This window comes from Desulforamulus aquiferis (assembly GCF_030577015.1).
Classification (GTDB): Bacteria; Bacillota; Desulfotomaculia; order Desulfotomaculales; family Desulfotomaculaceae; genus Desulfotomaculum; species Desulfotomaculum aquiferis.
Window position 1 is genome coordinate 57,672 of the sequence record NZ_JARPTC010000009.1, and the last position, 55,015, is coordinate 112,686.

The 55,015-nt window shown below is 40.0% G+C and carries 66 protein-coding genes, 9 tRNA genes, 1 pseudogene and 1 riboswitch (2 of these 77 only partly in view); of the genes and pseudogenes, 51 read left to right on the forward strand and 25 right to left on the reverse strand.

All coding sequences use genetic code 11. The features are described from left to right. The 7 genes from P6N53_RS06880 to P6N53_RS06910 form a co-directional block, all read left to right on the forward strand. Positions 1 to 156, forward strand: the 3' portion of a protein-coding gene (locus P6N53_RS06880) for a hydroxymethylglutaryl-CoA lyase-like TIM-barrel protein (protein ID WP_304542068.1). Its footprint begins 669 nt before the window's first position; the window shows 156 of its 825 coding nt (coding positions 670-825); its start codon lies off the left edge, out of view; it ends in the stop codon at positions 154 to 156. A gap of 52 nt (positions 157 to 208) precedes the next feature. After that, the gene (locus P6N53_RS06885; protein ID WP_304542069.1) at positions 209 to 397 is read left to right on the forward strand and encodes a hypothetical protein; all 189 of its coding nucleotides are present in this window, start codon (positions 209 to 211) and stop codon (positions 395 to 397) included. 287 nt (positions 398 to 684) lie between these two features. Then, on the forward strand, positions 685 to 858 hold the full coding sequence (locus P6N53_RS06890; RefSeq protein ID WP_304542070.1) for a hypothetical protein: 174 nt from the start codon (positions 685 to 687) through the stop codon (positions 856 to 858). A 33-nt stretch (positions 859 to 891) separates the two neighbouring features. Then, positions 892 to 1,131: a hypothetical protein gene (locus P6N53_RS06895; RefSeq protein WP_304542071.1), complete on the forward strand. Its 240-nt coding sequence runs from the start codon at positions 892 to 894 to the stop codon at positions 1,129 to 1,131. A 10-nt stretch (positions 1,132 to 1,141) separates the two neighbouring features. Next, the gene (locus tag P6N53_RS06900) at positions 1,142 to 1,510 is read left to right on the forward strand and encodes a hypothetical protein (protein ID WP_304542154.1); all 369 of its coding nucleotides are present in this window, start codon (positions 1,142 to 1,144) and stop codon (positions 1,508 to 1,510) included. A 99-nt stretch (positions 1,511 to 1,609) separates the two neighbouring features. Continuing rightward, the gene (spoIIR, locus tag P6N53_RS06905) at positions 1,610 to 2,200 is read left to right on the forward strand and encodes a stage II sporulation protein R (RefSeq protein ID WP_304542072.1); all 591 of its coding nucleotides are present in this window, start codon (positions 1,610 to 1,612) and stop codon (positions 2,198 to 2,200) included. Between the two features lie 132 nt (positions 2,201 to 2,332). Beyond that, positions 2,333 to 2,614 (forward strand): hypothetical protein, encoded by a 282-nt coding sequence (locus P6N53_RS06910; protein WP_304542073.1) that lies wholly within the window; start codon positions 2,333 to 2,335, stop codon positions 2,612 to 2,614. Between the two features lie 272 nt (positions 2,615 to 2,886). Here the strand turns inward: P6N53_RS06910 and nrfD are convergent, their stop codons facing one another. From nrfD to P6N53_RS06925, 3 genes are read right to left on the reverse strand one after another with little or no spacing between them, the layout of a single operon-like run. Further along, the gene (gene nrfD, locus P6N53_RS06915) at positions 2,887 to 4,029 is read right to left on the reverse strand and encodes an NrfD/PsrC family molybdoenzyme membrane anchor subunit (RefSeq protein WP_304542074.1); all 1,143 of its coding nucleotides are present in this window, start codon (positions 4,027 to 4,029) and stop codon (positions 2,887 to 2,889) included. Between the two features lie 37 nt (positions 4,030 to 4,066). Then, the gene (locus tag P6N53_RS06920) at positions 4,067 to 4,852 is read right to left on the reverse strand and encodes a 4Fe-4S dicluster domain-containing protein (RefSeq protein WP_304542075.1); all 786 of its coding nucleotides are present in this window, start codon (positions 4,850 to 4,852) and stop codon (positions 4,067 to 4,069) included. A 27-nt stretch (positions 4,853 to 4,879) separates the two neighbouring features. After that, positions 4,880 to 6,436 (reverse strand): [FeFe] hydrogenase, group A, encoded by a 1,557-nt coding sequence (locus P6N53_RS06925; RefSeq protein ID WP_304542076.1) that lies wholly within the window; start codon positions 6,434 to 6,436, stop codon positions 4,880 to 4,882. Between the two features lie 772 nt (positions 6,437 to 7,208). On the opposite strand from P6N53_RS06925, the gene P6N53_RS06930 reads away from it, so the two are divergent. Then, on the forward strand, positions 7,209 to 7,685 hold the full coding sequence (locus P6N53_RS06930; protein ID WP_304542077.1) for a hypothetical protein: 477 nt from the start codon (positions 7,209 to 7,211) through the stop codon (positions 7,683 to 7,685). 30 nt (positions 7,686 to 7,715) lie between these two features. Further along, on the forward strand, positions 7,716 to 7,937 hold the full coding sequence (locus tag P6N53_RS06935) for a hypothetical protein (protein ID WP_304542078.1): 222 nt from the start codon (positions 7,716 to 7,718) through the stop codon (positions 7,935 to 7,937). Positions 7,938 to 7,972: 35 nt separating this feature from the next. Here the strand turns inward: P6N53_RS06935 and P6N53_RS06940 are convergent, their stop codons facing one another. The 4 genes from P6N53_RS06940 to P6N53_RS06955 form a co-directional block, all read right to left on the reverse strand. Further along, positions 7,973 to 8,230: a YkvA family protein gene (locus tag P6N53_RS06940; protein ID WP_304542079.1), complete on the reverse strand. Its 258-nt coding sequence runs from the start codon at positions 8,228 to 8,230 to the stop codon at positions 7,973 to 7,975. A gap of 120 nt (positions 8,231 to 8,350) precedes the next feature. Next, a complete protein-coding gene (locus P6N53_RS06945; RefSeq protein ID WP_304542080.1) occupies positions 8,351 to 8,539 on the reverse strand; it encodes a ferredoxin family protein in 189 nt (62 codons plus the stop codon). A gap of 352 nt (positions 8,540 to 8,891) precedes the next feature. Next, entirely contained in the window at positions 8,892 to 9,155 is a 264-nt protein-coding gene (locus P6N53_RS06950) for an alpha/beta-type small acid-soluble spore protein (protein WP_304542081.1), read from the reverse strand. Positions 9,156 to 9,327: 172 nt separating this feature from the next. After that, complete coding sequence (locus tag P6N53_RS06955; RefSeq protein ID WP_304542082.1) at positions 9,328 to 9,669, reverse strand: phage holin family protein; 342 nt, start codon at positions 9,667 to 9,669, stop codon at positions 9,328 to 9,330. Positions 9,670 to 9,798: 129 nt separating this feature from the next. Between P6N53_RS06955 and P6N53_RS06960 the strand changes: the two genes are divergently transcribed. The 8 genes from P6N53_RS06960 (at position 9,799) to P6N53_RS06995 (ending at position 15,391) form a co-directional block, all read left to right on the forward strand. Next, positions 9,799 to 9,993: a cap-binding protein gene (locus P6N53_RS06960; protein WP_304542083.1), complete on the forward strand. Its 195-nt coding sequence runs from the start codon at positions 9,799 to 9,801 to the stop codon at positions 9,991 to 9,993. After that, the gene (locus P6N53_RS06965; protein WP_304542084.1) at positions 9,990 to 10,199 is read left to right on the forward strand and encodes a hypothetical protein; all 210 of its coding nucleotides are present in this window, start codon (positions 9,990 to 9,992) and stop codon (positions 10,197 to 10,199) included. The genes P6N53_RS06960 and P6N53_RS06965 overlap by 4 nt, the downstream gene beginning before the upstream one ends. Before the next feature lie 27 nt (positions 10,200 to 10,226). Continuing rightward, positions 10,227 to 10,574, forward strand: coding sequence for a hypothetical protein (locus tag P6N53_RS06970; RefSeq protein WP_304542085.1), 348 nt, complete (start codon positions 10,227 to 10,229; stop codon positions 10,572 to 10,574). Between the two features lie 94 nt (positions 10,575 to 10,668). Beyond that, positions 10,669 to 10,845, forward strand: a complete 177-nt coding sequence (locus P6N53_RS06975) for a hypothetical protein (protein ID WP_304542086.1) — start codon at positions 10,669 to 10,671, stop codon at positions 10,843 to 10,845. A gap of 160 nt (positions 10,846 to 11,005) precedes the next feature. After that, complete coding sequence (gene typA / locus P6N53_RS06980) at positions 11,006 to 12,826, forward strand: translational GTPase TypA (RefSeq protein WP_304542087.1); 1,821 nt, start codon at positions 11,006 to 11,008, stop codon at positions 12,824 to 12,826. 118 nt (positions 12,827 to 12,944) lie between these two features. Further along, positions 12,945 to 13,997: a type 2 isopentenyl-diphosphate Delta-isomerase gene (gene fni, locus P6N53_RS06985; protein ID WP_304542088.1), complete on the forward strand. Its 1,053-nt coding sequence runs from the start codon at positions 12,945 to 12,947 to the stop codon at positions 13,995 to 13,997. 61 nt (positions 13,998 to 14,058) lie between these two features. Further along, a complete protein-coding gene (locus P6N53_RS06990) occupies positions 14,059 to 15,006 on the forward strand; it encodes a hypothetical protein (RefSeq protein ID WP_304542089.1) in 948 nt (315 codons plus the stop codon). A gap of 94 nt (positions 15,007 to 15,100) precedes the next feature. Next, on the forward strand, positions 15,101 to 15,391 hold the full coding sequence (locus tag P6N53_RS06995) for a hypothetical protein (protein ID WP_304542090.1): 291 nt from the start codon (positions 15,101 to 15,103) through the stop codon (positions 15,389 to 15,391). A gap of 127 nt (positions 15,392 to 15,518) precedes the next feature. On the opposite strand, the gene P6N53_RS07000 is transcribed toward P6N53_RS06995, so the two are convergent. After that, on the reverse strand, positions 15,519 to 15,812 hold the full coding sequence (locus P6N53_RS07000) for a hypothetical protein (RefSeq protein WP_304542091.1): 294 nt from the start codon (positions 15,810 to 15,812) through the stop codon (positions 15,519 to 15,521). 237 nt (positions 15,813 to 16,049) lie between these two features. On the opposite strand from P6N53_RS07000, the gene P6N53_RS07005 reads away from it, so the two are divergent. Then, positions 16,050 to 17,141 carry a coiled-coil domain-containing protein gene (locus P6N53_RS07005; RefSeq protein WP_304542092.1) on the forward strand — a complete coding sequence of 364 codons (1,092 nt, stop codon included), beginning with the start codon at positions 16,050 to 16,052 and terminating at the stop codon, positions 17,139 to 17,141. 42 nt (positions 17,142 to 17,183) lie between these two features. Here P6N53_RS07005 and P6N53_RS07010 read toward each other — a convergent pair whose 3' ends face one another. The 3 genes from P6N53_RS07010 to P6N53_RS07020 form a co-directional block, all read right to left on the reverse strand. Continuing rightward, positions 17,184 to 17,423, reverse strand: a complete 240-nt coding sequence (locus tag P6N53_RS07010; protein WP_304542093.1) for a hypothetical protein — start codon at positions 17,421 to 17,423, stop codon at positions 17,184 to 17,186. 165 nt (positions 17,424 to 17,588) lie between these two features. Next, the gene (locus tag P6N53_RS07015) at positions 17,589 to 18,230 is read right to left on the reverse strand and encodes a hypothetical protein (protein WP_304542094.1); all 642 of its coding nucleotides are present in this window, start codon (positions 18,228 to 18,230) and stop codon (positions 17,589 to 17,591) included. A 134-nt stretch (positions 18,231 to 18,364) separates the two neighbouring features. Continuing rightward, positions 18,365 to 19,945: an ABC transporter substrate-binding protein gene (locus P6N53_RS07020; protein ID WP_304542095.1), complete on the reverse strand. Its 1,581-nt coding sequence runs from the start codon at positions 19,943 to 19,945 to the stop codon at positions 18,365 to 18,367. 97 nt (positions 19,946 to 20,042) lie between these two features. Here P6N53_RS07020 and P6N53_RS07025 point away from each other — a divergent pair. Next, positions 20,043 to 20,920 (forward strand): annotated as a pseudogene (locus P6N53_RS07025) (TIM barrel protein). A 13-nt stretch (positions 20,921 to 20,933) separates the two neighbouring features. Here the strand turns inward: P6N53_RS07025 and P6N53_RS07030 are convergent. Next, positions 20,934 to 21,404 (reverse strand): hypothetical protein, encoded by a 471-nt coding sequence (locus P6N53_RS07030; protein WP_304542096.1) that lies wholly within the window; start codon positions 21,402 to 21,404, stop codon positions 20,934 to 20,936. A gap of 287 nt (positions 21,405 to 21,691) precedes the next feature. Here P6N53_RS07030 and P6N53_RS07035 point away from each other — a divergent pair, with 287 nt between their 5' ends. The 7 genes from P6N53_RS07035 to P6N53_RS07065 all read left to right on the forward strand — a co-directional run bounded on the left by P6N53_RS07035 (position 21,692) and on the right by P6N53_RS07065 (position 24,388). Then, the gene (locus P6N53_RS07035) at positions 21,692 to 22,150 is read left to right on the forward strand and encodes a pyruvoyl-dependent arginine decarboxylase (protein WP_304542097.1); all 459 of its coding nucleotides are present in this window, start codon (positions 21,692 to 21,694) and stop codon (positions 22,148 to 22,150) included. 20 nt (positions 22,151 to 22,170) lie between these two features. Next, the gene (gene speE, locus P6N53_RS07040; protein WP_304542098.1) at positions 22,171 to 23,004 is read left to right on the forward strand and encodes a polyamine aminopropyltransferase; all 834 of its coding nucleotides are present in this window, start codon (positions 22,171 to 22,173) and stop codon (positions 23,002 to 23,004) included. Between the two features lie 14 nt (positions 23,005 to 23,018). Then, positions 23,019 to 23,897, forward strand: a complete 879-nt coding sequence (gene speB, locus P6N53_RS07045) for an agmatinase (protein WP_304542099.1) — start codon at positions 23,019 to 23,021, stop codon at positions 23,895 to 23,897. A gap of 88 nt (positions 23,898 to 23,985) precedes the next feature. Further along, a tRNA-Asp gene (locus tag P6N53_RS07050) sits at positions 23,986 to 24,062 on the forward strand. Between the two features lie 7 nt (positions 24,063 to 24,069). After that, positions 24,070 to 24,145: transfer RNA gene (locus P6N53_RS07055), tRNA-Phe, on the forward strand. A 15-nt stretch (positions 24,146 to 24,160) separates the two neighbouring features. Then, positions 24,161 to 24,235: transfer RNA gene (locus P6N53_RS07060), tRNA-Gly, on the forward strand. Positions 24,236 to 24,313: 78 nt separating this feature from the next. Further along, positions 24,314 to 24,388 (forward strand) — tRNA-Cys (locus tag P6N53_RS07065). Between the two features lie 63 nt (positions 24,389 to 24,451). Here P6N53_RS07065 and P6N53_RS07070 read toward each other — a convergent pair. Next, positions 24,452 to 25,231: a hypothetical protein gene (locus tag P6N53_RS07070; RefSeq protein WP_304542100.1), complete on the reverse strand. Its 780-nt coding sequence runs from the start codon at positions 25,229 to 25,231 to the stop codon at positions 24,452 to 24,454. Between P6N53_RS07070 and P6N53_RS07075 the strand changes: the two genes are divergently transcribed. The 5 genes from P6N53_RS07075 to P6N53_RS07095 all read left to right on the forward strand — a co-directional run bounded on the left by P6N53_RS07075 (position 25,223) and on the right by P6N53_RS07095 (position 26,867). Next, a complete protein-coding gene (locus P6N53_RS07075) occupies positions 25,223 to 25,765 on the forward strand; it encodes a hypothetical protein (RefSeq protein ID WP_304542102.1) in 543 nt (180 codons plus the stop codon). The genes P6N53_RS07070 and P6N53_RS07075 overlap by 9 nt on opposite strands. Positions 25,766 to 25,908: 143 nt before the next feature. After that, positions 25,909 to 26,478 carry a dUTP diphosphatase gene (gene dut, locus P6N53_RS07080; RefSeq protein WP_304542103.1) on the forward strand — a complete coding sequence of 190 codons (570 nt, stop codon included), beginning with the start codon at positions 25,909 to 25,911 and terminating at the stop codon, positions 26,476 to 26,478. Between the two features lie 72 nt (positions 26,479 to 26,550). Then, positions 26,551 to 26,626 (forward strand) — tRNA-Phe (locus tag P6N53_RS07085). 14 nt (positions 26,627 to 26,640) lie between these two features. Next, positions 26,641 to 26,715, forward strand: a tRNA-Gly gene (locus tag P6N53_RS07090). A gap of 77 nt (positions 26,716 to 26,792) precedes the next feature. Further along, positions 26,793 to 26,867 (forward strand) — tRNA-Cys (locus P6N53_RS07095). A gap of 65 nt (positions 26,868 to 26,932) precedes the next feature. Here P6N53_RS07095 and P6N53_RS07100 read toward each other — a convergent pair. Next, positions 26,933 to 27,571, reverse strand: a complete 639-nt coding sequence (locus P6N53_RS07100) for a hypothetical protein (RefSeq protein WP_304542104.1) — start codon at positions 27,569 to 27,571, stop codon at positions 26,933 to 26,935. A gap of 185 nt (positions 27,572 to 27,756) precedes the next feature. On the opposite strand from P6N53_RS07100, the gene P6N53_RS07105 reads away from it, so the two are divergent. The 6 genes from P6N53_RS07105 to P6N53_RS07130 all read left to right on the forward strand — a co-directional run bounded on the left by P6N53_RS07105 (position 27,757) and on the right by P6N53_RS07130 (position 29,583). Next, positions 27,757 to 27,879 carry a hypothetical protein gene (locus P6N53_RS07105; protein ID WP_304542105.1) on the forward strand — a complete coding sequence of 41 codons (123 nt, stop codon included), beginning with the start codon at positions 27,757 to 27,759 and terminating at the stop codon, positions 27,877 to 27,879. Between the two features lie 73 nt (positions 27,880 to 27,952). Beyond that, positions 27,953 to 28,027, forward strand: a tRNA-Gly gene (locus tag P6N53_RS07110). 84 nt (positions 28,028 to 28,111) lie between these two features. Next, positions 28,112 to 28,198: transfer RNA gene (locus tag P6N53_RS07115), tRNA-Leu, on the forward strand. Between the two features lie 147 nt (positions 28,199 to 28,345). Beyond that, positions 28,346 to 28,702 (forward strand): hypothetical protein, encoded by a 357-nt coding sequence (locus P6N53_RS07120; RefSeq protein ID WP_304542106.1) that lies wholly within the window; start codon positions 28,346 to 28,348, stop codon positions 28,700 to 28,702. Next, the gene (locus P6N53_RS07125; RefSeq protein ID WP_304542107.1) at positions 28,695 to 28,883 is read left to right on the forward strand and encodes a hypothetical protein; all 189 of its coding nucleotides are present in this window, start codon (positions 28,695 to 28,697) and stop codon (positions 28,881 to 28,883) included. Before P6N53_RS07120 ends, P6N53_RS07125 begins: the two co-directional genes overlap by 8 nt. A gap of 85 nt (positions 28,884 to 28,968) precedes the next feature. Beyond that, positions 28,969 to 29,583, forward strand: coding sequence for a hypothetical protein (locus tag P6N53_RS07130; protein WP_304542108.1), 615 nt, complete (start codon positions 28,969 to 28,971; stop codon positions 29,581 to 29,583). Between the two features lie 4 nt (positions 29,584 to 29,587). On the opposite strand, the gene P6N53_RS07135 is transcribed toward P6N53_RS07130, so the two are convergent. After that, positions 29,588 to 30,202, reverse strand: a complete 615-nt coding sequence (locus P6N53_RS07135) for a class I SAM-dependent methyltransferase (protein WP_304542109.1) — start codon at positions 30,200 to 30,202, stop codon at positions 29,588 to 29,590. A gap of 840 nt (positions 30,203 to 31,042) precedes the next feature. On the opposite strand from P6N53_RS07135, the gene P6N53_RS07140 reads away from it, so the two are divergent. Then, positions 31,043 to 31,933: a tyrosine-type recombinase/integrase gene (locus P6N53_RS07140; protein WP_304542110.1), complete on the forward strand. Its 891-nt coding sequence runs from the start codon at positions 31,043 to 31,045 to the stop codon at positions 31,931 to 31,933. Between the two features lie 112 nt (positions 31,934 to 32,045). On the opposite strand, the gene P6N53_RS07145 is transcribed toward P6N53_RS07140, so the two are convergent. Both P6N53_RS07145 and P6N53_RS07150 read right to left on the reverse strand, forming a co-directional pair. Further along, entirely contained in the window at positions 32,046 to 34,358 is a 2,313-nt protein-coding gene (locus P6N53_RS07145) for a DEAD/DEAH box helicase (protein WP_304542111.1), read from the reverse strand. After that, a complete protein-coding gene (locus tag P6N53_RS07150; RefSeq protein ID WP_304542112.1) occupies positions 34,348 to 35,064 on the reverse strand; it encodes a hypothetical protein in 717 nt (238 codons plus the stop codon). The genes P6N53_RS07145 and P6N53_RS07150 overlap by 11 nt, the downstream gene beginning before the upstream one ends. A gap of 527 nt (positions 35,065 to 35,591) precedes the next feature. Here P6N53_RS07150 and P6N53_RS07155 point away from each other — a divergent pair. After that, a complete protein-coding gene (locus P6N53_RS07155) occupies positions 35,592 to 35,789 on the forward strand; it encodes a hypothetical protein (protein ID WP_304542113.1) in 198 nt (65 codons plus the stop codon). Between the two features lie 947 nt (positions 35,790 to 36,736). Beyond that, positions 36,737 to 37,543: an AlbA family DNA-binding domain-containing protein gene (locus P6N53_RS07160; RefSeq protein ID WP_304542114.1), complete on the forward strand. Its 807-nt coding sequence runs from the start codon at positions 36,737 to 36,739 to the stop codon at positions 37,541 to 37,543. Positions 37,544 to 37,924: 381 nt separating this feature from the next. Here the strand turns inward: P6N53_RS07160 and P6N53_RS07165 are convergent, their stop codons facing one another. Next, on the reverse strand, positions 37,925 to 38,164 hold the full coding sequence (locus P6N53_RS07165; RefSeq protein WP_304542115.1) for a hypothetical protein: 240 nt from the start codon (positions 38,162 to 38,164) through the stop codon (positions 37,925 to 37,927). A 168-nt stretch (positions 38,165 to 38,332) separates the two neighbouring features. Between P6N53_RS07165 and P6N53_RS07170 the strand changes: the two genes are divergently transcribed. The 3 genes from P6N53_RS07170 to P6N53_RS07180 all read left to right on the forward strand — a co-directional run bounded on the left by P6N53_RS07170 (position 38,333) and on the right by P6N53_RS07180 (position 39,597). Continuing rightward, positions 38,333 to 38,458 (forward strand): hypothetical protein, encoded by a 126-nt coding sequence (locus tag P6N53_RS07170; protein WP_304542116.1) that lies wholly within the window; start codon positions 38,333 to 38,335, stop codon positions 38,456 to 38,458. 534 nt (positions 38,459 to 38,992) lie between these two features. Continuing rightward, a complete protein-coding gene (locus P6N53_RS07175; protein WP_304542118.1) occupies positions 38,993 to 39,277 on the forward strand; it encodes a YgiT-type zinc finger protein in 285 nt (94 codons plus the stop codon). A gap of 41 nt (positions 39,278 to 39,318) precedes the next feature. Further along, positions 39,319 to 39,597: a helix-turn-helix transcriptional regulator gene (locus P6N53_RS07180; protein WP_304542119.1), complete on the forward strand. Its 279-nt coding sequence runs from the start codon at positions 39,319 to 39,321 to the stop codon at positions 39,595 to 39,597. Positions 39,598 to 39,753: 156 nt separating this feature from the next. Here P6N53_RS07180 and P6N53_RS07185 read toward each other — a convergent pair whose 3' ends face one another. Next, positions 39,754 to 39,942, reverse strand: a complete 189-nt coding sequence (locus P6N53_RS07185; RefSeq protein WP_304542120.1) for a hypothetical protein — start codon at positions 39,940 to 39,942, stop codon at positions 39,754 to 39,756. Positions 39,943 to 40,407: 465 nt separating this feature from the next. Here P6N53_RS07185 and arsB point away from each other — a divergent pair, with 465 nt between their 5' ends. The 5 genes from arsB to P6N53_RS07210 all read left to right on the forward strand — a co-directional run bounded on the left by arsB (position 40,408) and on the right by P6N53_RS07210 (position 45,205). Then, positions 40,408 to 41,511, forward strand: coding sequence for an ACR3 family arsenite efflux transporter (gene arsB / locus P6N53_RS07190; protein ID WP_304542121.1), 1,104 nt, complete (start codon positions 40,408 to 40,410; stop codon positions 41,509 to 41,511). A gap of 155 nt (positions 41,512 to 41,666) precedes the next feature. Continuing rightward, complete coding sequence (locus tag P6N53_RS07195; protein ID WP_304542122.1) at positions 41,667 to 41,969, forward strand: ArsR/SmtB family transcription factor; 303 nt, start codon at positions 41,667 to 41,669, stop codon at positions 41,967 to 41,969. A gap of 218 nt (positions 41,970 to 42,187) precedes the next feature. After that, positions 42,188 to 43,294 carry an MBL fold metallo-hydrolase gene (locus tag P6N53_RS07200; protein WP_304542155.1) on the forward strand — a complete coding sequence of 369 codons (1,107 nt, stop codon included), beginning with the start codon at positions 42,188 to 42,190 and terminating at the stop codon, positions 43,292 to 43,294. Between the two features lie 206 nt (positions 43,295 to 43,500). Beyond that, positions 43,501 to 44,286 carry a GNAT family N-acetyltransferase gene (locus tag P6N53_RS07205; RefSeq protein WP_304542123.1) on the forward strand — a complete coding sequence of 262 codons (786 nt, stop codon included), beginning with the start codon at positions 43,501 to 43,503 and terminating at the stop codon, positions 44,284 to 44,286. A 4-nt stretch (positions 44,287 to 44,290) separates the two neighbouring features. After that, complete coding sequence (locus P6N53_RS07210) at positions 44,291 to 45,205, forward strand: lysophospholipid acyltransferase family protein (RefSeq protein WP_304542124.1); 915 nt, start codon at positions 44,291 to 44,293, stop codon at positions 45,203 to 45,205. Positions 45,206 to 45,254: 49 nt separating this feature from the next. On the opposite strand, the gene P6N53_RS07215 is transcribed toward P6N53_RS07210, so the two are convergent. Next, a complete protein-coding gene (locus tag P6N53_RS07215; protein WP_308447265.1) occupies positions 45,255 to 46,586 on the reverse strand; it encodes a PhoH family protein in 1,332 nt (443 codons plus the stop codon). A gap of 284 nt (positions 46,587 to 46,870) precedes the next feature. Between P6N53_RS07215 and P6N53_RS07220 the strand changes: the two genes are divergently transcribed. After that, positions 46,871 to 48,787, forward strand: coding sequence for a methyl-accepting chemotaxis protein (locus tag P6N53_RS07220; RefSeq protein ID WP_304542125.1), 1,917 nt, complete (start codon positions 46,871 to 46,873; stop codon positions 48,785 to 48,787). Between the two features lie 44 nt (positions 48,788 to 48,831). On the opposite strand, the gene P6N53_RS07225 is transcribed toward P6N53_RS07220, so the two are convergent. Both P6N53_RS07225 and P6N53_RS07230 read right to left on the reverse strand, forming a co-directional pair. Beyond that, complete coding sequence (locus P6N53_RS07225) at positions 48,832 to 49,971, reverse strand: 5-methyltetrahydropteroyltriglutamate--homocysteine S-methyltransferase (RefSeq protein WP_304542126.1); 1,140 nt, start codon at positions 49,969 to 49,971, stop codon at positions 48,832 to 48,834. A gap of 101 nt (positions 49,972 to 50,072) precedes the next feature. Further along, the gene (locus tag P6N53_RS07230) at positions 50,073 to 50,996 is read right to left on the reverse strand and encodes a LysR family transcriptional regulator (protein WP_304542127.1); all 924 of its coding nucleotides are present in this window, start codon (positions 50,994 to 50,996) and stop codon (positions 50,073 to 50,075) included. Positions 50,997 to 51,224: 228 nt separating this feature from the next. Here P6N53_RS07230 and P6N53_RS07235 point away from each other — a divergent pair, with 228 nt between their 5' ends. After that, entirely contained in the window at positions 51,225 to 51,677 is a 453-nt protein-coding gene (locus tag P6N53_RS07235) for a hypothetical protein (protein ID WP_304542128.1), read from the forward strand. 22 nt (positions 51,678 to 51,699) lie between these two features. Here P6N53_RS07235 and P6N53_RS07240 read toward each other — a convergent pair whose 3' ends face one another. Beyond that, a complete protein-coding gene (locus P6N53_RS07240; protein ID WP_304542129.1) occupies positions 51,700 to 51,882 on the reverse strand; it encodes a hypothetical protein in 183 nt (60 codons plus the stop codon). A gap of 306 nt (positions 51,883 to 52,188) precedes the next feature. Next, on the reverse strand, positions 52,189 to 52,452 hold the full coding sequence (locus P6N53_RS07245; RefSeq protein ID WP_308447262.1) for a helix-turn-helix domain-containing protein: 264 nt from the start codon (positions 52,450 to 52,452) through the stop codon (positions 52,189 to 52,191). Between the two features lie 187 nt (positions 52,453 to 52,639). Then, positions 52,640 to 52,763, forward strand: a riboswitch (cyclic di-AMP (ydaO/yuaA leader). A gap of 85 nt (positions 52,764 to 52,848) precedes the next feature. Between P6N53_RS07245 and P6N53_RS07250 the strand changes: the two genes are divergently transcribed. Next, positions 52,849 to 54,315: a potassium/proton antiporter gene (locus tag P6N53_RS07250; protein WP_304542130.1), complete on the forward strand. Its 1,467-nt coding sequence runs from the start codon at positions 52,849 to 52,851 to the stop codon at positions 54,313 to 54,315. 283 nt (positions 54,316 to 54,598) lie between these two features. On the opposite strand, the gene P6N53_RS07255 is transcribed toward P6N53_RS07250, so the two are convergent. Next, on the reverse strand, positions 54,599 to 55,015 hold the 3' portion of the coding sequence (locus tag P6N53_RS07255) for a CBO0543 family protein (RefSeq protein WP_308447263.1). It continues 108 nt past the right edge of the window; the window shows 417 of its 525 coding nt (coding positions 109-525); the start codon falls outside the window, past its right edge; it ends in the stop codon at positions 54,599 to 54,601.

Consider the following 55,015-nt stretch of genomic DNA (forward strand, 5'->3'; position numbering starts at 1 on the left):
TTGGGTGAAAGGGCAGGTAATAGCTCCTTCGAGGAAATGATCAGGGTTCTGAAGGAATTTTTAGGAATTGACCCGGCAGTGGATGAGCAGAAACTTGCAGAATTGAACCATTACGTTGCCCGGGCTGCCAATAGGCCCTTGCTATTGGCAAAATAACAGCATATCTTTGAGAATCCCCGAATATTCTACTCCAGAAAGGAGTGAAGGTATGTTCGGGGATTTAAAATTACTTTTGGAGTTACAAAACAATAGGGATGACGCCCATAAGCTTATGGAGATTTTCTATGAAAACCGCGAAAAGCTGTTAAATCTAAAAGAAAAGTATCCGGAGTGGCAAACTTTTCTAAAACCCGAGGTGCTGGAAACACTGCGCAGCAGGGGAATACCGGTAGATTAGTGGTACAGGGCATATTACCACACCAAAGACCTTGTGCTAAGTGCAGCTCATTGTTAATTTTCTTATTTATATATTCCTAAAAAAGAAGAAAAGATACAGGGAAAAGCAAGGCTATGATGAATATAGAATCTAATAATATTCTTTTGCAGCTTGGAGGAATTTTCAATGAAGTGTATCTATGAGGATATGCCTTGCAAATGCAATACCCTATGCCGGGATGAATGTGAAGACTGTTATTGTCTTAAGTGCCCCCTCAGGGAAAAGCCGCCTCACTATTAGGAGCAAAGATGGAACAAATAATATTAGCTGCGGCTGGCTGCGGTCAATTGGCGGAGTTAGTTGACATAAGCGAAAGGCATCATCGGGTGACCTTTGGTTCTATGGACCTGGAGAAGCTCAGGCCCTTGGCGAGCATTTGGGAAGGGCTTGAGGTGCCAGTATATTTTTATGAGACCGGCTGAGATAACCTGAGAAAAATAACTGCCGTTGGTAGTTTGCAGAATCTTTGGCTGGTGGATGAAGAGAAGATGGTCCAGGAAGAGGTGTTTAGGGAGGAGTTTTACCATAGAACGGGACGAAGGTGGCAGGAGATAATGCTAGGCTCCAACCAGCCCTTTGCCTGGCATAGATATTTTAACGTCATGATTACGGTGGCTAACCTTAAGCCGGAACAGGGGCAGATACAGTCCATCTTAAGCAGGCGGGGAGTCATATATAACATTATTGCCGGTTAAGAACGGAGGAATGGATGTGGAAAGGGAAGAGCCAAAGGTAAAGGTGGATACTTTAATTAAGCTGTGCACCGAAGGAATTGAAATGTTATCCCAGGGCAAGGTCCATGAAACCATAATGGGCTTGACCCACACTCTGGATATGGCCAGGCAGATGCTTGCGGTACACCAAGGCAGGGGTGATGTATTGATTAAATCCAAGGTACAGCTTGGTCAAATTCCCCCAGGAACCAAGGGCAAGTTGATAAAAAATGATGAGTTTGGAATGCTGGTGGAATGGGAGATAGCCGATACGCCCAGACCTCTGGTGGATTTGTTCTTCCGCCATAACTTCGAGGAATATATTGATTTGGAAGGGAAATGCGATTCTCACCGTAATTAATGGTGAGGGCTGAAGATTGCAAATATTACAAAATATGTATAAAAACTACAAACACCTCACATACTATACCTAGTTAATTAATATGTGAGGTGTTTGTAATTGTTTAAGTTCAATGCCAAAAATATAGTGACAATGTTAATAGCATTTTCCATATTATCAGTTTCCCTTTACGGATCCTACAAGTCCTATGTACAGCATGAGTTTGCTAAGCAATTAATAAGATTACACGTAATAGCCAATAGTAATTCCTTTGAAGACCAAACCTTAAAGCTTCATGTTAGGGATTTAGTGGTTAATGAAATGAAGGAGCGTTTTAATCAGGCCAATAGCAGGCAGGAGGCAGAAGAGGTCGTCCTAGCCAGCCTGGAGGAGATCAAGGAACTGGCATCCCGGCAAATAAGCAGGGAAGGGAAGGACTATCCCGTGGAAATTATGGTTGGTGACTATGATTTTCCCACTAAAAGCTATGGCAACTTTACTCTTCCGGCCGGGAACTATCATGCAGTCAGGGTGGTAATTGGTGAAGGTCAAGGCAACAACTGGTGGTGTGTCTTATTTCCTCCCCTTTGTTTCGTTGATAGTGTCAAATCCCTGGATGATCATGAGGCTGCCAAGGGGCTGAAGGTCTTCGAAAAGGATAAGGTTGAATTTCGACTAAAATCCGCAGATATGTTAAGGATATTTAGCTAACCCCGGCAGATTTTGTTTCTTAACGAAATAATTTAGGTACAATAACAGGAATAATTGTAGTAAAATAACAATATAATGCGAAAAGTTGGCTTTCAAACTAAACTAACAAAAATGCTTGGAGGTATCGTGATCATGCAGCATCCAACCAACACTAGAATTGTGTTTGCCGATTCTCCTGAAGAGGCAAAGGAGAAGTATCTAGCCCTGGGTATCAAGACCAAGGACCCCAACCCCGGGGTAGAATGCATCAAGCCCTTGGAAGATGAGGAATTTGACATCGAATCAGACATCAACCTTATTGGAGAAGTATCCGTAGGACCTTCCGTAATGGAGGAGATTAGGCAAGATCCTCCCAGGGCCTATGTACTGTACTTCCTGGAGGATCCTAGTAATTTTTCTGAGCAAGTATCCTAATAATCAGCCCCGCTCCTTACCATGGGAGCGGGGTTGTTTCATTTTGGGATAATTTTTTTATATAGATATAAATATGTTCTATTTTGTCACAAAAACTTTATTAGATACCAAGGTAACCTCAAAAAAGCTATGGCATTATAATTGCAATTATATTAAGAATAAAAAAGAAAAACCCGACTAGGCTCGGGTTTTAAATAAGCAGGCGCAATGTTTTAACATAGTATTGCTGAAAGATGGTATTCCCACCTTAATGCCTAGTATTTTGTTGTTAGTTAGGCTGCATGACTATGATCATCATGATCGAGAATCTTAAAGTTCTCTGCGATGAAGCAGTAGGCCAGTACTCCGATGGCCACCAGACCGATACTTACTAACCACTCAGCTGCGGAGGGGAAGTAGGAGCCAGCTGTGGAACCAGCCATACCAGTGAATACTACGTTCATACGGTTAAGGATAACACCACCGCTTACCAGTAGTCCAAAGGTGAACAGACCAGCACGGGAAGCGCTAAAGCCGGTAAAGCAGATTATTATTGGAATAATTATACCCAGAATAATTTCTGCCAGGAATAAATTACCCTCCATGTTGCCCATAAACATCAGGTTGAATACACCACGGTTGGCCAGGTCAAATAATTTGAGGGCCAAATAAATGATCATTACGAAACCAGAGATACGAATCAGGCTACGGAGCAGCGGAATAGGAATCCAGTGGTTATAGGCCCTTCCAGCTAGGGTTGTTTCAATACAAATCATAGCAGGTCCCACGAAGAAGGAAGACATTAAGAAGAATAGTGGGATAAGGGGAGACCACCACAATGGATAAAGCTTGTCAACAGCAATCAAATACAGACCGCCAAGGGATGATTGGTGTAAGGTTGGGAAGATAATACCAACAATCATCAGGAAAGGCAGGGCCTTTTTAGCAAGCTCATGGTATTTGGTGCCGATACGCTCGGTGGCAATTTCACCGAACTCAAGAAGCTGTACAGTGGTATAGCAAGAAACACACCAGAATACTTCAAACAGTACGGAGTTATAGCCCCAGGAAACAAAGGGACGCCAGAAGTTGAACCACTGACCGATATCCAGGAAGAGACCGGCCATTACCAGTAAATAACCTAGTAAGGATGTAAGCATCGCACTACGGGCGATGGGGTGGTAATATTCTTTGTGCAAAACGTGTACTAAAATAGCTGTTCCATATCCGCCGCCGGCCAGTGCAACCCCGGTGAGTACATCGAAGCCGATCCACATTCCCCAGGGCCAATCATCATTTAGGTTAGTAACAATACCAAGACCTGTTACTAGACGGAAAATACATATTCCAATAGCAGTAGCTGCCAGCATCATTAAAATAATGCGGATAGGAGTTATTTTAAAGCTCCATTTCTGGGGCTGGGCGTGTGCCGCCATCTTTATCCCTCCTGGTTTAACAATTTTTCAAAAACAATTAGGCCTTAATGTTTTTCTTGTCTTCCTTCGAAATTTGATTGCGGCGCTTGGTGTAGTGGTACAATCCCGTTAGAACCACGCCCCAGGTTATGGCCACATAAGGTGTTGAATGAAGGAAGCCGCTGGTAAAACTGGGCAGAGGCTGCTGGGTGAGGCCCATCTTAAAGCCTAACTGCTCAAAGGGAACGTCAGAGATATAAAGCCAGCCAGTGCCGCCAACCTCTTTTTCACCATAGATGTAGTTAACGTATTTACTATCCTTGGCAATAATGTCTTTAGCCGCTTGCAGCATATCTTCACGCTCGCCAAATTTAAAGACATCAGCCGGGCAAACAGACACACAAGCAGGAGCTTCGCCCTTGTCTACCTTGGTGGAGCACATCTGGCACTTAGTTACCAGGGGGAAGGCTTTTTCCCATTCAAATTTGGGAATGTTGAAGGGGCAGGCGACCATACAGTAGCGGCAGCCAACACAAAGGTATGGATAATAGATTACCGAGCCGTTCTTATCCCTTTGAAAAGCCTTGGCAAAACATGCTGATACACAGGCAGGATCTTGACAGTGGAAGCATTGTTCTTTAACAAAACGCCAGGCTGGCTGGCCTTCACTATCTTTAACTTGGTGGAAGTTTACTACTGTCCAGTTTTTATCGGTAAGCTTGATGTCCATACCCATGGCCGGGTACTTGTCATCCCATTGAGTTTCATTCCAGAGCTTGCAAGCTACTGTACAGCTACCGCAGCCTACGCACTTTGACAGATCAACCAGAACTCCTTTTGACATATAATTTCACCTCCTATAGGTCCTTGATTAAACGTTTTTCTTAACGGTTAAGTGCTTACTACGATCCTCATAATGGGTGTGCAGTAATTCATGTGCAATGTGGCTATTGGGTGTTTCAAGGAATTTTTCATATAGGGCCAAAACTTCTTTGTTTTCATGACTCTTACGCTTGGTGTAAATTTTGGCATCAGCATTATAAATACTGTCAATGCGGGCCTGGCGAACATCATCTGAGGGAGGCAAGGAAGTACGGGGCTGGCCTCCGCCACTAATGCAACCGCCCGGGCAGCACATAAACTCAATAAAGTGATAGGGAGCTTCACCCTTGCGAACAGCCTCCAGAATAGGACGGGCATTGCTCAGACCATGGGCAACCGCTACCCTTACCGTACCTACACCTGGGATATCTACAGCAGCTTCCTTAACCCCCTGGAGACCGCGAACAGGTGTAAGATTTAGGAAGGCTTCAGGTGGCTCCTGCTTGGTAATGAGGAAGTAGGCAGAACGAACTGCAGCTTCCATAACACCGCCGGTGGCTCCAAAAATCAAGCCGGCACTGGTGCCTTCACCCAGCAAGGTGTCATATTTTTCTTCGGGCAGGGTGTTGAGGTCAAGCCCTTTGCTCTTAATTAAACGGGCCAGTTCCCTGGTAGTCAGAACTACGTCAACATCCCTAAGTTCTGGTTTGCCTTCATGCTTGCCGGCACTGTTCATTTCAGGGCGTTGGGCTTCGTATTTCTTAGCTGTACAGGGCATAATGGATACCGAGAAGATTTTCTCAGGGCTGATACCCTTTTCTTTGGCATAGTAAGATTTTATAAGTGCTCCGAGCATTTGCTGGGGAGACTTACAGGTAGACATGTGATGTAATAAATCAGGATAGTAATACTCACAGAATTTTACCCAACCTGGGCTGCAGGAAGTAAACTGTGGCAGGGGCTCATGAATTTCTCCGGTGACCCTCTTGATTAATTCCGTGCCCTCTTCAAAAATTGTTAAGTCAGCGGAAAAGTTGGTATCAAAAACCGCATCAAAACCGAGTTTTTTCAAGGCGGCTACTTGCTGACCTTCTACAAAGGTGCCAGGAGCCATACCAAATTCTTCACCGAGTCCGACTCTGGTAGCAGGAGCTGTTTGCACCACTACGTGAATATCCTTGTCTTCCAGGGCTTGAACTACCTTAGCAATGTCATCCTTCTCAGTAATTGCAGCAGTTGGACACCATAGGGTGCACTGGCCACAGTTTACACACACGATGTCATCCTTAATAGGCAGCTCGTAGTAACCAAAAACGGTCTGAACCCTCTGACACACCTCGACACACTGACCACACAGGATGCACTTTTTGTCATCCCTGGCGATGGAAGGGTTAGAAGGGTCAATAGGTATCCGGCCCTTTACCTGAATTGGCCAACTACTGGCCACCTGGTACTGCTGAGGCATCCATCCTTTGCCTCCGGCGGGATCAGTGCTGCAACCGGCGATGGATGCAGTTACTCCTGCAAGTCCAATGCCCCCCATCATCTTGAGGAAGCCCCGCCTGGTAACTTGCTTCTCCCTTTCCTTATCCATTTGGTTCTGCATAGGTTTTCCCCCTTTGCTTAAGTTGACATGCCTTTTGCATGCTAACTATTTTGCTAACAATAAAATAAATTTTTTGAATTGTTAGCAAAAAGCTGATTTTCGACATACCAATATAGATGAACTATTTGTCAAAATTTTAAAAATTCCTCTTTTTTAATTAAAAAAATAACATATGAAATTTATTGATAAATTACTATTCTCTCTAGTGTTGATGGTTAATTAAAAAAATTTAGAAAATAAGGTAAAATCAATCAGCTAATTTAAATAATTAAAATAATTTCTAATCAAGTGATTTAGTTAAGTGTATTTTTACAAAAATACAGGATGTTTGTCTAAAAATTGGCATAAATATTTACGCTAAATATTTATGCACTATAGGTAACGGAAATTACAATCACCCCAAGTGTCAACAAGATACTGACTTTGACTGACCTTGATATAATTATACCATTGGAACAGTTTTGTGCAAGGGACGCCTGTATTTTGTAATAGAAATTTCCTTTTTGGGAAATAATACAGTACTTAGGACATGGTTTCGATTTTTAAGATGATGGGGAAGGAATTTTTACTAATAATAGGGAATGTAAAAGTGTAGGTATAATAATATAAAGTAATAGATATCAGATGGGTTTTTGGGCGTAGGGGGGTATGAAAGATTAACCCGGAACAGATTAAATCACGAAGGTATGGAGAATATTTTATTTTTTATCTTGGTGGGAAAAAGGTAATCAGGATCAAATGTGAACTGGGTCCCCCCGAGTTAATAGTTAAGATGAATGAAGATAATTCGGTTTCTTCCCTGGGACAAAAGCGGTTAAGGGAGTTTTTTGAAGGCACCGGCTTTGAAAAGGGTAATGTGGCAAATTGTCAGGTTCACTACTATCAAGGTGGTAAGGAATTGTTGGATGAATTGCCTGAGGTTGAGCGGAGTGAGTTTTTTGACTACTGTATGGAAACGGCACTCCAGGGTGTTTTAGGAGAGCTAAACGATATTGTAAGTTATTTTAGTGGATTAGAAAAGCAATTTAATGAATCCATTGAAGAAGGGGCAGAGATATTTTCCTCCAAAGAGTTTGAAGAAAAATATGATACCAAAGATATGATTGCTGAGGTTTCCAGTGAATTAGCCAGGATATACAAGAGTAAACCCAATCCAAAGGTGGTCCAATGGGCGGAGCTGTTAATACACAATTTACTCCGGGATATTTTTAGCCTGGGCTACGCCATCGGTAAAGAAGACATTCAATAAAGTTTAGTAATGTCATGGAGAAGCTTGATTATGAAGGATAAAAGTAGGGCTAAGGGCAAGGTAATACAATTTGATCCCAGCAGGAAAAACAGGTTAAAGCAAGTTGATTATGTTGATCCGGCCCAAAAGGAGCTGCGGCGTAAGCGAGAGAAACAAAGGGGTAATAGGATAGTTCGGGAAAAGGTTATCAAAAATACTGCAATATTTCTAGGTATAGTCATTGTTGTCATATTAATTAAAAGCATTTTGTAAATAAAAAAGGCCCACTTCAAGCTTGGGCCAAGAGATCACTTTGGTGGTGTGATGTCTATGGTTTTTTCCAAACTTTGTTGGTGAGCCTTTACTATATCATAAAGTCTCTTGCCTCCCCATAATAGGATTACCAGATCGTCAGCCCGTCCGGTGAAGGGTATAAAATCAGGGATGAAGTCAATAGGGCTTATAAAATATAGTAAGCAGCCAATAACCTCATACTTAAGCCGGGAGGGTACAGCCGGGTTTAAAAAGGCCCGTATGACCAACCAAATTCTTTTTCCGGTAGACAATGTCATTACCTCCCTCCAAAGAGTAAATTCGCTATTTTATATTAATATCCTTGTTAAGTACTTTAAAAACAACTTGAATGTAAAGGGGGCGTCAAAAGGACGCCCCCTAAAATTTTATTATTACAGCTCCATAATGGTAAAGCAACCGCTTGGACAAATTTCTACACAGGTTTCACAACCCATGCAATCAGCTGCATCGCCAGTAATTTCAGCCTTGTCATCCACCATTTCCAAAATTTTTGCGGGGCAGGGATCAACACAGGAACCACAACCGGTGCAATTATCTTGCTTGATAGAAACCAAGAACATAAAAAAATACCCCCTTGTTTTGTTTTGTAGAAGGTTCTTAGTCAACCAGGATACAAATCAATTATAATTAAACCTTTTATTTTGTTCAATGACATAAAGATACCTAAATAGACAAAACATGGGGGTTGATAAATTTTACAGGTTAAAGGAATTGCTCAGGTCTTTTTGGGTACACTGAAGATTAGAATTTGTTAGTGAACTACTATTTCTATGTATCAGTCGTACCAGTATCAGTAGTCGTCAGAAATGAACGATCTAAATGAAAGCAGCGGGAGATATTATCTCCCGCTGCCTTTGAGGGCTCAACCGACATCTTCCGTTTGTATATGGCGGTTGCCCTGTCGTTTAATTACTATTGGCCACCACCGATTTGATCGGTTTGAGCAGATTGCAGTACTTGAGCTTGTGCGCCACCGGCTAGGGCTTGTTCGGCATAGGCAACCAGTTTTTTGGTCATGTTACCACCAACATAACCGTTAACACGGCTGGGTAGGGAACCCTTGTCCATTTGTTGATAGTTGGCGATACCAAGTTCGCTTGCGATTTCGTATTTCATTTGATCAAGGGCACTTTGAGCTCCGGGGGTAACAGATTGATTTGTGTTACGACTTGTCATTTAAGAACCCTCCTTGATGATTAGTAGTTTTTTTGTGGGTCTACCTTTATTATGGACAAAGAGGGTTTTTAAATACGAGATAATTTATGACAGTGGATATAGTATTAGGATGAACTTCCAAAAGAGGCTTTTTGTTTATTAAGGGCATATATAATAATGATAAAAAAATAAATTAACGATCGTTAAAGATTAAATTTAGAACCCAACTTACCAGGCCGGTTAACAGGGCGCCCATAAAGGCCCCGGTAAAACTATAAACATTAAAGCCAGGGACGAACCAGGAAACAAAGGCAAAGGTAATGGCATTAACCACTAAAATGAAAAAGCCTAGGGTAAAAACGGTAATGGGGAAGGTAAGAAATAGTAGGACCGGGCGAAGAAAGGTATTTACAAAGCCCAACACAACTGCTGCAATAAGGGCGGAGACTATTCCTGATATTTCGATACTGGATATAAAATAATCAGCCACCAGCAGGGCGGCACTATTAAGTAATAGGCTGAGAAGCCAGGACATTATACTCACCTCCAAAATTATAATAATTTGTATATGCTTTTTATGTCAATGCAAGAATTAGAAGGATAATAGGGTTTTAAATAGAAACAATAACTTTGAATCTATAGCTTTTGAAAGGAGGCAGGATTATTGGCTTCTTTACAGGAATGCCTTAAACAGTGGGAAAAAAGTACGATTGTTTATCTTCATTATATGCAGGGTATGTCTTCAAGTGAATATAACAGTGGCTTTGCAGACGGCCTTGAAATGGCCCTTAAATCATTTCAAGAACATGTAAAGGATTGTTCCGAATATGAGATTATTGAGGAGGATGAGGCAAAATGATTGTAAATGTTTATACTGTGGTGAAGATACTTAACGGGCAATGTGATGAGGTATCGGCCTTTGATACCGAAGAGGCAGCAGTGGAATATGCCCAGCAAACCATAAAAGGTGATGATTATGACATCGTTTCTATTTATAGGATTATACTAAATAACCCCAACGTTCAGCTAAGTATTCGGGAATTTAGGAAGGGTAAGTGCGGCTAAGCAATAGATTTGGGGAGGGGTAGATATATGTCTGATATTGCAGAGTTAATTAATGAGAGTATGGAGAAGAAAGGGAGCTTAGAGTTTACAATTGACCAAGGGGACCTTTGGAAAGGTGACATTAAAGAGTATACTGTATTCTATAAGATAAACGGTGATTCAAGAATTAAGCTCTTTAGAAATAATAAGATGGAACTGGTCCTGGTAAGGCTGAACGATGACTGGATGAGACAGGCAAAGGTTAATATTGCCGGGTTATCCGGCCCGTTGGAAGTTAGATTGAACTGGGATGATGCCACCTCAGATGAAATAGCCATTAAATCCTCAGGACAATCAGATTTCCAAAGTGTGAAGGCAGTGCAAATAGATAATTAATTAATATTTTTGTCAAAATACTGGTTTCATTGAAGGATTTTGGAATTCGATGGCGAAACCCGTAAAGGGAAAGTGATTCAGGAGTGTGTTTTTTATGAAAAAGGTACTTTTTCCTTTATTGGGAGCGGCATACCTGGGAATCAGCTTTATTGGACAGAGGTTGTATAGGCTTCTTTATGATGAAGAAACTAAGGACGGAAATATACACATAGAAATATGCCGTCCATGGGAACGTAGGCAAGGGTATCACCCTCATCATAATTCTTTCTAAGACAGGGGACGGTTCTTTGACTCAGTCAAAGAACCGTCCCCTGTAGCGCTTTTGTTATAAAAATTTGATTTTTTTCTGAAGAAAAATTAATAAATGTGTTATATAATAGGCTGGTTGGGAAAAATTTTGTATGTAAGCCCCATTAGGAGGAAAATAATAAATGGCTAATGATATTAGAAATATCGCGATAATTGCCCACGTTGATCACGGTAAAACAACCCTTGTTGATGGAATGCTTAAACAGAGTGGGATATTCCGTCAAAACCAGGTTGTTCAGGAAAGGGTTATGGATTCTAATGACCTAGAGAAGGAACGAGGCATTACAATTCTGGCTAAAAACACCTCGGTTCGTTATCAAAACATTAAGATTAATATTGTAGATACCCCTGGACACTCGGATTTTGGTGGAGAAGTTGAGCGGGTGCTCAAGATGGTGGACGGTGTTCTTTTGTTAGTGGATGCTGCAGAAGGCCCAATGCCTCAAACTAGATTTGTTTTGAGAAAGGCCCTTGAGCTTAACCTTGTTCCGGTGGTTGTTATCAATAAGATTGACAGACCTGATGCCAGAATCAGTGAAGTGGTAGATGAGGTATATGAACTGTTTTTTGAGCTGGGAGCCAATGATGAGCAGCTAGATTTCCCGGTAGTTTATACCATTGCCCGTCAGGGTCTGGCCACCAATGATCCTGATGTGCCGGGAGAAAATCTGCAGCCGCTATTTGAAACTATTTTAGAACATTTTCCTGCCCCCCAGGGGGAAACTGAGGCACCACTGCAGATGTTGGTTAATAACACCGAATATGACTCATATATTGGCAGGGTTGCAGTGGGACGGATAGTGCAGGGGAGTATATCCAGTGGTCAACAGGTGGCAGTAATAAACTATGAGGGTGCAGTTAAAAATCACCGGATCGGCAGGGTGTACACCTTTGAAGGCTTGGAGCGGGTCGAGGTGCCAAGGGCACAATGTGGTGAGATTGTGGTAGTATCGGGGCTAGAGGATATCAAAATTGGTGAAACAATTGCTGATAAGGATAATCCTATTCCCTTACCGGCCATTACCGTGGATGAACCTACCTTGGAAATGACTTTCATGGTAAATGACAGTCCCTTTGCCGGTCAGGAAGGGGATCATATTACTTCAAGAAAAGTTCGGGCCAGATTATATAAAGAGGCCGAAAAGAATGTTAGTCTGAGGGTACAGGATACTGATTCACCAGAAATCTTTAAGGTTGCCGGCAGGGGTGAATTACATCTCTCTATCCTGATTGAAACCATGCGTCGGGAAGGCTATGAGCTTCAGGTATCCAAGCCGGAAGTGATTTTCAGGCGGGATGAGGGCCAACTGCTGGAGCCTATGGAATTACTGCTGGTTGATATACCTGAGGACAAGATGGGTCCGGTCATGGAAAGTTTGGGTAACCGTAAGGGTGAAATGATCAATATGGGACCCAATGGGCCTGGACAGCTCAGACTTGAGTTTAAGGTTCCGGCCAGAGGACTGATAGGCTTTAGATCCCAGCTCCTCACTGAGACCAGAGGACATGCGGTAATGAACCATACTTTCCTGGGTTATGAACCCTTTAAAGGAGAAATTAAAAGGCGCTATCAGGGGGTCCTGATTGCCTTTGAATCTGGCGAGGCTACACAATACGGTTTGAATTCAGTCCAAGACAGGGGAACCCTGTTTGTTGTTCCCGGGACAAAGGTTTATGAAGGTATGGTTGTAGGTGAACATGTTCGGGAACAGGACATTGAAGTTAACGTTTGTAAAAAGAAGCAATTAACAAACCACCGGGCCAGTACCGCTGAAGCAACCGTTAAACTTGAGGAGCCCCGGGTAATGAGTTTAGAGGAGTCCCTTGAGTATCTTTCGGACGATGAACTATTAGAGGTAACCCCAAAGAGTCTCAGGATAAGGAAAAAGCTATTGGATAAGAATGAACGGAGCAGGGCTAAAAAGATAGCCAATATGTCATAGTAAATGGATTAGTTTGTAATTTAAGCCGGGGCGAATTTGAGTTTAGTCTCATTATCGCCCCGATTTATTTATATTTACTGCTATGTTAGGTAAATGGGTTATGGCAGGAGGCTTAAAAATGCGCATTAACAGGAAATTGGAGCATATAGAATTATCCCTTAATCAGAAAAAACGGTCTATAGCTACAGGCTTTGAGGATGTTAGTCTGGTACACAATTCTTTACCCCAGTTGAACTGGGAGGAGGTTGATCCCTCTTGTGAGTTTCTCGGTAAAAAATTATCAGTACCATTATTAATCAATGCCATGACCGGGGGACACCCGCAGTTGGAGGGAATAAACTATAGCTTAGCTAGAGCAGCGAACCTGGCGGGGGTGGCTATTGCGGTGGGCTCCCAGCGGGCTGCCCTGGAGGAACATTCTGCCCGTGCCAGTTTTAAGGTGGTCAGGGAAGCAAACCCACGGGGTGTGGTATTAGCTAATTTAGGGGCTGACTGCTCAGAGCTGGAGGCCAGGGCAGCCATAGAGATGATTAACGCCGATGCAATTCAACTGCACCTTAATGTGCCCCAGGAGATGGCTATGAGGGAAGGGGATCGGCAATTCCGTGGTATCTTAGGGAATATAGAGCTTTTAGTAAAACACCTGTCAGTACCGATTATTGTTAAGGAAGTCGGCTTTGGTATGTCGAGGGAGAGCTTTAGGAGACTTTGTGATATAGGTGTAAGGAATATTGATATAGGCGGTGCCGGTGGAACTGACTTCATGGCCATAGAAGAAAACAGAGCCGGTCGTATGACCATGTGGAGCTGGGGTATACCAACAGCCATCAGCCTTTTGGAAGGTATAGAGGAATGTAAAGGGCAGGCGAATTTAATTGCCTCAGGAGGAATTGAACACGCCTTAGATTGTGTTAAAGCCCTTTGCCTGGGATGCCACCTGGTGGGCATAGCAAGACCACTACTTAAAGTACTTATGAGTGGTTCCGATAAACATTTAGATGACTTCCTTGAGTTATTAAAGGCAGATATTCGCCGCATAATGCTGATGTTGGGAGCAAAAACAATTAAGGATTTGACCTCTGTATCAGCAGTAATTACCGGTAATACATACCATTGGCTTTGCCAGAGAGGCATCAGGGTTGAGTCCTTAGCCCGCAGAAATTTTACTTAAGTCTGCATATTTATTTCCGTTCGCCATATTATGTGATAGAGAAAAATTGGGGGACGGGCCGGTGAAAAAATCACTTGTGTTTATCTTTAGACCCAAACGAGTTTTCAAGCTATTGATTGTTATTGCCTGCATAGTTACCATTCTTAATGTTATTTGGGATAATTTAAGGCCCGGAGAATTCCAGCCAATGCCCCATAGTGAGCCGCCCGAAATCGCCAGGGGAGAATATCTTGGGTGGGAAGAGGTAGACCAAATGTTCCGCAGGTATACAAATGCCCGTGTCGTTGATGTTGATACCGGCTTAAGCTTTGCTGTACAGCGGAGGGGAGGAACCTATCACGCTGATGTGCAGCCACTAACATCAAAGGACACAGCAATTATGAAAATCATTTATGATGGGGAGTGGACCTGGCGGCGAAAAGCTGTTGTTGTTGAGGTTGGAGACAGAAGAATAGCTGCCTCCATGAATGGGATGCCCCATGGAAGTGGGGCCATCAGGGGGAATGACTTCCGGGGGCACTTCTGTATTCATTTCCGAGATAGCAAAGTTCACCAGTCAGGGAAAGAAAATTTAGCCCATCAAATGATGATATGGAAGTCTGCCGGGAAATTTAGGGAAATGGTTGCAACCATGAGACCGGAGGAAGTTATTGAGGTCTTTTTTACAGCAATTGACCAGCAGTCAGTAGATTTGGCTATCAAAACCTTGGATAATCCCTCAAATAAAGAAATGGATTTTCTAAAGCTGTTGGATTCAGAAATAGAAAGAATTAAAGTTCAGAGAATCCGGCAGAGTGGCGGCAATTTCAGCAATTACCTTACTTACCTTACCCTGAGGTACCGGGATGACTCCAAGGATGTTGAAAAAAGAATAGAACTGAGAATGAACGAAACACCTGATGAAGGCTGGAAACTTCAAGGTGACGGGTTAGAGCAGCTCATGGACCGTAAAGCCTCTGTGGAGGTTCTTCTCGAAGGCACTTTTGATGACGATGACCATTGTGATTAGGCAGGAAATAATTCCACCATTTTCTTAAAGGTCAAAATCGCACTCTGTTGAATACAAATATGGTAAGCTACTTAATGAAAGGAGCATTTTTAAAGTGCGATCTTATCTTTACCCTGCATTCACCATGGAACCTGAGGATTTTGAGCGGGCACTTCCCACAGCAATAAAGATTTCTAAAACCTACGACATTCCTTGCAGAGTTCTCAAACAAGGAGACCTTTATGCCATTTGTTTTCAGGATAAAGCTGTCTCTAAAGGAATAGTATACGGACATCTTTATGAAAAAGAGTTAGATAAAAATCTAGGTAAATATGCAATTACAGATGTTTTTTATTTGACACAGGAAGACTTTGAACAGGGAATGACCTGCGACCAGGAGCATTAAGCTTATTTAAAAGAGCCAGGTGAAGATGTCACCTGGTTTTTGCATTGTGTAGTGGTGTTTTTCAAAAGCTAACTCCCAACCATGGTTGGGAGTTAGCTTTTAATTTTACTTTGATATTTTACTTAGATTACAACTGGATCAAGATGATTTTTTCATCTTCACTAAAGGTTGCGGGAAATTTGCCTTTATTTTCGATGCCGAAATATTGAAGAAATCCCTTAGCACCTATACGAGTTTTATTCATGATCAATCCGCTATCTGGCGCAGAGGGCTGGATTCTAATAACCTTTTCTTCTCTATCATATGCAAGTTCAACGTGATCGGCATTTAGCTTTGCTGCAAGATTTCGGTTTAGGGTTATATGATTTTTAGAAACAGATACATAGTTTTCTGACCGAGGGTAATATACTTCAAAGGTCAATGTATTTACCTCCTTTTTCTTTTTGATGATTATACTCTTGCTAACAAAAAATGTCAAACAAATGTTGTCGCCTTTTGTAGAACAGATCTAAATAAATTATTGCATTTATGTGTTGCTTAGGTTTGCTATATTTTAGATTAACTTTTACCTTTATATTTAACTTCTTGTTTATATTTCGCCAATTGTCAGGAGGGTGGTTGTGGCGTAGAATGTAATCAGAGGAAAGGTGGCCTTTTAATGGACCTAAGAAAAACTTTCGCCGCTATGCTAGTAGCTCTTTATCTAGGGATATGCGCTTTAGTTCCATGGTCCTATGCCGGAGATAATGAAGCGATAAAACAACACAGCCTGCTGAAACAAAAGGAGCAACAAGTTGTTGTAGAAATGCTGCAGGTGCAATTGCAGATGGAGCACAACCAAAAAGAGTTGGCTAAGGTTCAGTCTAATCTTAATCAAATTAGAGCTGAAATTCCCAATGTGCAGCAGCAGCTTAGTGAGTCGGAAAAAAATTTAGATATGTGTATGGATAGATTGAAGCTCTGGTTAAAGCATTTTTATGTTGAGGGGCGTACAAATTATCTTATTATGCTACTTGGCGCAGTTGATTTAGGTGATTTTATCAATAGAGTTGCTCTGATTGCTTTGTTAATCTCTCAAGGAATTAAGGATGTTAACCTAGCTCAGGGAGCCATAGATGAGGTTAAGGAAAGAACTAATCAGTTATCAGAATTAGAGCATGGTTTGCAGCACCAGGAGGCCGAGGTTGTTAAAATCATGCAGCAAGATGAGGCTTTACACCGTTCAAAGGAGCTGCTGCTTGAGCAGGTAAGAAAGGAATTGGGGGAAAATCAGGGTAGGGTGCTGGAGGTTGTGGCTGGATTGGCTGAAGCCTTAAAGCCCCTTGAAACTGTCTTGGAAAGGTTTAGAAATGCCCCCTGGGATAAGTATCGCCCCGATCGTTTACAGTTTACCGGGAAAAGGGTGCAGGCCGAGTATAGTCAAAATACCATTAGCCGGATGCTCTTTGGTGCAGTGACGGAAACAAATGCCACCAGGGTAAGCTTTGCAGATAGTATGCTGGTAATAAGCGGCTTTAGTAAAGAGCAGGTGCAGTTTACCATTGCCGGTGAGCTATTTGTCGAAGGTGGAAATGTTTGTTATAGACTCAAAACAGTAACAATAGGAGAGGTGGCCCTTTCTCCTGAATTGGTACAGATTATCGGCGGGAGGCAGGGGTTAGTTTACCCGGTGGATTTGTTAATGGGCTGGAAATTAGAAAACATTACGGTCCATCAAGGGAGGGCGGTTTTTGAATTGGTACCGGCATAATAAAACCCTGCGTTGGCAGGGCTTTATTAATTAAGGTTTTGATTAAGATATTTTTTGGATAGGCTCGGGGCTCTTGCGTTTGGTGAATTGATCATCGGCGTAATCGCAAGAGATAAGGTAAATGTTCACCCAGAGGTCATGCTCGTTAGGTTTACCCTCCAGCTCCCTGGCAACCTCTTTGAATTTTTTCTCTACCCTATCTTTGAAACCAGAGAACTCCACCAGGACATCTATTACATCCCGCTGGTTGTAAGAAGTCCCTTCTTTTAGAACCTTTGCCAAAATTTACACCCCCTGTAAAGACTTTCCGGTTTTTGTGCTATTATTATACTTCTTATTAATAACTTCTGTTAAGGGGTGTAAAATGTCTAATAGTTCGTATCTGTGTAAAAGTAAGACAATCTGTGAAGGACACGCCTAGGCGTGTCCTTCTTGAAAAAATTTATATTATTGACCAAACTGGGTAGTGCTGAAATTATTCTGGTAGGGTTGGGTTTGTTGATTGCCAAATTGACTTAGGTAGCTTGCTTGGGCAGAGCTAATACCATAGCTTCCCAGGTTTTGGTTTTGGAAGTTTTGACCACTACGCTGGGTATACTGGTTATATTGATTCTGGCCAAATTGTCCGAAGTTTTGGCCTTGACCAAATTGGCTTGTATTAAAGCCGGTACCTTGGTTTTGGTGGGATGTGGCAGCACTGATGACGCTATTAATATTGCCACCAAATTGGCCGGTTTGTTGATTTTGACCAGCTAGGCCATAGGAGGTTGTTCCGTACTGCTGACCTTGTCCATATTGACCGCCATATTGGCTGGAGCCATATTGATTGCCTTGGAAACCTTGGTTTTGAGACATCATTTGAGATGACATGCTAGTAAGCTGGTTTAGTTCCTGGTTAATGCGCTGGCATGTTTGACTGATGCGTTGTAGCTGCTGACTAGCATTGGATTCAACTTGGGACATTTGCTGGAGCTGCTGCTGATTATTTTGTTCGGATTGCTGCATTTGGCGGCACATTTGTTCGATGCTGCTCAGCTCACTACGTAGGTTGCTAATACGTGATTGAAGCTGTTGAACGTTTTGGTACATTGAATTACCTCCCTGAAAATATTATTTAGGCTTTTTTGCCTAGGAATATTCTTTTTCGAAAAACAGGAAGATATTCACTTGTAGCTTAATTACTTACACTTTTTTAGTTTTTATTCATTTAGCATGTTAGTTTACTATTTTTTGATATATGCATCCTTAAATAAAGGTAGTCCAAAGGGATTGAGAGAAACTTCTTTTATGTAGTCAGCCACGGCTATTGTATCCTTACCATAGTTCAAAAATACCATGGGGGTATCCTGGAGAATGATTTGCTGGGCATGAAAGTATAATCTTTTTCTTACGCTTTCATCATGTTCCTTTTGGGCAGCAGATATCAGTCGGTCAACTTCACTGTTTTTATATTTGGTAAGATTTGTTTGGGGGGTAGCCCCTGATGCAAGCAATGTATATAAAAAATTATCAGGGTCCATATTATCCCCAACCCAACCAAAAAGAAAAGCATCTCCCTGTTGATTGTTCAGGGCTGTTTTAAATTCATGCCAAGGATAGGATTTAATTGTTACCCTTATATCGGCCTTGGCTAATTGTCTCTTTACAATATCGGCCAGCAGGGTAGAGCCAATTGGATTGTAGGGTCTGGGTGAAGTATAGCTTATCAAAGTAATGTCGATACCATTGGGATATCCAGCCGCCCTTAAAAGCTCTTTGGCGTTTTGCGCGCCCCCGGAATAGGGAGTAAGGTCTTTGTTATAACCCAGAATTAAAGGAGGTAGGACACTGTTGGCGGCTAGGGAATTATCACCAAATAATTCTTGGGCTATTTCCTTTCTGTCCATGGCAACACAGATGGCCCTTCGGATTCTGGAATTATTAAAGGGGGGACGGTCATTGTACATGCCAAGGTAGCCAAGGGAGGCAGAGGGCTGACTAAGTTTAGACATATTTTCTTTGGTGAGCTTGGCTAGTTGCTTAGCCGGTATATCTGCTATATCTGCAAGGCCTGAGTTAACAGAGTTTATCCTCTCATTAACTGTGCCGTGCGCAAATAAAATAGAATTTATTTTTGGCCGTTTTCCCCAATAACTTTGGTTTGCAATAAGGACGGGGTTTTCTCTATTCCAGCCCCCAAGGGAATATGCACCGGTACCCGCAGGATTTTTATAAAAATTATCACCCTGCTTGCTAACAGAAGTAGGACTGACAATAGGAGCAGCCCAGGGCATTGCCAGATTTCTCAAAAAGGGTGCGTAGGGTGAATTAAGGGTAAATTTTACTGTATAGTCATCAATTACATCGACTGCTTTTACCACTCCAAAGGTAAAGCTACCGTAAGTCATATTGTCCCTTTTGAGAGGCTGGAGCTGTCTCTCAACACTAAATTTAACGGCTTCTGCATTGAAGGGAGTATTATCGTGAAAAAGAACCCCCTGACGCAGGGTGAAAGTCCAGCTTAGACCATCGGGAGACACTTCCCAGCTAATGGCTAAACATGGCTCTACCTCTGTGGAATTGGGCTTAAAACGTACCAAGCCCTCAAAGATATTAACCAAAGCCTTGGCCTCGGATAAATTATTTGCCTCTGCAGGATCCAGGGTTTTAATTGTTTCCTCTGTGACATAGGTGATATCATATTCCTCTGGTAGGGTTATTTGTTCAGACACCACGTGGGTATTTACTCCGTAATATCTAAGGGCAAGGGAGAAAAAACTAAGAAAAATGATTAAAAAAAGTATCTGATAAAGCTTACCGCGCATTATCGCACCCCCGTTGACAAATATAACTCATAATGTATAATTCTTCCAATTAGACAAATTACCTCCCAACAATTGGAAAAATAGAGGAGTGATTTTTTTGACAATATATTTTGGATCAGCTGGAGCACCAGATTCCTTTTATGGAGCCGGTTTCAAGAGTTCATTGGATATGCCTGCTTGGTTGCTGGACAAGGGCTAAATGCCTATGAGTATCAATGCAGCCGGGGAGTACGCATAAAGGAAGAAATGGCCGGAGAGCTGGGTAAAAGGGCGAGGCAACATGGCATTAAGCTGTCGATTCATGCCCCCTACTATATAAATCTTAGTACCGAGGACCCGGAAAAAAGGCTTAAGACTAAGGGGTATATTTTAGACTCCCTGAGGGCTGCCAGTTGGATGGGAGCTACTACTGTGGTTTTTCACCCGGGTGGTGGTCCGGGAGATAATCGTTTAGAGACCTTTCGACGGGCCAAGGTCTGCTTGGCCGAAGTTTTAGAGGAGATTAAGGCTGAAGGCTTGGATGATATTTTATTGGCTGCAGAAACCATGGGTAAAATAAATCAAATTGGCTCTCTAGAAGAAATTTTAGAACTATGTCAGCTTGGAGAACAGGTAGTGCCCTGTGTTGACTTTGGGCATCTACATGCAGTATCCCAGGGAGGACTTCAAGGCATCGAAGATTTTGCCTTGATTTTGAACAAAATAACTGATGCAATTGGAGTCCAAGCCCTAAAGACATTGCATATGCATTTTAGTCCGGTGGAATTTACACGGGCGGGAGAGAAGAAGCACTGGACTCTCAAGGAAAGTCATCTCTACGGTCCCGAATTTGCCCCCCTTGCTCAATTAATAGCAGAAAGAGGAATGGAACCCACCGTAATTTGTGAGTCCCAGGGGACCCAGGCTGAGGATGCATTGGCATTTAAGGGGCTCTATGAGTCTATAAAAAAAGAACTAGACGCCAGGGGCGTCTAGTAGTCTCAATTTCCTAGTGCATTTCTACGTTTTCAGCACCATGTTGTTTTAAGCTGTTTTCGGCCTCGTTAATTTTGCCTCCATCAGCCTTAATGGAAACCATAATTTTTCCTTGTTTAATGCGATCTTCATACTCACGGCCCTTTGCTTCTGGGATGCCATAATCAATCAATCCTCCGGCAATACCACCGGTGGCAGCTCCGGATATGGCAGCGGCGATAGGGCCAGCAGCAATCAGTGGACCAAAGCCAGGTATGGCTAAGGCTCCAGCACCTAAAGCAAGTCCTGCTAGACCACCAATGGCGGCACCGCCAGTCGCGCCGTCACTTACTCCATCCCCACCTGTGAAATTACTGGTGCGGGGGCCTTTGCTTTCGTCCTTAGCAATAATTGAAATATCATTGGTCCAACCGGCATGTCGCAAGTCGGCCACAGCTTTTTCGGCCTGATCCCGGGAGGAGAAAAAACCAGTTACAGTTTTCAAGAGCATAACCTCCTTTATTTTGTTTAAAGGTACAAAGTTATGTTACCCATTTACAGTGGGAACATGCCTGATATAAATTTCATAAAGTACCAGGAAGTCGCACATTAAAGCAGTTTCCCAAAAGTGCGACTTTTGGTACTTTGATCCTTAATTCTGGCCTTTGATTATGGCAAGATATTTCATAAAGATGAAAAAATAGTTTATTTTTGTCTGTAGTTTGGTATAATATGTTTTGTGTTTAGCAAAAATACACGAAAAATATGATAAAAAAGAGAGGAGAACTGAGAATGCTACCCACTCCTAAGAAATATTTCGTTACAGCGGCTGCTTCTGAAGGCAGAAGCAAGTTAACGGCATTTGACAATGCATTATTGAAGGCTCGCATTGGTAATGTAAACCTTATTAGGGTATCAAGTATTCTTCCGCCAGGTACGGAAAATGATCCGGAACTGGTACTACCTCCCGGTTCTCTGGTTCCCACCGCATATGGCTACATTATGAGTGATGAACCAGGGGAGTTAATTTCAGCCGCTGTAGGTGTAGGGATTTCTGCCGACACCTTTGGTGTAATAATGGAGTTCTCCGGTAAATGCAGTAAAGCGGAAGCAGAAAAGAACATAGAAAACATGGTTAAAGAAGCCTTTGAAACCAGAGGTATGGAACTAATAGACATAAAAATTGCCGCCGTTGAGCATAGAGTGGAAAAAATAGGCTGTGCACTGGCAGCAGTACCCCTTTGGTATTAAGAACTAGGAGGTTTTGAAAAGTGGAATTATGGTATACCGAAAGAAATATTGTTCCCGGACTGGCATTAAGTGTAGAGGTTAGCAAGACCCTGCATTCTGAACAGACTGAATACCAGCATTTGGCTATTGTGGAAACCCCCCTTTGTGGACGGATGCTCCTATTAGATAACATTATCATGACCAATATCAAGGATGAGTTTGTGTACCATGAAATGATCAGCCACGTTGCCCTGAACACACATCCTAACCCTAAAAAAGTACTTGTTATCGGTGGCGGTGATGGCGGGGCCATTAGGGAAATCATCAAGCATCCCAGTGTAGAAAAGGCAGTATTGGTGGAGATAGACCGCAGAGTAGTGGAAACTTCAATTGAGTATTTGCCTGAGATAGCTTGTGGCCTAAAAGACCCCAAGGTGGAAGTTCACTATAAAGATGGCATCAAATATGTGCAGGACCATAAGAATGAATTTGATATTATTTTAGTTGATTCTACCGATCCCATTGGTCCCGCTGTGGGTCTTTTTGAAGGGGATTTCTATAAAAGCTGCCATGAAGCCCTTAAGGAAGATGGCATATTCGTGGCCCAAACAGAGTCACCCTATTATAATGAAGAATTAATTCCAAAGGTACAAAAGGATATTCGGGCTAATTACCCAATTACCAAGCTATACTTGGCCTTTATACCTACCTATCCTGGCGGATGCTGGAGCTTTACTATGGGATCAAAGAAACATGATCCCGAGGCAGTGGACTTCAGTAACTGGGCTGGTTACAAAACCCGGTATTATAACCCCGAAATACATAAGGCAGCCTTTGTTTTGCCAAACTTTGTCCGTGAACTAATCTCCAAATAGGGGAGGCTGATTTTATGTTTAACCTTCTGGATAGATGCTCTGGTTTCATTGGCTCTACAGATGACTACAATGAGGCAGACATTGTCCTAGTTGGCGCCCCTATGGATTTCACGGTAAGTTTTAGACCTGGCACTAGGATGGGACCCCAAGCCATCAGACAAGTTTCCATTGGGTTGGAAGAGTATAGTGTTATATTGGATCGGGACCTTAGTGACTATAGCTATTTTGATGCAGGGGACATAGCTCTCCCCTTCGGTCATGTTGAACTTAGTTTGCAGCGTATTGGGCAAGTTGTGGGGCAGATCCTTAATGATGAAAAATTTCCCGTGGTAATGGGGGGAGAGCATCTGATTAGTCTGCCAGTTATTGAGCAGGTTGCTGCCAAATACCCGGGATTAAAACTGCTTCATTTTGATGCCCATGCGGACCTAAGAGAAAACTATATGGGACAACCCTTGTCCCATGCCTCGGTTATTAGGCATGCCGTTGAACTGGTGGGTGGGCAGAATGTCTACCAATTCGGTATTCGCTCAGGCACCAGGGAGGAGTTTGCCTATGCCCGTGAGAATACTAATATGTTTGTGGGCAAAGTGATTGAGCCATTAAAAAAGCTGCTGCCGGAATTGCAGGGCAGCCCAATCCATATTACCTTAGACATTGATGTGGTTGATCCAGCCTATGCACCAGGCACCGGAACTGCTGAGCCGGGTGGCTGCTCATCGGGAGAGATTTTAGAGGCCATATATATGCTAAAGGATTTTAATGTGGTGGGCTTTGATCTGGTGGAAATAAGTCCTGTTTACGATCATTCTGAAAGAACGGCTATTCTTGGCTCCAAGCTTATTAGAGAAGCAATTTTATCCTTCGGCAAAGCTAAACAGAAAAAAGGATAAAAATATCTTGCATAAGCATATTTTTCATTTGACTTCTTGAGTCAGTTTTTGTATACTTATCAATGTCAGCGCGAAAGCTGCTGACAATGGAGCTGTGGTGTAGTGGCCTAACATGCCTGCCTGTCACGCAGGAGAACGCGGGTTCGACTCCCGTCAGCTCCGCCACAAATTTGCCTCGATAGCTCAGTTGGTAGAGCAGCGGACTGAAAATCCGCGTGTCGCTGGTTCGATTCCGGCTCGAGGCACCACATTTTATCTTAAGTGCGGAAGTGGCTCAGTGGTAGAGCATCGCCTTGCCAAGGCGAGGGTCGCGGGTTCGAATCCCGTCTTCCGCTCCATTCGCAAACCTTAACAGAAAAAGCAAGGCGAGGGTCGGGGTTCGAAGGCCCCTCCCGTCTTCCACTCCATTACTATCTGGCGGCATAGCCAAGTGGTAAGGCAGAGGACTGCAAATCCTCCATTCCCCAGTTCAAATCTGGGTGCCGCCTCCAACTAAGATAATATTAATTTATATATAGAAACACCTGCTGTTTATCGGCAGGTGTTTTGTTTTTTTATTGACATTCAACCTGTATGTTTTGGCTTTTGTCGGGATTATATAGCTTTTTTAAACGGGCTTTTTGTTCTTCGGCAAAAAGCTTGTTCATTTCAACTGTATCATTATAGGCATCCCACATGGCAAAAATATATAACGAAGGGAAGAAAAGAAGCCATTGATAATTAACGGTAGCTTCGGCGAGATCGAATCTCCCAAACGAGGTATGTATAATCGCCATATTAATATTAGCAAAATAAATAATAGCCACTGTCCAGCCTAACAGAATCATACCCTTAAGGGCTTTGTGGTTGTAGATATGTCCGAAGCCACTTAATAGCGCAGACCAGGCTAATGCTACCCAGGGATTTGCCCGGTCAAGGTAGTTTACTCCATAGGTTGACATGGTCATAAATTTATACTTTCTATGGGTCTGATATCTTTCAAGGCGAGCTAATTTGTTGTAGGTTACACTAATTCTATAACTATCAAAGATGGCAAAACAAAAAATAACCCCATAAAAAAGCGCCCACCCATAATCCAAAACTTCATTGGCCTGATGGAATTTGCCAGTAAAGGTATACAATATGGCCATATTAATCCGGGCCTTAGAGTTAACTAATATCTCCCATGACATTAGGACGAGTCCTCTAAAATACTGACCTTGACAGAGGTGGCCAAGACCAGGCAAAGCTGCTGACCACCACATAGGCAACCAAGGGCTTTTGTTGTGGAGTATGGCTATGTTAATAGTAGATATGGACATACGGGGTATTCGGAAGTCAGTATTATGACCCACTGGCTCACCACCTTTTTATTTAGAATATCCCCGGAGTATTTTGTTTATCCTATTAAAAAAACAGGTGATTGCATGTATATATTCGGGCTATTCGAGCCTTCATTAGATCTTGAATTGGGGTTGAAGAAATTGAGGTCTAATGGCTTTAAGGATGGAAGATTAATTGTAGTTCCGTTAGAAATCAGTAAACACCCTGGCAAGCAAACCATTCTGGATTCTATGTATAAAACCGATGGAATGAGCCTTATTGATGGAATCGCTATTTTATCTTCCATAGGTATGGTCTTGGGTGTGATCTATGGTTCGATTGTATTTATCGGGCCCATAGCCTTAGGTCTCATAGGTATGGTGGTAGGAGGTGGCATAGGCTATATTTTAGATAAACACTTCTGCAAGAGAAAAAGAACTGTTCATGACACTCCTTCGGGTGATATTGTGGTGGCAGTAAATTATAAAAACGAAGATGAGGCGCAATTTATTGAAACTGTAATGAAAGAACACAAGGCCACTGCTTTAGGTCGGGGAAATGCTTAAATGTATGACTTCTAGATGCCAGGCAGATAAGATAAATGGATGCATATGACAAAAAATTAAATTTCGAGAAGGGAAATAGCGGGTATAGTGTCGAAGTGATATTTATCACAAATCTGCCGGTGTTGTTAAGGAGTGTAAGCTACATGAAGGAGACCTGCAAGCGGTGTGTTTACGGGGTTGAAATAATTCGCGGGGACTATAAATGTGAAAAACAAGAAATAAAGATTACCAGAGATGAAGCCCTATATCCATTTAGAAGGTGTCCCTTATTTCTATTTAGAAGCAGTATGATTAAAATAAAGAGGATTCACCCCAATGCTGAGATTCCCAAACGGGCAACGGCAGAAAGTGCCGGCTTTGATCTGCAGTGTATTGAGGATGTGATTATTGGGAGCGGTAAACACCTGGCAGTCCGCACAGGATTAGCCTTTGAAATCCCCTCAGGCCATGCCATGCTGATTTATCCCCGCAGTGGTTTAGCTAAGAATCACGGAATTACACTAAGCAACGCTGTGGGAGTGGTTGACTCCGATTATCGTGGGGAGATAGTTGTTTTATTACATAATACAGGTAGCTATGATGTGTCTTTCAAAGTTGGAGATAGAATTGCCCAAGCAATAATACATAAGTTACCGGATATTGAATTGGTCGAATGCGAGGAATTAAGCGATACTGAGAGAGGAAGAGGTGGTTTTGGCAGTACTGGCAAATAAATGCTTAATTTTGTATAATTTGGGGTATTGTCAAACGTGAGATAATGTAGTATTATTTATAAATGTCGGCCTGCCTCGATAGCTCAGTTGGTAGAGCAGCGGACTGAAAATCCGCGTGTCGCTGGTTCGATTCCGGCTCGAGGCACCACATTTTAATTAACTGCGGAAGTGGCTCAGTGGTAGAGCATCGCCTTGCCAAGGCGAGGGTCGCGGGTTCGAATCCCGTCTTCCGCTCCATTCGCAAACTTAACAGAAAAAGCAAGGCGAGGGTCGGGGTTCGAAGGCCCCTCCCGTCTTCCGATCCATTACTATCTGGCGGCATAGCCAAGTGGTAAGGCAGAGGACTGCAAATCCTCCATTCCCCAGTTCAAATCTGGGTGCCGCCTCCAATACGCAACTCTTGCAGGAGTTGTTTTTTTATTGTAAAAAAGGTTCGGTGCAAAACACCGAACCTTTAACGTTTCTTTCTTTTAGCCGGTCTAGTTCTCTGGGTGGTGATTCTTGGCTGGTTAAAAACCTCAGGCTCAAAGGTTGGGGCGGCGGAGGCTATAGAATCATTTATTTCCTCTAGTACTCTGTTAACAAGCTCGTTCTTACCCATGTCTTCAACCAAATCTATAGTTGAATGAACTGGAACTATTAGAGTTTTCTTCTTAGGGGAAGTCAAGCTTTCGATGGGGGAGATATTCTTTTTCTCCTTATCAATAAGCTTTGAGATAGTACTGGGGTTTGTATTATTAGTAGTAGCAGGGGTGGGGTATTTTGCCAGGGTGATGGATGATATTTGGGTATTTAAGGAGTCTACTTGTGCAAGGGTTTCCTCCAGGGCCAGTACATCATCCGAGGTACCCTCTACGCCAAGGGCCTTTATGGCATCCTCCTGCATTAGTTTAACCCACTCGGCAACAACTTCAAGGCCGTCTAATAGCTCTTTAAAACTACTGCGGATTTCTTGTCCTATATTTTTCTCAAGCTCTTCCTGACGCACAGAAAGATCAAGTATTCGGTTTCTCTCGGCCCTGGTTAAGGTTGATAATGGTTTATTTAGCCCGCTAATTCTATTTACTATATCACGGTATTCTTCAAAAAACATTAGTGATTCCTCCTCAGCAAAGTTTCTTATTAATTCGCTGAAGGACCAGGAAAATCCTTCCAGTATTAAGTAAAATAGATAATATTTTCCAAATTGACGTTGGCTTTGGATCTTTTGGGTTATCCTACTTTTATAGGCAATGAAATGATGATATACTCAAGAAAATTAACGGGAAGTGATAAATTGTGGAATCAATGTTGGAGTTTTATAGTGGTTTAACCAGGACGGAACTACTGATTATGTTTCTGGCTGTAACCGCTGCATTGGCTGCAATTGTTGTTGGTTTCGGCAGGAAGTATAAGGAATAATTTGGCCATAAATTGGATATTGACTTGCATATAAAACATATGCTATATTAGTATTCGTCGGTCGAAGTGATATGCGGAAGTGGCTCAGTGGTAGAGCATCGCCTTGCCAAGGCGAGGGTCGCGGGTTCGAATCCCGTCTTCCGCTCCATGTATAGCTCAAGTGTATAGCAAGATTGATGGTATGAATTATTGACAAATAACACCGAGATTGTTATACTCAAAAAGCAGATATGCCCGGGTGGCGGAATAGGCAGACGCACAGGACTTAAAATCCTGCGGTTTCACGACCGTGCCGGTTCGACCCCGGCTCCGGGCACCAAATAGTATTTACAAGGGTTCCAGACGTTGAATGACGTTCTGGAACTTTTGTTTTTTAGCAAGAATCCTGTGTGTCAGAAAATACGTCTCCAGACGCACAGGACTCCCCTTCGTGGTCGTTCAAAAAAACGAGGAGGGGTTTTATATTATGGCGAAAAGACAGACGAAAATTTTAAAGGAAGAGACGGTAAATTTAACTTGGGCTGAAGCTTTACATAGTTTTGTTTTTTGGAAGCAAGCACAGGGTTTAAGCAGGACAATAGGCCAAGTATCAAAAATGTTAAATATCGAATTCCGGGAGAGATTTTCATTACCTACCTTAAACCTAGCATCGACATACTCAGGTTTGGACAAGCCTCTTGCCCCTATACCCGATGAGGTTCATGTTGCCTATTATACTGGCAAAGTTCAACCGTTCGTTAAGTGGTATAAACTTACTGGTGAAATAGTCTCAAACCAGGCAGCTAGTGACAATCTTGTGAAAGGAGCGGGTAAAAATGAGTGAAGCATACAATTTAATCAAGGCTGGTTACGAGGCCATTTACAAGGATAAGGAAAGCAAAGAAATTAACCTAGAGTTACATGATATACTGGAGCCGGAGAAGAAGAAAGAACTTCCCGGCTTTAAGTCTGCTATTAACCTTATTGCAGAGGGTTACAGCAAATCTGAAAAAAACAAGAAGTAGACAAATCGGCAGGTGGGAATTACTCCCCTGCCTTTCCTTTTTATATAGAGATATTTAATGTCAGATAACAGCAGGGGTGATTCATTTGCAAGTTCAGTATCATGAGGCTTCCGGTCAATATTGTGACATCGAAACTGGAGAAATAATACCTTTAGCTCAGATTGGCAAAATCTTTAATAATACAAATGAGCCACAACCTGTCTTATTACCTCCTGATTGTTCCGTAAGAATAAGCAAAAAAAGAAAGCCTTTTAAGAAGGCAGCCCGGGAGCCATTTGTAATGGTATTTCAACAGCAGATTCAACAATTAATCATAGGTGGACAGTTATCAGTTAACGAGAAAGCCCTACTATTCTCTATATTCCCTTTTCTAACGTTTGCACGAACTATCGAGATTCCCGGTGAGGATGGAAAACCAAGACGCTTAAAAATGAATGATCTATATACCCTTATGGGCTGGAGTAAAACTTCTAAAAATACTATGGGTAACGTAATTGATTCATTAACAGAAAAAGGTATTATCATGAGGGTAAAAAATGGTCGTGATATTAATATAGAGCTAAATCCGCTTTTCTTCCACGTTGGTACAATGGAAGTGAGGGAAGTTCGGTCGAAGGCATTACGTGATAAGCTAGAAGGGTGTGGGGACTCACGTAATGACCTAGGTAATCAAGTAATTAATATTAAAGGCACACTTTAAAAAATTAGATCTTTCTAATTATTATCTTTCTATACATTCCATTTAGCATAGCAGGAACATCTTCTTCGATCTTCAATTTTTGATTATTTCTATAATAAATTTTCTCAAAATTCAAGCCAATATCCGTACCCAAAATTCCAATTATAGGCCGCAGAAGTTTTTTAGGCAATGAAAGCTGTTTATTCTTAGGGGCGAATTTATCAAATATAATTATTTTCCCTTCAGGTTTTAAAACTCTAACCATTTCTTGAAAGCATTTATCTGCATTAGGGACGACTGATAATACTAGATGTGCAAAAACATAATCAAATGACTCATTCTTAAAATTCATATCCTGTGCATCCATTTCAAGAAAATTAACTGACGAAATATTAAACTTGGCTCTTGCTTTATTGAGCATATCTGGGGAAAAGTCTATAGCTGTAATATCTAAGTTGTCATGATCTATTAACTCAATATCAGCACCTGTTCCTACACCAACAAACAAAATTTTATCTTCTTTCTTAAAGGATATTTCATTAAATATTTGTTTTCTAACGTTAAAGAACAAGCCTTTAAAAATACTGTCATATATTGGTGACCATATTTTATATATCACTTTATTCCAAGTATTGTTCACAAAAACTTTTCCTCTCTTTAACAAAGTTATTTAATCTATATATTCGTCCACATCCTTAAACAACCTTGTTCCTCGTTAAATAACCTTATAGATTATTACGAATATAACGCAGCAAATATCTTACTTATTTTCCCTATTTACCGTTATGTTAAACGTTAAGTTATATTTAAAAGAATGGTCGAGCCTTCGGCTCGAACCCGCCGGAGGCGGGTCTCCCTCTTTATCACTTACCACATATATTAACCGTTTAGCTTTTTAATAAAAATTATATATTAATATAGAGATAACCGAGGTCAAAGCCTGTAATCCTAGTAATACCAAGGGCTGAGGTCCATTTTACCCCTCTTGAATAGGTAGCTGTACAACTACCAATAGGTAGCTCACCAACTACCTATTATTTTTGCCTAGGTGTCATGAACTTTACAATTCTACCCCAACAATAACGATATTACGACATGTAGTTGTTGGCCTTGTAGGGTAAATACCCTTACATGTATATTCCTTAAGCTTAGAAATAACCGAGGTTTGGCTTGTTGTCTTTAATTCTGTTTAATAACAAAATGCCCACGACCTTTACCGATTACGTCAGCTTTTCTAAAATTTCCATAAGTGGCAAATATAAAGCTGGAACTTTTATCTTGTCTGGGCTTCTATAGATCATTGACATTATCTTCTCCACCCAAGACCCCCACGAAATTATAGACCCATAATACTTCATATATCCTTATCGATATACGAAGTAAATGGTATAATAAAGATAAGCAAAGCCAAGTAAATCAAGACTAAGCGTTCGTATTAACCGACCAATAATACTTCGTATATCAGCAAGGGGTGTCGTAAATGATCGAGGAATTCTTAGCTCAACAAAAACTGGCCGGGAAATCTGAGCTAACTATTAGGCAGTACCGATCAAGCTTGGCTAGGTTCGCTTCATGGTGGCAAGAACAGACCCCCTACCAAGGGGGAACGGGGGGTGGCGATGGCCTGGGGCAAGCCACCGAAATAGACGTGGCAAATTTTAAAAAGTGGGCTTCCAGAAACTTGAAACCGAATACCGTTAGGCAAACGTTAACCCACCTTAAAGCCTACTTTGACTACCTTGTTAACTTCGGCATAATACCGGACAATCCTGTCCAGCACGTCAAGTCTGTTACCACGGCTAAAATGACGCCAAAGTGGTTAACAAGGAATGAGCAGAATGCTTTAATCCGAGCTGTGCGTAGATACGGCGACCTTCGAGACTTAGCGATGATTACCGTTCTTCTTCACGCCGGCCTCCGGGTCCAAGAGCTTTGCGACCTTCGGCTCCAAGACGTAATTATCGGAGAACGAAAAGGGCTGGCGAAAGTCCTCGGTAAACATAACCGTTATCGAGAAGTCCCGCTCAATAAAGATATTCGTGAAATCCTGAGCCTCTACCTTCAACAAAGGAAATGCGATAGCGAGTATTTGTTCCCGAATAATCGTGAGGGCCAAATGACCACGCGGAACGTTCAACATATTATCGCGGAATATCGCCGGTTGACGGGTATCGACCATTTAACGGCTCACGCTCTCCGGCATTCTTTCTGTCATGAATTGGTTACGCGAAAAGTCCCTCTTGACGTTGTGGCTCGGTTAGCTGGTCACATAAAAAACGATGGTACGTCTAATATCGCCATGACTCTTGTATATACCCAGCCTGGAGAGGAAGATTTACAAAGAGCAGTTGAGGAATTGAGTTGGCGTTAGGCCAAAGGAATAAAGCATCAGGAATTATGGCAAAAATTTGGCAATGTTTTTCATTTTATGTGGCTTCTACGAGTTTAGTTCATTTACAACTTTGTCGAGAGGTAATTATCATTTAAATGTATCTTTCAATTACCTTAAATTTCTCTTCACTTAAACTATATATCGTGTTCTTGAAAGAAATCCCAACTTCGTCAATGTCGTTTACATGAACAATAACCCAGTCAATATCTTCAAATGCAAAACCATATCGTAAAAGCCATATCTCTATCTCATTATTAGTGCCATACCTTATGTAATTACTCATAATTAATGCCCTACCATCATTATGTTTATCATGGTAGAGTTTAAATGCTGCACATAAGGGATCTGCTAATGACAATGATATTACTTTATCTAAATAATCATAAGTGTCGTAAACAAGTACATCATAATCTATTTTAGATATTGGTGTACCCATTTTGAATAAGCTTGCCTTACTGGCGTCAATGTTTGGTAATGTTGTTGCTATAGGTGTGTAACGGACTTTAATCTTGGCAAGTTCCTCTTTAACTTGCTCTGAAGAAATTCTTTTCTGTTTAAATTTAGAAAAAACCTCCCTCTGTTTATCTTTTTCAGACAGAAACGCATAACGTAGAGAAACTATCTCCCTGAAGGATTTGCCTTGTATATGCCAAAGCATGATTGGAATAGAAGTGCTTAAAATGGAGGTTTCTGCAAGTGTTAAATCTTCCCGTCTTAAATGTTTAATGTAAATATTTTTAAAAGATTGCTTTAATCTTTTCCGTTTGATATCACTTAGTTTGTAATATTCAGAAGCGGTAAGGGGTTTCCCTGATACCAGTAAATTATCTAAGATATATTGAATATCTTCATGAATCTCGTTAGTATTAAGCCGTGATAACTGAATTTCTGGCAATTTAAACTCATCATTGAAGTTATTATATTTTATGGCATCTACAATATCCACTAAGTCATCTGGTAACAATTCAACTTCCTCATCCAATAAAGACGTTTCTGTTAAGTTATATACCTGATTAAGCCTTTTACAAAACGTATTTACATTCTGTGACCTAACAATTACATAACCATATTCAAATACATTTTGTGCACTTGTTGACCTTCCAGCTCTTCCAACTAAATTTTTTAGAGTAAGTGTATCCATATTCCTAAAATTATCGATCCACACTGCATCAAATGGCATATTAATGCCCTGAGTTAGTGTTGAAGTTGCAAAACAAATACGAGCATAATTTGCCTTAACAAACTCTTCAATTATTAACCTAGCTTTAAGAGGCATTGAACCATGATGTATTACAATGCCACGTTCCATCAAATTAATCATAACAGATTGTTTTTCTAAACTGTTAGCACTTGCTCCTATAAACTCCCTCAGCTTTTCTATAAGTTTAGTAGCTCTTGGGTCATTTAACCTTGGACACAACTCTATATATTTATGGAACTCATTTATGTAACTGCCATCATATATCTTTCTCTTTGATATATAGATTAACAGGGTTCCATAATTCTCTAAAATTTCCTCGGCAATATCGTTTGTTATGAGTTGTTCTCTTGGTTTATCATAAGGTGAGAAATAGTTAAATACATTGTTATTAAATGATAAAAATATTTTACCAACAGAATTTTGGTCATACCGAATAGCCACAGAATCATTGTCAAATCTATGTTTTTTTAACTGAGCACCAGGGTTATTAATGAAAGGGTGTGCAAACACTTTCTTTGCCTGTGGAGCGGCCCGATCTATTCTTCTTACAAATGAGTCAAATTTCATACCACGAACTTTTTCTTCTGAGATTTGTGCCTCATCCAACAAGAATAATTCTATATTGAACTCATTAATATGACTAAAAAGTTCCATACCTCTCTCAGGTGTTATGATAAAAATTCTTCTAAATGTTTTTCCAGTATTAATATTATCAACAAATTGTAGTACTAGAACTGTTTTATCTACTAGCTGTAATACGGCGTGCATATACTCTGCAATTAAAGCTCTTGATGGTACAACAATTACAATATCTCCAAATGTCTTATTGATTAACAGTCTAAATAAAAATGACTTACCTGCACTTGTTGGGGCTGAGAAGGAAAAAAATTTTTTCTCATATATATGTTTATACGCATCAGCTTGCACAGGTGTAAACCTGTTACCCGTTTCTTCTTCTATAGAGTCTGCAAAAAGTGAATACACCTCTTCTAGGATACTGTTAGGCTGTTTTACCTTATAAAACAAGCCCATTATGTAAAGCAATTTCGTTTCATATTTCATAAAAACATCATTATGGTATTTTTTTATATATGCTAATTTCTCTAAGTCAGAGACATTTATAGGGCCATTATTATGCATTTTGCTTAAAATATTAGTTAATTGGTTAACAATCTTATATCCTTTTATTATTTCACTTAGCACATATTTCAACTCCGATCAGATATAGTTCTTCATAAGCTAATAATTGTTCTAATGTTGTTGATTTAAGTGCATTTGTAAAAATTCTATTGGGTTGCTGGGTATTTATTGAAAAAGCGGCAGTAAATGCTTTATTTCCATTCAAAGCATTTTCCATAGCAGTTGAAGAAACAAAATGTTGTAGTATAGCAAACTCTGCTACATCCTTTTCCAAGGCTATGAACTTAGCAATTTGTGATAGTGCATTCACATAAGGATTAGTACTACCACTATATTTTGCCTCACCAAATGCTATTAACATAGTATTTGTTTCAGTATGAAAATCAAATCCCGGATTACCAGTTACCTTTTCTTTCAATAATTCAGCCAAAGGAACTTTGTGATGTTGATAACACTCTTCCAAAGCGGATACAGCAGAGTAGGATATTAAATATTCTCCAAATTCAGTACTTAATGGGTTATTTATCCTCAAGAATATGTCGTTAACAAGTTTTTTAATAGTCCGCTTTGCTCTTGCTTCAAAAGTTTTACTCTCAATAGGTTTTAATTTATTTACCCAACTATTATCAGAAATAATATCTATCATTTCTTGAGCACGATCATTTATATCATTAATTTCTACATGAATTACATATACATTGCATGAGGTGATTTTTCCGAATTTAGACATATCTATCTTGATATTACTAATTATTTTAATAAAAATCACCTCGATACTTAAAAGCTTTCAACCATATATCTATTGAAATAATAATTTAGTAAATTTTTAACATCATTCCACCTTTTCCCTGATTATTCCTCCTAAAATGTACTACAACATTTGTTTATTATGTAAGAATTAAAATGCCGAAGGTTTTGCCCGCTCAGGCACTTATACTTTATTACAACAAACGACAATTAGATGATTGATTGTACTATTCCTTGAAGGAAAAATGAACTATTCTACGAATAATATATTGTGAAAGCACAAACGGATAACTCCTCTGTCAACAATGCAAAAATGGGGTTCCGTTGAAACTGACAGAGTTAATAAAGGAATAATCCAATAAATTCAATGGCTCGCAGCTCATTGACCAAAATTTTGGACTTCTAATCCATCGTTAATATATAGTTACTAAAAATAAACGTATTTACGTTAAAAATGCCGGTGAGCCTTCGGGAGCTTACCGGCTTTATATTTTCTAACGCCTGAGCCTAATCGTCTGGGCGTCTTTTTATTTTCTGGGAGGGTTGACCGTGGATTTTAAAATTAATAAACGCTACACAATGAGGGCCGACATAACCTCGCGGACACTCGAGGTTTCCGAGGCTTTCGGCGTATCCCTTGACGATGAGTTTACCTTTATCGTGTTTGTCCAATTTAACCCTAGAAGTAGATCGGGAGACGTAGTCTACATTATCGCTGATTCTGGAGTGGCAAAAGTACGTTATTAAAGGAAGTAGCCATCCAACGGAGGATAGGTAAAGAACTTATATTCTTCGTATAATAAATACTGGAATTAATTAGCAAGATATTAAAGAGGTAAAATATAGGAGGCATTTAGACGAGTGGCAAGGGACATGGCTGTTAAAAAATATTCGTAGGCTAGTCCTACGTTTGCTATTTTTAATAGCTTCATGTTAAATTAAACACACGGGACTTAATGCAAATAATCGGTTAAGAAAAAACGAAGTCCCGTCATGCTAACGAATATCACGAAGTGGGAACCCATGAAAATACTGGGCTGCGGCGTTTGGGGCAAAAAGATGGACTTAAAATCCTGCGGTTTCACGACCGTGCCGGTTCGACCCCGGCTCCGGGCACCAATAATATCAAGGCTTTACAAAGAATGGACGGTTCATTTGAATCGTCTGTTTTTTTATTTTGCTTCCCTAGATCCCCAAAATATTTGATTCAACATAATGGCGCAGGTCATGAAATAATCATACTGAACAAATAACAGAATCCATGTATTGATTATCTTCCTTGGGAAAATGCTGTGGGATCCGATGGATAATCAAATCAGTTAGTTTTATTTTATGTACTTGGTTTGCCTAATCGCATTATATCCGGCAACTAAAAATGGGTCACTCCGTCAAGAAAAAGAAAACAATTATTGTAGATAACCCCCTTGGGACAACCGGTGCTGTATACCTATGGGAACTAATGTTTAAGATTCTGGAAAGAGAAAGACTCCCGATAGCACTATTATGATTATCCCCGATGTCCGTGGTAAAAATGACCTTAATCAAAGTAATCTTGATGTAATAGATGGTTAACAGCAAGTTCATTTTAATTAGAAATTAGCTAAGAAGAAATATTTTCTTAGTAAAAAGGATTAATTGATGATTGGGCAGAATTGGCACCAATAGTGTAAAGAGCAAGAAAAGGATGATTGATTTTGACCAAGGAAGAGTTATTAGAACTTATGTATGAGGTCAGGTCTTTGCAGGCTGAGTTGGACAATATTGAAGTTAAAGCCGCTTCTAAAGGGGCCCCTAAAGTTTATGACAGCCTTTCTTCATTTAGCAATCGTGCTGGTGGGATCATCATCTTTGGACTTGATGAAGAAAAGGATTTCATACCTGTAGGAATCTATAATTTAGATGAACTAAGAAAAAATATTGCCGAGGCAGCCACCAATATGGAGCCCCCCTTACGACTAACCTTTACCTCTATTAAATATGATGGGGTAATCATTTTGGCTGCCGAGGTTCCAGAATGCCCATTGGAGCTTAAGCCATGCTACTATAAGCCTGCTGGTTTACATGGCGGATCCTATATCAGAGTTGCAGAAGGCGACCGCAAAATGACCGATTATGAAATCTATATGTACATTAGCAGCAGAGGTCAGGCTATGGAAGACCTGAAACCTGTTCCGCGAGCCAGACCAGAGGATCTTAACGAGAAGGCCATTGAACAATATATTGCTAAATTACAGAAAAAAAGGCCAGGTTCTCGCATATTTTCATTACCTAGGGATCAACTCTTAAAAACACTAAATATATTAACTGAATACAATGGTATGCCGGTTCCGACCGTATCCGGGATCCTAATGTTCGGGTTTTTCCCCCAACAGTTTTTTCCCTCTATTTTTGTGGCCTTTTTAATGTTTGCGGGAACAACGGAAAATGTCAAAGGTTCTCGGGGGGAAAGATTTTTGGATAATCGGAGAATTGAAGGTTCGATTTCTGAAATAATTTCTTGAGGCCGAGAAGGCTATTAGTCACAACATGAGACGAAGCACATTTGTCAGTGGGTTTTGGCGGAATGACATCGATGAGTATCCCCGAGAAGCAATTAGGGAAGCCATTATTAATGCTTTAGCACATCGTGCCGTGAGCTACTGGGGTTAAATGATAAAGATCAGGCAAATTACCTGTTGAAGAGCATGGTTAAAAAAGAATTATTGCAACGATTAGGTAAGGGAAAAGGAACAAACTATAAAGAAATGTAAAAAGTCATTCTGGTTTTATTCGGAATTTATTCGGAATTTATTCGGAATAAGGATCTTGTTAACCAGTATTATTTTGCGTAAGAGTAATTCTAAGCTTCTACGAAAAATTAAGCTTTGATTCCTCTGAATCTTTTATTCTACAGGTTTATCAAATGCGTCGTTAAAAGTGTTCTTATCTCCCAAACATGGAGTATGCTCTAAGCCCAGCCCTGTTGGGGTGGGTGTTAACAAACAATTCGAAAAACGTTGGGAAGCAATTTTCCCATTCTGCACGGGACTTTTTCTGCTGGCAAATTGCTTCCCAACCCCACCAAAAACATCAAAACTACCCATAAAATAAGAAAAAAGAAGCCTTGATTTATCAGGCTTCACAGGTTACCACTACAGCTTAAAAGCAGCCGGGAACAGTCTTTACGGGTAAGGTGAGTATAATTGCCAAAAGTATAAACTAAAATTAACATATATGTTAATTTTAGTTGACATGATAATAATCAACTGCTAATATATAGGTATAATATGGTAAAGGAGGTGAACTGACAATTGAATAAACAACAAAGTACCAAAGCAGTTTTAGAACTAATAGATAGCTTAGTAGAGGTAGGATTGAAGGAAAAGATTTATTTTCGAAAACATGCTTTAGAGGAAATGGATGAAAAGATAATTTAACTAGATACGAAATTACTTCAGCTTTAAAGACTAATAGGTTAATTATTTCTTCCCACTGGGAAGAACCTCATAGTGCTTTTAAATTAATCTATTTGTTAGAAATACCGACTAAGCCAAAGACACATGTAGTTTGCTTGTTAGTGGATAATCAAATAATAATATTAACAGTGTATGCAGTAGATAGTAGATTTAATGAAGAGGGTAAAATCAGAGTTAGATAATTAAACAGTAAGTAGTGATTAGGATTTATACTTAGTACTTTAGAGTAGTGATACATTATACTTTTATACTTTTATACTTCTGAAATTAAACTTTGTATAGTTGATACTTTAGTGTAGTATTTATTTGATAAATTGATATATGATTAGGAATATGAATATTTGATAAATAATTGAGATATTTGAGAAATGTAAATTTGAAAAAAAGGTCAATAAGTGGGGGCTAATCAGAAGATTATCCCCCATGAATAAACCTAATAATATTAAAGTACAAAAATATTTGTATCAAAATAATTTTTAAAGGGAGGTGTAATAAATGTTATGCCCGTTCTGTAGGGTTGAATTAGTAAAAGGCAGGGCTACTGTGGAAAGGAGGTACAAAGGTGTAAGAGTTACATTTTTAAATGTTCCAGCTGAGGTATGTACCAGTTGTGGCGAGGAATTAATTGATGAATATATAGTAGATAAAATGGACTATATATTACAAAATATTGAACTTGATAAAGATTACATGATAATTGACTTTATAAAATTTAATGATTTGCTCCAATCAAAAGATGAGATTTCTGTAACCAAGGAACTTCAAGTGTGTTTTGCTTAAATGTACCCGTGTACTAAAATTCATATAATTAGGGAAAATTTATGGAATATGAAGTTAAAAATGAACTAAAAAAATATAGAACAAAACTAGGTATTTCACAAATTGAACTTGCCACAGAAGTTAATTTAAAAACTAGCTACTACAGCAAAATCGAAACTGGCAAGATTATACCCAGCATAAAGTTAGGACTTATGATACGGGATGCAATAAAAAAATTATATAAACAAAAGACCGGCAAAGAACTTTCAAAGTTATCAGTTGATAGACTGTTTTTGCTTGAACCAAAAGATGAGGTGGAACCTGGCGAGATAACAAAATAAACATAAGATTATAAAACCTCCTGTAGCCGCAGGAGGTTGCTTGTTTCAATTAAAAACAGAGCCACCAGGAAAAAATTATAATCCCAGTGGCTTTGTATTAAATGATTTAGATTATGGATAAGTATATTTTATTAATACAGTTCAAGATTAAGGGGGTTATTTTTGAGGTGAAGTTTTTTTGTGGTACTCCAAAATTGCTTCAGTAGCTATTTCAGAAGCTAATCTAATTATTTTATTATTAATTTCTTCTGTGTGGTACATATTGGAGTTTTTCTCTTCATAACCAAATTTCTCTGCTACTCTTTTTGCTAAGTCATTGGCATCATTACGTGTAAACTCTGACATAATCTCACCTCCCTATCAGTGAATTATAAGGAACTTTTAGGTTTAATTTTCCAATTGTTTACCCAATAAATTAGTTCTACAGGATTCCTTTCATTCCTTCTAGAGCATATTAAAATATTGTTATATATGATTTATAAGATCAGAATAAGTGATCCTCATATTGAGGAAATTGCTTCCTTTGATAAGTTTAGTTCTAAAAGTGCTAATGCAAGAAATTAAGGGTTTAGAAATCCTAGGGAAGGTTTCGGAAAATAATTTTTAACAAAAGTTATGATAAATACTCTTGTCTAGCTAGTAAATTATTGTTAAAGTTTACTAAGGTAGTAATATTGCTCATTATTTAAATGGTTGTTAACGTTAAGTTAACAGCCGCTTTATTGCATTATAATATGATTATAGTAGAATATAGTTACATGGAGATGGCGGTTAAAACTCGGTTAATAAAAATTAAGGGAGGCTTATTAGTTGAAAAAAAAGGAAGCAATACAACAAGACAATAAGGGGCTTGGATTTTTCGAGAGATACCTTACGATCTGGGTGGCTCTATGTATTGTCCTAGGGGTTGCAGTTGGACAGTTGATTCCGATCTTTCCCGAGATTTTGAGCGGGTGGGAATATGCCAATGTTTCTATTCCAGTTGCCATTTTGATATGGCTAATGATTTACCCCATGATGCTGAAGATTGATTTTACTAGCATTGTAAATGCTCTGAAGATGCCAAAAGGCTTATGCGTCACCTGTGTTACCAACTGGCTAATTAAACCATTTACAATGTTTTTATTTGCCTGGTTGTTTTTAAAAGTTATTTTTAGTAGCTATATACCAGATTCACTAGCAAATGAATATATTGCCGGGGCTGTTTTGTTAGGCGCTGCGCCTTGTACTGCTATGGTTTTCGTTTGGAGCCATTTGACTAAAGGAAATCCTGCATATACTTTGGTGCAAGTAGCTATAAATGATTTAATTTTACTATTTGCCTTTGCGCCCATTGTAATGTTTTTGCTTGGCGTTTCGAATGTAATCGTGCCATATGATACCCTTTTTATATCTGTGATTCTTTTTGTAGTAATTCCGTTAACCGCCGGTTATTTATCAAGAAATTATATTATTAAAAATAAGGGCAGGGAATATTTTGATAATGTCTTTATTAAAAAGTTTGACAACATAACTATTTTTGGTCTCTTATTAACTTTAATTATTCTTTTCTCATTCCAGGGTGATGTGATAATCAATAATCCCATACATATTGTTCTCATTGCCATACCTTTAATCATCCAGACCTTCTTTATATTTATGATAGCTTACGGTTGGGCCAAAGCTTGGAATTTGCCTCATGATATTGCTGCACCTGCCTCAATGATTGGAGCAAGTAATTTCTTTGAATTAGCGGTGGCAGTGGCAATTGCTCTATTTGGGCTGCAATCAGGGGCAGCTTTAGTAACAGTGGTTGGAGTTCTTGTGGAGGTGCCACTGATGCTTGCATTAGTTAGAATAGCCAATAATACTAGGCACTGGTTCCCGGAAACTTATAACACGGTAGATGTAATGCCAAAGAGGCCATCAATGTAAAAATTGATGGTTTTTTTTAATTAATTAGGCTTATTGATTATGGGCAGGCTATAAGCCTGCGGAATATTTAAAGAACAAGCCTTGACAAAGGCAATATTAGAAGATAACATTAATTCGACAGTTATCGAAGTGTAATAACAATAGGGGTTGTATTAATGGACACACAAAGAATGGCTAAGATATTTAAGGCTCTTTCCAATCCGAATCGGTTAGAATTATATTTGAAAATTGCTGAAGCCCATGAAGCTAGTTTTCAAACTGGTTGTGAATGTTTCGTTACAGACATTATTGATCGGTTAAATATTGGTGCACCAACAATTTCCCATCATATTAAGGAATTAGCAAATGCAGAATTGATTATTACGGAAAAAAAGGGTAAATTTTTAACCTGCAAAGTCAATGAAAAATTAATCACAGAAGTAAACAGTATTTTAGCATTACAAAATCAATTGAAGTAATTCAAGCAAACATCTAAACTATATTGGAAGATGTATTTTAGAAATTCTTTTTTGCCTAAATTTCGATAATTGTCAAATTATAAAATTGACGACAAGGAAGAGCTAATCAGCTATAAGTATGTTCAAAGGGAACCTTATTTTGTTGCAAGTAAGTTCTGTAAAAAAGGCAATTTATGTTGCTGTTTACCTAGAGGAGAAAAATGAAGAAGAGGAAAAAGATGATATTACACATTATTAGTTTATTAATTATATTATGTGCTTGTTTGATATTATTCATAAATATACACCCAACGTTTGGCGGGAGCCTGAGTAAAGAACAAAAAGAGATATACGGAAGTTATGATAATTATATTGACGGGAAATTTGTCAATCAGGTACCAACAATAATGAATATGAGTCCTGCTAATATCTTCTCAATGATCAAGGATTCTATTTCAGGCAGTAAAGACCGCAATCCTGCTGATCAAATACCTGTTGCTGAGATTGATTGGAATAAAATTAAAGGTGAAGAAGATAGTCTGACTTGGTTTGGACATTCTGCTTTTTTACTGAGTATAGATAATAAAAAGCTACTGGTAGACCCTATGCTAGGATCTATTGCCTCACCTGTTTCTTTTGTAGGAAGTAAAAGATATAAATATAGTCAAAATATGCTGAATGTTATTGATCAAATGCCACCTATTGACGCGGTGTTTATTACACATGACCATTACGATCACTTAGATTATCCATCTATCCTAAAGCTAAAGAACAAGGTCGGTCATTTTTTCGTTCCCCTTGGGGTAAGTGCACACCTGATTCGCTGGGGAGTTACAAAAGAAAAAATTACAGAACTAAATTGGTGGAATGAAACCCAGTTCCAGGGCTTAACTGTTTCATTGACGCCAGCCAAGCACTTCTCCGGCAGAGGCATTCTTGACCGAGATTCGACCTTATGGGGTGGTTGGGTCATTCTTGGAAAGAATATACGTTTTTATATCAGTGGAGATGGGGGCTATGATGAACATTTTAAGGAAATTGGAAATAAATACGGACCTTTTGATATTGCCTTGCTTGAAGGGGCCCAATATGACCAACGATGGTCTTGGGTCCATATGACACCAGAACAAGCTGTTCAGGCTAATTTGGATGTAAAGAGTAAGAATATGATGTTAATGCATTGGGGAGCTTTTACATTGGCTTTTCATGATTGGAATGAACCTATTGAACGAGCATTAAGAGAGGCAAAAAAAGCAGATGTTAACCTTATAGGCCCTAAAATTGGTGAAACCGTTCTATTAGATTCTACTCTAAACATGCCTTCTTTTTCATGGTGGGATTTTTAAACTCTTTAAAACACTTAAACAAAGGGGCGTTTAGAGCATGCTACTCTTATTTAAAACTGCCTTTAGATTAGATTTAAAATTTTGTTAAGCGGCTTTGGGTTGGTTTTAATAATCGCCAATGGAAAGTTAAAGAGATGCAAACGCCACCTTAATACTAAACCCTTAAACTAAAGAAGAGTTTAAAGGAAGTAGAAAGGTGTGGTTTCGTGAATCAGGCAGTGGAAGTTTTACGACCGCAGTACGCTCCCTTACAGGTCAAAATAGCTGATAGAGTAGAAGAGATTGAGCAGGCTCAACGATTACGATACCAAGTATTTGTTGAAGAGACGGGAAATAATTTATTACAAAACGATTTTCGTTTTGAGCGGGACAAGTACGACGAATACTGTGATCATTTAATAGTAAAGGATCTTAACTCTAACAAGGTGGTGGGCACCTACAGGCTGCTGCCCGGCAATAGAGCTGTGCAAAACATAGGTTTCTATTCAGAAACGGAATTCTACTTGGGTGACTTTCCGGAAGACAAGAAATCTGCCCTGGAGTTGGGCCGAAGCTGTATCGATATAGAATACAGGGGTGGTAAAGCCATCCAAATGCTCTGGGAAGGTATAGCCAGCTATATGTCCGAACAGCACTTCAAATACCTAATTGGATGTGCCAGCATTCATATTGACTCCCGGGATAGTTTGAATCAAATATATACTTTTTTAAAGCATAAAGGTGTACTCACCGACAGGTTTAAGGTTGTACCTCAGAAAACCCATCGGATTGAGGGAATTGGAGAAGTACGGCTTAATGGCACCGAAAAAGAAGTTTTCAGAAGGCTTCCCCCGCTAATGAAGGGCTACCAATGGCTGGGGGCAGAGATTGCCGGGGAGCCAGCATATGATAAAATCTTTGATACCACTGATTTTTTTATTGTACTACAAACAACGCGGCTGGCTAAAAGATACCAGCGTCACTTCCTCGAAAAGAGAAGACAAGAGGTGTGATATTTTGTATCAGTGGATAGGGAGGCTCACAGAAGATAAGAAACGACAAAGTGTTGTCATGGTTATCCTTGCATTAATGCCAGAAAGAGTGATTATACTTATTGGTTGGTTATCTGGCTATTTACTTGCTATAATAGCTAAGCCCCTTAGAGTAGCGGTCTTATTTAATATGGCAGAGGTTTTAGATAAAACTCCCAAGGAGATCATAAAATGCTGCCGGGCATACTTATGTCATTTCCCCATTATACTTCTTGAAATACTAATGGCTCCCCAAAGATTAACAAAGGAAAAGGTCCGGCAGTGGACTGTTGAGGGAGAAGAGCACCTGCAAAAAGCACTGGATTTAGGAAGAGGTGCTATCATCTATGCCCCACATATGGGCAACTTCTTTTATTACTATTGGTACTTATTCCAGAGATATCCTTGTTTGACAGTGGCCACCGGAGGTAGTTCTGAACTAAGGCCTCTGTACCTGCTTTTTCAAGGGATGGGCTGTCAAGGCATGGACTATGATAATACACCTCCACAGAAACTTTTAAGAACACTGAGTTATCATTTAAGAAGCAACGGAGTTGTTTTTCTACTGGGTGATTTTTGGCGGCCAAACTTTCCCCTAGCAAATTTTTTTGGCAAGGCTTCCCGAAGTCCAGGTGGCGCAGCTTCTTTAGCCCTTAAGCAGCAAGTGCCGGTGGTTCTCCTTTATGGCTGGCGGGAAAAAGGCTTAAATCACCATATTGTGATGGAAGCTCCTATTCACCTTTATGAGGAATTTGAAGCTAACCAAAGGCAGGAGGCCATTGACCGTCTGAACTATTTTATGGAACAGTCAATTCGAAAAGTCCCGGAACAGTGGTTTTACTGGTTTAATCTTCATGAGCGCTGGGAAGAGGGAGTGGCTGTTAAAGGGACACACCTTTAATCTTTTATAAAAGGGCCGTGCAATTTAATTTGCACGGCCCTTATAATTTTCAAGGCATTCTAGTTGCTGCATCCTTAGCAAGAGGAGATCTTTTACTTCTCGTCAATGTAATGTGAGCATGTAATGGACTTTCTTTCATAGTTTCAATAGTATAAGAGAGACCATTGGAGCGCTGATCCATATAAATATCGTTAACCTGCTGAGGATCACCTACCATAACGATCTTTGTACCATTTCCAGCCCTAGTCACTATGCTTTTAGCTTGTCTTGGCGTAAGATTTTGAGCCTCATCAATTATGACAAAGTAATTAACTAAGCTTCTTCCCTGGAGATAGGCCATGGATTCTGCAACAATCATTCGCCTTTCGAACAACTCAAAAACCTTATCACTGAGTTCGGCTTCGTCATTATATCGATCGGGACTTCCATCCACCAATTGTTCCAGATTATCGTGTATGGGTCTTAGCCAGGGTGCAATTTTCTCTTGCTCGCCGCCAGGGAGAGCACCAATATCTTCAAGACCTTTGCTTGGTCTAATTACCAGTATTCGTCGATAACTTTTATTTTTTATATTCCTAAAACCGATTTTATCAAGGCCCGCAGACAGAGCAATGAGAGTCTTTCCGCTACCTGCTAACCCACTTAGGGTCACTAGAGGAATATTGTCATCCATCAGTGCTGTTCGAGAAAACTTTTGTTCCGTATCCAAGTGAAAATTATAGAAAGAAGAATCTCCCCCTGAGATCTTAGAAAGCATTTGGCCTTTATTAATGGCCAGGGCAGATTTCTTGGGAGTTATGTCACTGACAAGCTTATAAAAATGATTAATTGGTTCTTTTAATGTCCAAGCAATTTCACCATTTTGATAAAGTTGATCAATAATCTGGTCTGGAACTATCAGATCACTCCACCCCATGTACTGATCATCCACATCTGCCACTTGTTCATTACGGTATTCCTGGGCATCTACTCCTATAAGGTCACTTTTTATCCGGAGCATTATATCATTGGTGACAACAGCTACTTTACTCCCATCTAACATTAAGCCCAAAGCCACAGAAAGAATTCGGTTATCTGCAACGCTTAAGTTCCAAGATTGCGGCAATGTTACTTCTCGATGGTTCATCTCGACTTGTAGAATGCCCCCATTAGGAAGTGCTACGCCTTGATTGAGTTTACCGCCTTTTTTGCGGAGCTGGTCAATAAAACGACCAACCCAGCGGACGTTGGCTTGGATTTCCAGATTCCGATCAAATTTTTTTGCATCCAGTTCTTCTAGTACCACTTCAGGGATTACCACAATATTGTCTTCAAAGCCCATTAATGCCTGCGGAGATTGGAGCAAGATAGATGTATCCAGAACGTAGGTTTTAATAAAAATACGCCTCCTTAGAAATTAGTAATGGGGATTTATCACTAAATAACCAGGAATAACAGTTGTTTTTATATTATTATTCTCATCATATTCGACAATTCCCGCTTGTGTCGGTATATTTAATCTAATTTTAACTTAAACGTTACAGGTGCTGCCTTATTTTATAGATGCCAAGATATTCAATCAAATTATGTTGCCAGACCTTTAACCTTAAATTAATATTCCTCAGTTCTTTGCATAACAAATAATTGCTATAATAAGTCATAATATGTAGAAAGAGGTAACTTTGTATGAGAAGTTTAAAATCAATACTTATTAGCATTTCGTTAACCATCACTACACTAGTATTTGCTGCTCAAACAGGGTTTGGGTTGTACCAGTTTAACGACATTATAAAAGATAACATTGAGATTTCCTTAAAGACTCAGGTGGATAAGGAAGCAGCCTATCTAATAGGTCAGATTAATTCTGTGGGAAAAGTTAGTGAGGCGATCTCCAACAACATTACAGCCATGAATATATATGATGAAGCTTATATGATAGATATGCTAAAACCCTATGTAAACAAAAACCCTATGGCTGTGGGAGCAGGATTTTGGTTTGAGCCATATGTAGTTAAGGCAGATGCTATGTATTACGGTCCCTATATGTATAAAGATAATGGACAACTAGTAGAAACCTGGGATTATAGTAATGAAGAGTATGATTACTTTCAATACGATTGGTATAAGAATGGATTAAATACTGACAAGGATATTGTATGGAGTGAGCCCTATACTGATTCTGTTACCGGAGTTACAATGATAACAGCAGCAAGCCCTATCAAGAAAGATGGAAAAGTATTGGGGGTAACTACTTGTGATATAGGCCTTAAAGAGCTTCAAGACTACATCACAAAGATTAAGGTCGGAGAAGCGGGCTATGCAGTAGTTATTAGTAGTGAAGGATTCTATTTGGGTCATAAGGATTCTACCAAAGATATGAAAGAAAAGATTACTGAGGAAAAAAATGAGGATATTAAATCATTAGGCAAGTCGATTTTAGATTCTAACAAAAATGATGTTAAGTTGGTTGGCTCAGAATATTATGTGGCACATACAAATATCGGTGATACGGGCATGAAGCTGGTAATGTTTATGCCTCAATCAGAGGCAACGAGCGTTATCAAAAAATATTTTACTACAAATATAGTAGGATTTTTGATAGCCCTTGTGCTGATGGCTGCCTGCCTCTATGTACTAATAACACAAAAAATAATTAACCCAATTAATAAATTAGTTGAGGATTCTGAAAAGGTTGCCTCCGGAGACCTTACAATATATGATCAGGGGTATAAAACTAATAGTAAGGATGAAATTGGGCAATTGGCAAAGGCCTTTGAAAAAATGGTTTACCAGACTAAAGAGTTAGTTGGTCAAATTCTAGATAAGTCTGACCTAGTTGCAAATTCAGCTCAACAGTTGGCTGATAGTGCCCATCAGACAGCTGCCAGCGCTACTGAGACTGCATCAACTATGAATCAGATATCCTCCACAGTGGAGAACTCAAATATTGGTATGCAGGAAATTGCAGCTTCTTCCGATTCTGCTGCTATACAGGCTCAAAAGGGAGACAGTGAAATAGCAAAGATAACAGGCCAGATGCTGGATATTGCTAACTCAACCCAAGGTGTCGCGGGAGTCATTAATGAGTTGAGTAGAAAATCTTTAGAGATTAACCAAATTGTTGAGTTAATAAATGGAGTTGCCGAGCAAACAAATCTTCTAGCCTTAAACGCAGCTATAGAAGCTGCCAGAGCAGGGGAACAAGGTAGAGGCTTTGCGGTGGTAGCCGAGGAAGTTAGAAAGCTGGCTGAACAAACAAGCCAGGCCACAAAAAGAATTAGTGGTCTAATAGCAGCTCTTCAGAACGAATCAGAAAAAGCGGTTGAACGTATTGAGGAAAATGTTCGAATGGTTAAAGTGGGCTCTAATTTAGTGGATGAAGTTGGTGAAAACTTCAAGGGTATTATACAATCTGTTCAAGGTTTGTCAGACCAAATAGAACAATTGGCTTCAGCATCTGGGGATATGTCTGCCGGAATACAAAATGTTGCAGCTGTTACGGAAGAACAAACTGCAACAATGGAGGATATTACGGCAACTACCGAGACCTTAGAAGCAATGGCAAAGGAGTTAAGAGCTTTAGTTAACCAGTTCCATATTTAATACAAATTTTGGGACGTAGCAGGGTTGGTATCAATCCTCACCAATTATCCCCAGACTTCTTCGGCAATTTCCTTAATAAAGGAGAGCTTATTCCATTGCTGCTCCTCGGTTAGGATATTGCCCTCCTCTGTCGAGGCAAAGCCGCATTGAGGACTTAAGCAAAGTCGGTCTGCAGGAACATATTGCGCTGCTTCCCGAATGCGGGCTATGATTTGTTCTTTATCCTCCAGTTCTCCATGCTTTGAGGTAACCAGCCCGAGAACCACCAGCTTGTCCCCGGAAATTTCTTTTAAGGGTGAAAAATCACCGGAACGGTCGGTATCATACTCCAAATAATAGGCGGAAACATTTTCGTTTCCCAGCAGGTTTTTTGCAACCGGATCATAGCCGCCGGAGGTTGCCCAGGTGGAGTGGTAGTTGCCGCGGCAGACATGGGTGGTTACCGTCAGGTCAGCCGGAAGATCGGCAATGGCATCGTTATTTAGCCGGAGGTAGAGATTTTGGAGTTCTTGAACGTCATATCCCTCGCCAGCCATAGCTGACCAGAAGTCTTTATCACAGAGCATGCCCCAGGTGCAGTCATCCAGTTGGATATTTCGGCAGCCCAGTTCATAAAACGCAAGAATTGCCTTGCGATAAGCGGTGGAAATATCGCTATAGAGTTCATTCCGATCTGAATAGTATTTGTCAATTTCTTTTTCATTTTCTCCCCGAACCAGCTCCGCAAATAACTGGGCAGGAGCCGGTATAGTCTGCCTGGCAATAACGTCATCACCGGCTATTTGCTTTAAAAAGCGGTAGTGCGCCAGAAAAGGATGATCTGAAAAACGAATTTTTCCCGAAAGGCGTGCAGAATCCGCCCGGGTTTCTTCTCCATGGAATAAATATCCATGCTCCATCATCACATGCTCCACACCGTCAAAACCCCAAAAGAAATCAAGATGCCAATAACTGCGGCGAAACTCTCCGTCTGTTACGGACTTCAATCCAATTTCCTTTTGCTTGGTGACAAGCCTTCGAATTTCTGAGTCCTCCACCTGGGTTAGCTCTGCCTGTGTAATTTTCCCGTCTGCAAATTTTTCCCGTGCATCTTTGATTGCTTGAGGACGCAGAAAGCTTCCGACGATATCATAACGGAAAGGTGCAATTGTTCTCGTTGTAGTGTTTTCAAGTAAATTAGCCATATGTTGCTCTCCTTACTAAAAGTTTTTTTCAGTATAGCACGGAGAAAAACATATAGGGTAACGCTTAAAATTAATAGATGGATATAGATTATAACTATAACCTACTCCTGCAATTGAAGACCGTATTCCTGGATCACAGACTTCAATTCATCCAAATAAGCATTTGCCTGATTGCTGAGACGAACCTGATGGTTTGCAATCCAGCCCACCTGAATATAGTCGTCAACCTGTAAGGGTACAGATATAATGTTGTCTCCGTTTAAATCGGCACTGACAATCCCGGTGGAGATAGTATAGCCGTTCAGCCCAATCAGCAGATTGAATAGGGTAGCCCGGTCGCTGACATGGATGCTTTTCTTATGATATACCGTACTTAAAATCTCTTCTGAAAAATAAAAGGAGTTAAATTCCCCTTGTTCAAAGGACAGGTAAGGATAGTCATCTAAATCCTCCAGAGTGACAGATTCCCTAGTGGCCAGGGGATTTTGTGCACTGATAAAAATATGGGGCTTTGCAGTAAAAAGGGGATGAAAATCAAGTCGGTTTTCCCGAAGCAGTTTTTCAATGACCTTGCAATTGAACGGGTTTCTATACAAAATCCCGATTTCGCTTCGTAGATTTTTAACATCTTCAATTATTTCATATGTTCGTGTTTCCCGCAGAGTAAATTCATATTCATCCGCACCGCTTTTCCTAATGAGGTTGACAAATGCATTGACGGCAAAGGCATAATGCTGTGTGGAGATGGAGCAAAGCTGACGGGAAGGCTTTTTATTCAGATAACGCTGTTCCAGAAGTCCCGCCTGCTCCACCACCTGCCGGGCATAGCTGAGAAACTCCGCACCATCTACGGTTAGAGAAATTCCTTTTGTAGTGCGTATGAAAAGCTCGATGCCGATTTCAGCTTCCAGTTCCTTGACAGCGCTGGAAAGGCTGGGCTGAGTTATGTACAGCCTTTTTGCAGCCTCGTTGATAGAACCGCAGTTAACGATTTCAATAATATATTTTAATTGCTGTAAAGTCATCTTTGTTCCTCCAGTTTATTTTGGTAAGTATATCACGAAATTTATTTTGCTGAAAAAGCTAAGAAGAATGAGCAAATAAGTAAAGAGACCAGCTAGCTGCTGTCGAGTAGCTACTTAAGATTTATGCCTTAAAATCGAAATATATATAATAGAGTAAATATTAGAGGATTTTAGAAAGAAACTCAGTATATTAAATAACGATCGTACTATATAGAAGAGGGTGGTAATGTGAAGATTAACTTTACCAAGAAGCAATTCAGGACATTATTGGATCTGGTTTATGCTGGAAATATGGTAATCAACTCCACCAAGTATGATAATGAAAGTGAGGAACATGAGGAGCTGCAGAGCTATATTTTCTCCTTCTGTAAAGATTACGGGTTTGAGGAACTGGTCGAATTTGACCGTGAGCTTGATAAATATTATGAGACCAGAGAGTATGAAGAAAGTGGAATTCTGGATTTTATAGATGAGTATGATGATTATATATTTTGGGATCAGTTAGTATCTAATCTAGCCAGGCGGGATGCCAATAATGAAGTGGTGGCAAGGGCAGCAAAACCGTCAGCCGAAGTTCTTTTCAGAAGGTCCCTGGAGCTTGAGAAGAAGTACTCTAAGGAGTTTGAAAAAAACGGTTTGGAAAATGTGAAAGTGCTATTTACAAGTAGAAGAAGGGCTTAATAAGCACGAGGAAATTTAAAGGTTAATCAAGTAGCTTATACTCAACCTCGTCTATAGCTTTCATTAAATCATGTGCTTCAGAAATAATATACAATGCAAGCTTCATTATTTCTTCGTCGCTTGTATTCTTTGAAATTAGCCTTGAGTATCCCATTATCCTTCCGGTACTATCTTTTAAATGTATTAAAATATTCGGTTTCTTCATTATACCAAACACCCATTCCATAAGATTGCTTGCCAAATAACAACAAATACATCCATATAATACCATATGTTGCATGAATAATGCAACTAAATTGCCATATTTATGCAACATATTAAATAACTAAGCAAATCAAAAACCCTTAATTCGCAGAATCAAGAGTTAGCTGTATAACCATTTTATTAAAATGAATTGAGCAAAAGGAAATTAGATATGAAAGGATATTTGCAGGACTGAAGTCTACAGGTATTTAAAATACTAGCGATAAAAGATTTATAAAACCCGAAAAATAATAAGTCAATAAACTAATTACTTTCTTAAATAAGGACTGCTTATTTCAATCGGGTTAAAGAATGCTGCCACATCAACCTTTAAGCCTTCGGCAATAAGAAACAACATATCAAGGGAAAAAGATGTACTAGCCTGGGGAGCCTCAATTTTACTGATATGACTCACACTGACATCAATTTTTTCCGCCAGTTCTTCCTGTGTTAGCCCACGAAGTTTACGGTAATAGGCTACTTTTCTTCCGATTTCTCTATATTTATGTAGGAACTTCTTTCGTATACGCAATACTTGCCCACCCCCTCCGTTCATTATAGGGGGGACTAACTGCAATTACACTTCATTGCTGGTGCAATATTATTGCATTATTGTTGCAACTTATGACATATTATGGATTAAGATTCTGGGATTTAACATTATTATATAAATGATATTGCATGTTCTAATTTTGTAATAATTGTGATATAATTTATATAATAAAATCATGCTGAATTCTCTAAGAAGCGGGGGAACCACTTCCCAGGGGTGAATTTCTAATAAGAAAAGGGGCAGCTATCCCTAACCCGACAGCTAACTCCGTAAGCATTAAGCCACAAGTATTATGATCAGAGGGTCATAATACTTTGTGGTTTTTTTATTGCCAGATAGGCATAATAAGTTTCGGTTAGGGGGAATTGGCCAGTTATGACAAGTCCGGTAGTTACCACGGATTATTTTGTTTTACTTGTAGCCCTTTTTTTAATTGTTGGGGTATTGGCAACCAAATTTTCTACTCGTATGGGTGTACCTGCACTTATCCTTTTTATTCTTGTGGGAATGATTACCGGCAGTGATGGGCTTGGGATCATATATTTTGACAATGTCAAGCAGGCTCAGATTATAGGAATCTTAGCACTTGTGATTATACTTTTTGAAGGTGGACTGCATACAAAATGGTCCACAGTAAAGCCAGTTGCAATTCCGTCAATAAGCCTTGCCACGGTAGGAGTTCTAATAACCTCTACAGTAGTTGCAGTTGCCGCTAAGGTGATACTAGGGGTAACCTGGTTTGAAGGCTTCGTGTTTGGGGCAATTGTGGGTTCTACAGATGCTGCTGCGGTTTTTGCTGTTTTAAAAGGGCAAAACATTCGTGAGAGACTTGCCGCAACACTAGAAGCAGAATCAGGAACCAACGATCCAATGGCGGTGTTCCTGACAATCTCTTTCATTAATCTAATTTCAATAGATGCCGTCAATTATTATACGTTGATTGGCTCGTTTTTTTGGCAGATGATTGTTGGGTTAATAATGGGCCTGGTCATAGGGAAACTAGCCCTTAAAGCTATAAATGGCATAAATTTAGAATCCAGCGGTTTATACCCGGTTTTTGCAGTTTCATTAGCCCTATTGACCTACAGTGTAACAGCCTTAATAGGAGCAAGTGGTTTTTTGGCGGTTTATGTGGCTGCGATGCTAATTGGAAATTCGGAGCTGACCTACCAATCCTCTATATTCAAGTTTAATGAAGGCTTCGCCTGGATGATGCAGATCCTTATGTTTATGCTCCTTGGTCTATTGACATTTCCCGCACAATTATTTACAGGGGAGGTCGTACTAAAGGGCTTGATGCTTTCGGTAATACTAATATTAATTGCTCGCCCCGCCGCAGTTTTTATATCCTTGATTAAAATGGGATTTGACTTTAAGGAAAAAATCTTTCTGTCCTGGGCAGGTTTAAGGGGAGCAGTGCCGATTGTTTTGGCAACCTTCCCCATGATAGCCGGGTTAGAGAACAGCCAATTATTTTTCAATGTGGTGTTCTTTGTTGTTTTAACCTCTGCCCTAATCCAGGGGTCTACCATCACGACTGTTGCAGCAAAGCTTAACTTGCTTGGACCAAGAAAGGTTGAGCCCCCCCATTCCTTAGAGCTGGTTTCAATAGGAAAGGCAAATGCAGAAATTGTTGAATGTGAAGCTGATGAGAAGATGAGTATAACGGGTAAAAATTTAGAGCAGATTACCTTTCCTAAAGATGTACTGGTTACTGCAATTGTTCGGGGCGGGGAATTAATAACACCATCCGGACAAACAACAATTGCACCTGATGATATTCTTTACATCCTGGTATCTAGAGATAGCAAAAAAGAGTTGAAAAAATTATTAAAGGTTTAATGCAGTAATTTAAATAAAATAGCTGCCCGGTTAAATACCCGGGCAGCTATGGAGTTATTAAGCTAGGCAGCAGCAGCAAATGACAATAATAAGGATTATAAGTAGGAGAAAACAACAACAAATGGGTAATACTCCACCTGCGCCAAGAGTCTCAAAACCCATAGAATTCACTCCTTTTTATTTAAGATATTCTACCTCCAATAAGAATGATACATATTTTGCCAAAATGGTAAAATTAAGGACCAGGAATGGATTTACCCATTCCTGGTCCTTGCATATAAAGCTAGAGTTGAAAAAACCATCTGTAATAGAAGTTGGATATCGTAAAAGTTATTAATAGTGTAAGCCAGGTCCAATACCACTTCCAGTTAATATATTTAATAAGGTTAGTATATCTTTCTAATATTATTTCGAAAACAGTTATGCCAGAGGTGTAATAAACATAATGCAGCAATTGTTTGCCAACGTCCTGACCATAAGGGTAGTACAGATTAAAGAAAATGCAGATAGTCGGATAGGCGAAAAATTCAAAGGTGAAGCTGGTACGATTTGCCTTTGGGAAAAGGCGTACCGGGTATTTGATCAGCCCTTTTTCTACCACCAGCAATCCAAAAAACCAGGTTAATAGTTGTTTAGATAAAAAAATTACTTGAGCATCACGAATCTTGTCCCTTGGCACCAGCAATATAAGCAGCAAGAT

What these genes read in the sequence shown, in the direction of transcription:
- P6N53_RS06885 (WP_304542069.1), top strand. Translation starts at nt 209, where the DNA reads ATGTTCGGGGATTTAAAATTACTTTTGGAGTTACAAAACAATAGGGAT.
- P6N53_RS06890 (WP_304542070.1), top strand. Translation starts at nt 685, where the DNA reads ATGGAACAAATAATATTAGCTGCGGCTGGCTGCGGTCAATTGGCGGAG.
- P6N53_RS06900 (WP_304542154.1), top strand. Translation starts at nt 1,142, where the DNA reads ATGGATGTGGAAAGGGAAGAGCCAAAGGTAAAGGTGGATACTTTAATT.
- P6N53_RS06910 (WP_304542073.1), top strand. Translation starts at nt 2,333, where the DNA reads ATGCAGCATCCAACCAACACTAGAATTGTGTTTGCCGATTCTCCTGAA.
- nrfD (WP_304542074.1), bottom strand. Translation starts at nt 4,029, where the DNA reads ATGGCGGCACACGCCCAGCCCCAGAAATGGAGCTTTAAAATAACTCCT.
- P6N53_RS06920 (WP_304542075.1), bottom strand. Translation starts at nt 4,852, where the DNA reads ATGTCAAAAGGAGTTCTGGTTGATCTGTCAAAGTGCGTAGGCTGCGGT.
- P6N53_RS06925 (WP_304542076.1), bottom strand. Translation starts at nt 6,436, where the DNA reads ATGCAGAACCAAATGGATAAGGAAAGGGAGAAGCAAGTTACCAGGCGG.
- P6N53_RS06930 (WP_304542077.1), top strand. Translation starts at nt 7,209, where the DNA reads ATGAATGAAGATAATTCGGTTTCTTCCCTGGGACAAAAGCGGTTAAGG.
- P6N53_RS06935 (WP_304542078.1), top strand. Translation starts at nt 7,716, where the DNA reads ATGAAGGATAAAAGTAGGGCTAAGGGCAAGGTAATACAATTTGATCCC.
- P6N53_RS06945 (WP_304542080.1), bottom strand. Translation starts at nt 8,539, where the DNA reads ATGTTCTTGGTTTCTATCAAGCAAGATAATTGCACCGGTTGTGGTTCC.
- P6N53_RS06950 (WP_304542081.1), bottom strand. Translation starts at nt 9,155, where the DNA reads ATGACAAGTCGTAACACAAATCAATCTGTTACCCCCGGAGCTCAAAGT.
- P6N53_RS06955 (WP_304542082.1), bottom strand. Translation starts at nt 9,669, where the DNA reads ATGTCCTGGCTTCTCAGCCTATTACTTAATAGTGCCGCCCTGCTGGTG.
- P6N53_RS06965 (WP_304542084.1), top strand. Translation starts at nt 9,990, where the DNA reads ATGATTGTAAATGTTTATACTGTGGTGAAGATACTTAACGGGCAATGT.
- P6N53_RS06970 (WP_304542085.1), top strand. Translation starts at nt 10,227, where the DNA reads ATGTCTGATATTGCAGAGTTAATTAATGAGAGTATGGAGAAGAAAGGG.
- P6N53_RS06975 (WP_304542086.1), top strand. Translation starts at nt 10,669, where the DNA reads ATGAAAAAGGTACTTTTTCCTTTATTGGGAGCGGCATACCTGGGAATC.
- typA (WP_304542087.1), top strand. Translation starts at nt 11,006, where the DNA reads ATGGCTAATGATATTAGAAATATCGCGATAATTGCCCACGTTGATCAC.
- fni (WP_304542088.1), top strand. Translation starts at nt 12,945, where the DNA reads ATGCGCATTAACAGGAAATTGGAGCATATAGAATTATCCCTTAATCAG.
- P6N53_RS07005 (WP_304542092.1), top strand. Translation starts at nt 16,050, where the DNA reads ATGGACCTAAGAAAAACTTTCGCCGCTATGCTAGTAGCTCTTTATCTA.
- P6N53_RS07015 (WP_304542094.1), bottom strand. Translation starts at nt 18,230, where the DNA reads ATGTACCAAAACGTTCAACAGCTTCAATCACGTATTAGCAACCTACGT.
- P6N53_RS07020 (WP_304542095.1), bottom strand. Translation starts at nt 19,945, where the DNA reads ATGCGCGGTAAGCTTTATCAGATACTTTTTTTAATCATTTTTCTTAGT.
- P6N53_RS07035 (WP_304542097.1), top strand. Translation starts at nt 21,692, where the DNA reads ATGCTACCCACTCCTAAGAAATATTTCGTTACAGCGGCTGCTTCTGAA.
- speB (WP_304542099.1), top strand. Translation starts at nt 23,019, where the DNA reads ATGTTTAACCTTCTGGATAGATGCTCTGGTTTCATTGGCTCTACAGAT.
- P6N53_RS07075 (WP_304542102.1), top strand. Translation starts at nt 25,223, where the DNA reads ATGACCCACTGGCTCACCACCTTTTTATTTAGAATATCCCCGGAGTAT.
- dut (WP_304542103.1), top strand. Translation starts at nt 25,909, where the DNA reads ATGAAGGAGACCTGCAAGCGGTGTGTTTACGGGGTTGAAATAATTCGC.
- P6N53_RS07100 (WP_304542104.1), bottom strand. Translation starts at nt 27,571, where the DNA reads ATGTTTTTTGAAGAATACCGTGATATAGTAAATAGAATTAGCGGGCTA.
- P6N53_RS07120 (WP_304542106.1), top strand. Translation starts at nt 28,346, where the DNA reads ATGGCGAAAAGACAGACGAAAATTTTAAAGGAAGAGACGGTAAATTTA.
- P6N53_RS07125 (WP_304542107.1), top strand. Translation starts at nt 28,695, where the DNA reads ATGAGTGAAGCATACAATTTAATCAAGGCTGGTTACGAGGCCATTTAC.
- P6N53_RS07140 (WP_304542110.1), top strand. Translation starts at nt 31,043, where the DNA reads ATGATCGAGGAATTCTTAGCTCAACAAAAACTGGCCGGGAAATCTGAG.
- P6N53_RS07175 (WP_304542118.1), top strand. Translation starts at nt 38,993, where the DNA reads ATGTTATGCCCGTTCTGTAGGGTTGAATTAGTAAAAGGCAGGGCTACT.
- P6N53_RS07180 (WP_304542119.1), top strand. Translation starts at nt 39,319, where the DNA reads ATGGAATATGAAGTTAAAAATGAACTAAAAAAATATAGAACAAAACTA.
- P6N53_RS07185 (WP_304542120.1), bottom strand. Translation starts at nt 39,942, where the DNA reads ATGTCAGAGTTTACACGTAATGATGCCAATGACTTAGCAAAAAGAGTA.
- P6N53_RS07195 (WP_304542122.1), top strand. Translation starts at nt 41,667, where the DNA reads ATGGACACACAAAGAATGGCTAAGATATTTAAGGCTCTTTCCAATCCG.
- P6N53_RS07200 (WP_304542155.1), top strand. Translation starts at nt 42,188, where the DNA reads ATGATATTACACATTATTAGTTTATTAATTATATTATGTGCTTGTTTG.
- P6N53_RS07220 (WP_304542125.1), top strand. Translation starts at nt 46,871, where the DNA reads ATGAGAAGTTTAAAATCAATACTTATTAGCATTTCGTTAACCATCACT.
- P6N53_RS07225 (WP_304542126.1), bottom strand. Translation starts at nt 49,971, where the DNA reads ATGGCTAATTTACTTGAAAACACTACAACGAGAACAATTGCACCTTTC.
- P6N53_RS07230 (WP_304542127.1), bottom strand. Translation starts at nt 50,996, where the DNA reads ATGACTTTACAGCAATTAAAATATATTATTGAAATCGTTAACTGCGGT.
- P6N53_RS07240 (WP_304542129.1), bottom strand. Translation starts at nt 51,882, where the DNA reads ATGAAGAAACCGAATATTTTAATACATTTAAAAGATAGTACCGGAAGG.
- P6N53_RS07250 (WP_304542130.1), top strand. Translation starts at nt 52,849, where the DNA reads ATGACAAGTCCGGTAGTTACCACGGATTATTTTGTTTTACTTGTAGCC.